The sequence below is a fragment of the Brevibacillus sp. HD3.3A genome, assembly GCF_013284375.2.
Lineage (GTDB): Bacteria > Bacillota > Bacilli > Brevibacillales > Brevibacillaceae > Brevibacillus > Brevibacillus parabrevis.
Genome location: NZ_CP085874.1, coordinates 527,844 through 584,033, shown reverse-complemented (window position 1 = coordinate 584,033; position 56,190 = coordinate 527,844). Strand labels below are relative to the sequence as shown.

Below are 56,190 nucleotides of genomic sequence, written 5' to 3'. Positions count from 1 at the left end.
AAACTCGACCACGACCGTCTCGTACTCTTTCGTGTGCAAAATCAGCCAGGGACGTCTTCCGCCTTTTTTGGGCATGATGACGAACATCTCGGCAATGTCGGTATCCAAACTAGCCGAGGCAAGCTTCAACCGCTTGGGAGGAGCCAACGGTATTTTCACAATCATCACATGGTCCAAAGACGGGTTCAGTTCCTGCACTCGCCCACTCACTGTCGCAAGCAGCTGCTCCGCTTCTTTTTGAAACACGTCTGAATTGGCAAACGTGGCGACAACCTGCTGCTTGTCGGAATCGAACAACTCTACCTGCTCTGCACCAACTGCGGAACCGGACGAAAAGAACAGAGTCAAACATAAAATCAGCCACATGGTTTGCAAGCACCTCCCTTATTAACTTTTCTAGTATCTCCCACCTGTTTGCAAAGTCATGCCAACCGCTTGGCAATAAAAAAAGACCCGCTGCTATCCATTCCATAGCACGGGTCTTCTTTCGTATAAGTTATCGTACCAGCTCGTCCGTTTCGTAGCTGCCGTATTCTTTTTCCCACTCGGCTTCTTCGCGCAGCTGCTTGCGGTACACGATGCGCGACAGCCAAATGCTCATCTCGTACAGCAGCAAAAGCGGAATCGTCACCATGATGTCGCTGACAATCTCAGGTGGCGTCAGCGTAATCCCGACTACAGCCAGTCCGAAATAGGCCAACCGTCTTACTTTTGCCAACCTCATCGGGTTGAGGATGCGCAGACGGGTGAGGAACATCACGATGATCGGCAGTTGGAACAAAATGCCGAACGGGATGACCATGTTGAACAGGAAGCCAAAATACTCGGCGATTCCGTAATTGGGGTCAGCCCCGATCGTCGCAGTCATGCCGGTCATGAACTGCATGATCATCGGAAATACGACGTAATAACCAAACAAAATGCCTACGATAAAAAGCAAACAGGCCGCCGGAATAAAGTAAAGCGAACCGCGTCGCTCACGTTCCTCCAAACCTGGCGAAACGAAGCGCCAAAGATGGAACAAGGCGACAGGCAGCGCCGCCACCGCACCAATCAAAAAGGCAAACTGCATGTACACGCGAAGAGCATCGGATGGATGCAGGGAAATAATCGGCACTCCATCGGCAATCGGCTCTTGCTTCAAGTATTCAATCAACGGACCGGCAAAGTAAAAACCGGCTATCAGCGCGACGACAAACACCGCCAGCACCCATATGATGCGCCTGCGCAACTCCGTCAGGTGTTCAACCACTGTCATTTCACGATCTCTCATGGCAACCACCTTACCTGATTATGCCTTCTGCTGCTCTTTCTCCATCTGAAGGCGTTCCAATTCCAGCTTTTCACGAATTTCCTTTTCCAAGCGCTCGCGCTCCAGACGTTCGCGAACTTCACGCTCGATTTTTTCACGATCAAAAGCGTCCTTCTCGGTCACGACTGCCGCTTTCGCCGGAGCTTCTTTGGCAGCCAGCTCCTTTTTCTTCGCTTCGTCGTCCTCATCGTCATCGCTAGTCAAACTGCGCGTAGCGTTTTTAAACTCTTTCAGCGTGTGTCCCACGGCGCGTCCAAGCTCCGGGAGTTTTTTCGGGCCGAACAGCACCAACGCCAACACGAGAATCAGAATCAATCCAGGAATCCCAATCGAACTCATTTTCTTCACTCCTTTTTCCTGTTATTTGCCAGTCTAACCAGCTAACACTTCCGTAAACCGCCATAACCGAGTCTCGTCATGTCAGAAGCAACAATTCGTTCTCCTGCAAGAATCCGCGGCAAAAACACATCAAATGAAGTGAACGGCTCATGCATCACAGCTCCAGGAAGGCCGAGAATTGGAACTTCCCCTTTATAGGCAACCATCAGCATGGAGCCAGGCAGCATCGGCGTTCCGTATCGAACCACTTCCGCTCCTACACCTGCGATCGCTCCCGGCGTCCTGTCATCCGGATCGACGGACATACCGCCCGTGACGAGCACCAGATCGACGCCTTCGTCGAGGAACGAGTGAATTTGCTGTTCAATCGCTTCCTTGTCGTCAGGAGCAAAACGTTGGTCCACAACAGTAGAGCCGAGCGCTTCCACTTTGTTCCGAATCACCGGGCCGAACTTGTCAGCAATTTTGCCGGAAAATACTTCCCCTCCGGTCGTAACGAGACCGACTCGCTTCTCCTCAAACGACTTCACCTGAATAATCGGGCCGTCAAACTGCTTGACCAACTGTTCCAGTTCAATGATGCGCGTCTCCTCGATGATCAGGGGAATAATTCTCGTGGCAGCCAAAGTATGCCCCGGATGCACGATTTGATCACCGTACATGGTGGAAAAGGCAATTCCCTCCAGCGTGTTCAAGGCATGCACCGCTTCTTCGTTGATCTTGGCAAGGCCAGTCCGCGATGCTTTCATCGATACTTTGCCCTCGTACGGAGGCGTCAGCGTCAAGCCTTGCCCGGATACGGCCTTGGCAATCCGAATGCCTGCCTCTTCTTCATGAATGAAGCCCTCAGGCATCTCCAGCACGTAAATGTGCTCCTTGCCGATGGACAAAAGCGGCTCAATATCCGCTTCGGTCACGACATGTCCTTTTTTAAACAGGCGGCCTTTAAACTCGCCAGGCAAAATTTGCGTCATGTCGTGCGGCAGCATCATGCCGATGGCTTCCCGCACTGGAACTTCCCGCATTTTCGGTTTTTCTACCAACCCAATCCTCCCCAATCTTCGTTGGCTTCCCCTGTTCCTTGCAAAATGTGCAAAGCGTCCGCGAGCATGTCGCCGATCGCATTAAAACAGATTTCGACCCCTTTAGGGTTTCCAGGGAGGTTAATGATGAGCGAGTTGCCGCGCGTACCCGCAACAGCGCGCGTCAGCATCGCACGGCGGGATTGCTGCAAGCCGGCACGGCGCATTTCTTCCGCCAGCCCCGGTACAGGCCGGTCGATGACCCATTCTGTCACTTCCGGCGTAACATCGCGCGGGCTGAGCCCTGTCCCGCCAGTGACGATCAGCAGGTCGCATTTTTCACGATCCACCAGCTCAATCATATGCTCCTGCAAGTCTTCCATATCATCAGTAACGGCACGGTAGACAGCAACATCTACGTCCAGCCAATCCCTTGTCAGATTGCGGATGATGGGAATCCGATCATCTGCCCGATCTCCTCTGGCAATCGAATCACTCGCCGAGATAACGCCTACCTTCCATTTACCCACAGTTCATTCCTCCGTTTTCTCATTCGTTCATATTGTACACTTTTTTGTCCATAGTGTAGAGAGAATAGCGCGAAAAAGGAAGCGCCTGACACAAAACCTTCACGATTGAAAATAGCCTTTTTCCGTTACAATCCCGTCAAGCCGGATGTCGTGAGGCTCCAGCGGGACATGCTCCACGACCTGCATGGAGAAGCCAACCCCTACTAAAAACGGCAGTCTGTCCAGTCCAGCCAAAAAGCGATCGTAAAACCCGCCGCCGTAGCCCATTCTGCCGCCATGCCTGTCAAAAGCGACACCTGGCACAACTACGGCCTCCAACAGTGACACATCCGCTTCCTCTGCCTTTTCCGGGTCCGGCTCCATAATTCCGTACACGCCCTGCTTCAACATGTGTTCTCCGGTAAATCGGTAAGGGATTAATCGGCGCTGCTCGATCAAAGCAAGCGGCAGCCAAACTTCCTGGCCTCTGTTCATCGCTTCCCGAATGAAAGGCAAGATGTCTACTTCGTCGCCAAACGGATGAAAGGCAAAAATCGCCCTGGCACTGGCAATCCGCTCATTCTCCAGAAGGTGACGGCATATGTGCGCAGAATACTGCTCTCGCTCACTTGCCGGAAGCGCTTTTCGCCTCTCCAAAATATGGCTTCGCAGCTGCTTTTTATTCGTTTTTTGGTCCATGGCGGCTTGTCCCCTCTCCTTTCGCACAAGGACCGCGTCCTGAAGGCTTGTCCCGTGCGCTCTCTCTAGGCTACACTTGCATTACTATATAAAGAGGTGAATCAGATGATTTTGCTACAGGCTGAACATATAGAAAAAACGTATGGCATCGAAACCATTCTACAGGACATCTCTCTGCAAATACAAACAGGAGAACGGGTCGGACTGGTCGGCGTAAACGGCGCGGGCAAATCTACCCTGATGAAAATACTTGCGGGCGAGTTGAGCTATGACAGCGGGCTGGTTCGCATCCCGAAAGACGTAACGGTCGGTTACCTGGCCCAAAATGGCGGCCTCGAATCGGAACGATGTATTTGGGATGAGCTGCTGAGCGTGTTCGACCACTTGCGGGCGGAGGAAAAAGAATTGCGCGAGCTGGAAGCCAAAATGGGCGACCCGGCCGTGCTGGCAGATGAAAAACGATACCAGCAAATTTTGGAGAACTACTCGCTGCGCTCGGAAGCTTTCAAGGAAAAAGGCGGTTACAGCTACGAAGGGGCCATTCGCGGCGTCCTGCACGGCTTGCGCTTCGCGGACATGGACTACCAGACTCCGATCAAGACATTGAGCGGCGGGCAGAAAACGCGGCTGGCGCTTGCCAAGCTGCTGCTGCAATCTCCGACGATTTTGCTATTGGACGAGCCGACCAACTACCTCGATATCGAGACGCTCACCTGGCTGGAAACGTATTTGCAAAACTATCAGGGAGCGATCCTGGTCGTATCCCATGACCGCTACTTCCTCGACAAGCTGGTGACTGTCGTCTACGAAATCGAACGGACTCGCGCTACGCGCTATGTCGGCAACTACAGCCGCTTCCTCGATGAAAAGGCTGCCCGGCTGGAGCAGGATTTGAAGCGGTTCGAGAAGCAGCAGGAGGAAATCGCCAAGCTGGAAGATTTCATCGCCCGCAACATCGCTCGCGCCACGACAACCAAACGGGCGCAGAGCAGACGCAAAACATTGGAGAAAATGGACCGTCTGGACAAGCCAATCATGAACAACAAGTCGGTGAATTTTTCCTTTGAAGTAGCCAAAATGAGCGGAACCATCGTCATGAAAGCGAGCAACCTGTCTGTCGGCTACCCGGATGCCGTTCTCTCCCGCGGCTTGACTTTTGAAATCGAGCGCGAGGAACGCGTCGCACTGGTCGGGCCAAACGGGATCGGCAAATCTACTTTGCTGAAAACGATTGTCGGACAGTTGCAAGCTCTTGCCGGAGACGTACACTTCGGAAGCAACGTCACAATCGGCTACTACGACCAGGAACACCGCAACCTGAACGAGCGCAACACTGTGCTGGGGGAAATCTGGGACGAGTATCCGAACATGCTGGAAAAAGACGTGCGGACGCTGCTCGGCAATTTCTTGTTCAGCGGCGACGATGTCCAAAAGAAAATCAGCGATCTGTCAGGCGGCGAGCGCGCGCGTGTCTCCCTGGCCAAACTGATGCTGAAGCAAGCCAACTTCCTCATTTTCGACGAGCCGACGAACCATCTGGACATTTTCAGCAAAGAAGTGCTGGAAAACGCGCTCTACGACTATCCGGGCACTATTTTGTTCGTCTCCCATGACCGCTACTTCCTGAACAAAATCGCCAGCCGCGTGCTGGAGCTGACAGGCAATGGCGTGACAAGCTATCTGGGCAACTACGACTACTACGTGGAAAAGAAGCAGGAACTGGAGGAGCTGGCCGCCGAGCAAGCCGCGCAGCCAGCGAAAAAGCAGGGAACGACTACAGCCGCCCAGGCGGAAAAATCGTCCTACGAGCTGGACAAAGAAGCAAAACGGCGCGAGCGCCAGCGCCAGCGCCGTCTGGAAGAGATTGAGGCAACGATCCAAAAGCGGGAAGCCGATATCGTCAAGTGGGAGGAAGAACTGTGCCTCCCGGAAATCTACAGCGATCATATGCAGGCCAAAGAGCGCAACGATCTGATCCAGGCCGCCAAACAGGAGCTGGAGCAGCTGTATGATGAGTGGAGCTCGCTGTCCGAGGAATAAGCGAGGCAAACGCTCCGTCTACGTGGAGCAGCGCTTTTGCTCAGGCTCCTCCAAAGCCGCGTAAAGCGCTGGAACGATCAGAAACGAAATGCAGGTCGCAGCCGTCACGATCCCGGAGTCGTTCAGCGCAAGACCTGCGAGCGATCCGGCGATGACTCCGGCGAAGCCTTTTACCAAATAAGGCGTGTCTTGCGCCAGATGCCGGAGAAAGCGGTCATTTTTCAAAGAGAGCACGCCCAGTGCAATGAGCGAGACGGCGAAGACTTTGCTCCAGATCGAGACGCGAATCAGCCGCACGTTCATCGCCAGCTTTCGCTCAATCATCTGTCCGACCTCGCCCCATTCACCTGCGAGTATTTGCTGCGAGACTCTCCCTACATGGGTGAGCGGCTGGTCGGACAACAGACTCGTCGCCATCAACCCGATTACCCCGAGAACGAGGCCGCCTGTTAACAGCAGGAGGCCTTTTTTTCCGATTCGCAGGTCATGCAGCCGGGCAAACGCGACAAAAAGCCCGATCAAGCCTGCCAGAAAGCCGCCCGCATCTGTCCCCAGGTTCGGCGCGACCATGTAGTAGAGCACAACCGCACAGACGAGCAAGGAACCGCCGGGCAGTGCCAAGCCAGCCACAGGGAGCACTCTCGTCCGCTCCCGATACAGCTGGTACAAGGAAGCGACAAGCATGACCGTTCCTCCGATGATCACTCCCTCGTATTCATTGCCCAATCCGTAAAACCGCGCCCCGATCACCGGATCATAGCCGAGAAAAGACTGCCGCATCAACGTTGCTCCCGTCCACCCGTCGAGACATACAACTGCCACCGTGACCGCACTGACACCCAGCGTTATTTTTGCGAGCGATTGATTCTCCTGCCAAAAGGCAATCGCCAGAGCAGCCATGATCAATACTCCCAGTATCAGCGAGCCGTGCACCTTCCAATCCAGCGCCGCTTCCAGCAAAAGCAACGCAGGGAACCAGAGCAACGCCAGAAGCGCCAGGCGAACTCCTCTGCGCACGCGCGACAGCCCCACTCCTTCTCTTATTCTCCCCCACATCCACAGCAGCGCTGCGCAGCCTACCGTCACAATTTGCAGCATCACGTAAGTGTACAGGACAGACGGCCTTGTCGCGTACGTATGATGAATCTGTTCCACTTGGCTGAGCAGTTGCGACAGGTCGCCTTCTGTCCGGTAAATGGAATGACCCGTCAACCCTTTAGGGACAGGCACGTCCAGCCAGGTCAGCACTGTCGGCAACACATCCAGCCCGCTCACGAGACCGTTCTGGCGCGTCGTTGCAGAAGTCAGCAGCCCGGAAGACTGATCCGACCACAGCAAAAGCGGCGAGAGCAGCGCCTTGTCTTTTGCCGCCACGGAATTGACGGCGGGCGATACCAGCATGATCATCTGGTTAGCTCTGCGCTCGGCAAGCAACTGGTCGAGAAACTGCGCCAAATCGTTCTGGACGCGCTGATATTGTCTCGCAAACTGCCCCGGCTCCATGTCCGGCCCCAGCTGATACAGGCGGGACAAATCAGAAAGCTGTACCGCAATCAACCCGGATGAACGGTCTGCGCGAATCCAATCGAGCAAGTAGGCCGTATTCGTTTTCACTCCGTACGGGTATCCTCTGACAGACAGCGAGTTTGCTTCCGATACGTCTCCGGCAGGAACTCTCCCTTCCTGATCCATGGCGAACAGCACAGCCTGCCTTTGCCTGGTTTCCTCAAAGTCTCCATTGCCGTAGGAGGCGATCCGAATCTTGTGTGCTGCCAGTGTCGTGCCCAACAGTCCAAGGCGGGAAGTATACGGCTTGTCGCGGTTGTCCTCATGCAGACGGAATATACCGGGAAAAAGGATCGCTGAGCGCGCCAAGTCGTGCGCCCGATAGCCTCCCAACTCCTGCATCCGCTCGCCTGCCGTCTCGCGCGGCGAAAAAATTTCCGCAGAGTGATAGGCTGTGCCGCTTCGCTCTGTGTACAGAGCCTGTCCTCCGCTCCCCATCAGCAAGTAGCCATTCGCAGCCGTTCGCGGCCCTGGCGTGCGCAAAGAAAGAGCTGCTGCCCCCGCTTGGCTGATCCACTTATCCACAAGCGGCAAGCTTTTGAGCTTTTCCAGATCGGCAAAAGACATCCCTTCCACAAACAACAGGATGACTTGCGGTTTTTCTTGAACTGCCAGCGTTTTTCCGGGATTTGTATGCGCAAACAATATCAGGATGAGCAAAAAGAGCAGCACGATTTTGGACTTCATCGGGTTCCTCCTGTTGATAACCGGAAATTTTTATCCACATATTCCACAAAATAATCCACAGGCTATACGTGAATTTCCCGGTCATTTTCTCGTGTTATCACCAGTATTCACAGGGGGCTGTGAGAACAACCCGGAAAGTTATCCTGAACTTGTGGATAATGTCGAAAAAGCTCGATTTCTGGGAGTACGAGGGACGAAAAAAGCCCATTCCCGGGAATGGACTTTTCGTTTTAAATCGTTTACTGTTCGTTTTCATTCAGCGACAAACCAGGGACGCCGTTCAGATCGAGAGCGGCAAACTGCCCTTTTTCATACTTGATATAGCCTGCTGCCGCGATCATGGCAGCGTTGTCCGTGCAAAGCGAGAGAGGCGGGATGACAAGCGGGATTCCCTCAGACTCGCAACGTGCCTGCAAACGTTCCCGCAGGCCGCGGTTCGCAGCTACGCCGCCTGCCAAAAGCACTTGCTTCGCCTGGCAAGCGCGGACGGCGCGAATCGTTTTTTCCACCAGCACTTCGGTCACCGAGTCCTGGAAGCTCGCGGCCAAATTCGCGGGTTCAATCGTCTCTCCCCGTTGCGCTGCGTTGTGCAACGTGTTGAGCACGGCTGATTTCAGACCGCTAAAGCTGAAATCGTAGGAGTCCGGTTCCAGCCAGGAACGCGGCAACGGGACGTTCGGTTCCCCTTCATGCGCGAGTCGGTCAATGTGCGGTCCACCCGGATACGGCATGTTCAGCGCCCGCGCTACCTTGTCATACGCCTCTCCGGCAGCGTCGTCTCGCGTCTCGCCCAAAATTTCAAACTGTCCGTGCCCCTTCATCCAGACAAGCTCCGTATGACCGCCGGAAACAACGAGAGCGATCAACGGAAAGTCCATCTCCTCGACAAGCCGGTTGGCGTAAATATGTCCTGCGATATGATGGACACCGATAAGCGGGATTCCCCTTGCCAGCGAAATGGCTTTTGCCGCCGCTACCCCGACCAGCAGGGCGCCTACAAGACCGGGTCCATACGTTACCGCAATGGCGGAAATGTCCTCCAGCTTCTTGTCTGCCTCAGCCAAAGCTTGCTCAATGGTCAGCGTAATGTTCTCCACATGTCTGCGGGATGCGACCTCCGGCACCACGCCACCAAAGCGTTTGTGAATGTCTGCTTGTGAAGCGATGACATTGGACAGCACCTCGCGGCCATCGCGCACGACAGATGCCGATGTCTCGTCGCAGCTAGTCTCGATTCCTAAAATATACACGGGCGCGCCAGACTTTTTATGCGCCTCATATGCTTCTCGTACGCGCATCTCGTAGCGCGATGTAGTCGTCTTGTTCATTACAAAGTCACCCACATAATGATTGCGTCCTCATTGTTATCTGAATAGTATCTTTTGCGCACGCCATGCTCGCGAAAACCGAGCTTGGTGTACATGTTCCGCGCCACAAGGTTGGATGGACGGACTTCCAGCGTCATGCTTTTCGCGCCAAACATCCTCGCGACTCCCATCATTTTGATCATGAGACCCAGCCCGATTTTTTTCCCGCGGAACAATGGATGGACGGCCACATTGGTAATATGGGCCTCGTCGAGCACGATCCACATGCCGCAGTAAGCGACGATCCGGTTCTGGTGGACAACGACGACATAACGGGCGTTCGGGTTCTTCGTCAGCTCATTGACGAATGCGTCGTGCGGCCAAGGAGTGGAAAACGACAGTCGCTCCAATTCAGCCACAGCCCCGACATCCTGCATCGTCATGAAACGATATTCCAAATCGATTGGTTGGCTCATCCTTCTACTCCTTTACGGCCCCCGCCTGCTTTTGGGCAAGCCACTTCGCTTCGGCTTCCGCCAGTTGCAAATACTCGGGCACTAGCTCGTGCGCACTGCCCGCTTGCTGCAGTCGACGCAATGCCACGTATCCGATATGAGCGGCACGAGGGTGATTGGATGCGGGAGACGCAAAGCGGGCCTGCTCTCCCAGTTCTTGTGCAATCGCTTCCCGGTGAATCCGCACATCTTCGCCCAGAAAAAGAATCGGCTGTCCTTGAGCCATATCCCTGAGCTGGGGCAACCAGTCCTGGAGCAAGATGATTTTTTCATCCCCCTGCACGTCAACCGCGTCCAGACCGTTCGTGCGGTAGCAGCCTGTGTACACCTGTCCCCGGCGAGCGTCGAACAACGGTACGATCAACCCGGGAAAGCCCAAGGCATTCATAGCCACTACTTCCAGGCTGGACACGCCGATGACTGGCACGTTCAACGACCATGCCATGCTTTTGGCCGTAGCCACTCCAATGCGCACTCCCGTATAGGAGCCTGGTCCATTCGCTACTCCAAAGCCGCCAAGCTGCTCAGGAGAGGTTCCGGTCGCATCCAGCAACTCGCTTACGCAGTCCATCAGCCGAATCGAATGGTTTTTTTGCTGATTCGTCGTCATTTCGGCAAGGACGCGTTCTTCCTCCACCACCGCTACACTTAACACCAGATTGGATGTATCAATCGCCAGTACGCGCATCAAAATCAAACTCCTCACACAATTTCACGTAACGCTCTCCCTTGGGACACAGCTCGATGCTTCGCTCATCCTCGCCAGATGTTCGCAGGAAAACCGTCAGCCGATCCGCCGGCAAGTAATCCTCAAGCAAGGAGGCCCACTCGACGACACAGACTCCCTCGCCAAAAAAGTAATCGTCCAGCCCAAGCGAATCAGGATCATCCCCTACCCGGTAGACGTCCATATGATAAAGCGGCAAGCGCCCCTGATATTCTTTTATGATCGTAAACGTCGGACTGTTCACTACTTGGCGAACGCCAAGCCCTCGTGCAAGCCCTTGGGTAAACGTCGTCTTTCCGGCCCCCAGATCGCCTTCCAGCGCCAAAAAGTCACTCGGGGCCAGACACTGTGCCAGTTGCTCTGCAAAACGCTGCGTTTCCTGCGCGCCTGCAAGCTTCCAGATATAGCCCATTTTATCCACTCCTCGCTTACTCGCGCCGCTTGAAATGATTGTAGCCTGCTTTCGGCAGAGCCGTTCGGCTTTCGCCAGTCCGCAGCGACAGCTTGGGTGCAGCAGTCTGCTCGGCTTCCACCGCACCGATTACAGAGAACAGGATGCCCGCTGCCGCAAAACGTTCGCGGACGGCATCAACCTCGCTCGCTTCGATCGTTCCGACGAGCTGGTAGTCCTCTCCGCCGTAAAATGCCCACTCCACCGGGTCTTTTCCGAACTGCAAGGCGCAGGCCCGCGCCTCTTCTTCGATCGGGATCAGGGCAGCGTCTACACAAATGCTGACCGAGCTTGCCTCCGCGATTTCCCACAGTTCGGAAGCCAAGCCGTCACTGACATCGTTCAACGCCCCGCAGACACCGGATTCCAGGAGCAGACGCCCAGCTTTTACCTGAGCGACCGGGCGCTGGTGAGCTGCTATCAGTTTCGCCCAACGCCCTGACCATTCAGTCACAGACTGCTGTTCTTGCCGATCTTGTAGCAACACATGCAAACCGGCGGCAGAACTGCCCACATGTCCTGTTACAAAAACAGCTTGCCCCGCGCGGGCGTGCGAACGCCGAATGGCGCGTCCTTTTTCCACCTCGCCAAGCACGGTGACAGACAAGTGCAACGCATCCGGTGCGGATACCGTATCCCCGCCGATGACTTTCACGCCGTACATGTCACATGCCGCGTAAATTCCATCGTATATGCCCTGGCACTCTTCCGGCGTCCAGTGCGGTGCCACTGCGATGCTGACCAACGCATAGCGGGCGTATCCGCCCATCGCCGCGACGTCGCTTACATTGCTCGTAACGGCTTTGTAGCCGATGTCACTCGGCCGCATCGTTTCTTTTAAAAAGTGAACGGTCTCGACCATCGCGTCACAGCAGGCCACAATTTCCATCTCTGGCGAAGGAGAAAAAACGGCGGCATCATCCCCCAGCCCGACAGTCAAGCCGTCTCCTTCCTGTCCGTCCGAACGGCTCGTCCATTGCCGGATCAGGGAAAATTCGTCATGTGCCACCTCAAGCGCTCCTTTTTTGCATAGTCAGTCCATTATACCTCTCGTGTCAAAATGCACGCAAGAAAGCCGCGTCTCGCTTGCTACTTCAGTTCTCTCAGCTGCAACGTTCCCCGGCATCGTCCGCAGCGGTAGCGGGAAGGGTCCATTCGCCTTTTTCGTTTATACGTCATCCCGCACGAATGGCAGGCAAGCTCGTAGCGATAAGGCATCACCGCTCTGCCGCTTCCTACCTGCTGGCAATACCGGCTGCCGCCGACCTGGGCAAGCAGTCTGCGAAAGTCCTGGTCTATGTGGCGATAGCCTTTCTTCTCCAGATGCAAGTGATAGTGACACAGCTCATGCTTGATGATCGCAATCAGCTCGCCTTCTCCATGCTCCGCCAGATGTTTGGGATTCAATTCAATATCGTGGGAGCGCAGCAAATACCGTCCGCCTGTCGTGCGCAATCTGCTGTTGAAGCGAGCCCGATGGCGAAATGGCTTGGCGAAAAATTGAGTGGAGATTTGCTCCACCAGCTCTTGCAATTCGGTATCGGTCATGTCCTCTCTAACGCTCCTCTCTCCTTTTCACCATAGCAGTTCCTGTTGAAAAGTGCCAGACAGATAGGCTACACTGGGTGGAAGAAAAGTAGATTGGTTTGGAGGAGCTTATGCGCTATTTGATCTTGCAGGAAAAAGACGGGTTGACGTTCGTTGCGCTGCCTGAAACGCATATGTATCAGCTTGTTGCCCTGTTCAAGCGACTGTACAAGGAAATCGACAAGCTAACCATCGAGGATCGGCCACAGCTGCCGACCGTGCTTGCGGAATGCGCTGACCTGGAGCTTTTGGGAAGCGGACTCGCCGTTGTGGATGGACTCGATTACGTCAGCAGTCTGGAAGAACGCTTTGCCGCACTCCCCGAGAGTCAGTATCCACTGATCTCCTTGTTGACCGAGATTCGCGCTTTACAGGCCCAACTTGAATTTTTGCGCGACGAAGAGTAAGTTTTTTGGAAAATAAGTACCTCCTGATCGTCTTTGTGCATACATTGCCAATAGGCGAATAATTCCAGGAGGTACCTACATGCCCCAATGGATGCGTAAGCAGTTGCAGCGTGCCTTCAACGGGAAGGACATTCGACAAATTCGTTTGCTGAACAGTTGCTGGTTCTTATATTGGGAAAAACATGGCGGCCGTCCCGAGTAGCAGGAGGCCGCCTTTTTATGTTTACGCTTCGCCCGGGGCGATCATGGTCAAGCCCACGCGCTGGCGCTTTTCATCGATTTCGACAACCCACACATCCACGATGTCTCCTACGGTCACAACGTCGAGCGGATGCTTGACGAAGCCTTTTTTCAGCCGGGAAATGTGAACAAGCCCATCGTTTTTCAGACCGATATCCACAAACGCCCCGAAGTCTACCACATTGCGAACCGTTCCTTGCAGCTTCATCCCTACTCCGAGATCGGACAGTTGCAGCACGTCGCTGCGCAAGAGCGGCTTCGGCAGCTCATCGCGGGGGTCGCGTCCCGGACGCAACAGACTCTCGACAATATCCGTGAGCGTCGGAACCCCGATGCCAAGCCGCTCGGCTGTCTTCTCGATATCGAGCGATTGCAGGCGCTCTTTGCAGCGCTCGCTGCCGATTTCGCTCGGCGCAATTTCGATCATCGCCAAAAGCTTGTGCGTAGCCGCGTACGATTCCGGGTGAATCGGGGTCTTGTCCAGCGGATCGCTTCCTCCTGTGATGCGCAAAAAGCCGATGCACTGCTCGTACGTCTTGGCTCCCAGTCGAGGAACTTCCTTCAACTGGCTGCGAGACGAGAACATGCCGATCTCTTCCCGCTTTTTCACGATGTTGCCCGCCACTTGCTTGCTGATTCCCGATACGTACTGCAACAGCGACGAGGATGCTGTGTTGACGTCCACCCCGACGTGGTTTACCGCCGATTCGACGACAAATTGCAAGCTGTCGGCCAATCTCGACTGGGACACGTCATGCTGGTATTGGCCCACGCCAACCGATTTCGGGTCGATCTTGACCAGTTCGGCAAGCGGGTCCTGCAAACGCCGGGCGATCGAGGCAGCACTGCGCTCCGCTACATCGAGGTCCGGAAACTCTTCTTTCGCCAAAGGTGAAGCTGAGTACACCGACGCTCCCGCTTCATTCACGATAATATACATGACCTGGCGCTTGAGTTCCTTAAGCAGATTGGCAATAAATTGCTCCGTCTCACGCGAGGCCGTACCGTTGCCGATCGCGATGACACTGACATCGTACGTCTCGATCAACTGGCGAACTTTTGCCGCTGCTTCTGCCACTTTGTTTATCGGAGGAGTAGGGTAGACGACCGCTACTTCCAATAGCTTGCCCGTCTCATCGACTACAGCTAATTTACAGCCAGTCCGGAATGCCGGGTCGACCCCGAGAACGACTTTGCCTTTTACCGGAGGCTGCAACAGCAGATTGCGCAAGTTCTCCGCGAAAATGTGGATGGCCCGCTCTTCTGCCGCCTCTGTCAGCTCGGCGCGCACCTCCCGCTCGATCGACGGCGCAATCAAGCGCTTGTACGCGTCCTCGACTGTCTGCTCCATGAGTGAGCGAACGACCGTCTCGCCGGGAACCATCCGCCTTTGCATCCAGGCCAAAATCTCGGCGACTGGCGCTTCTACGGTCACCTTCAGGATGCCTTCGCTCTCTCCCCGGTTGATGGCGAGCACGCGATGGGGCACAACCTTTTTCAAAGGCTCGCTGTATGCGTAATACATCTGGTATACGTTTTTCTCGTCTGCTTCTTCTGCCTTTTGCTCGGTCACCAGCAGCCCTTTTTGCACGGTGCGCTGGCGAACCCACTGGCGGATGTCCGGATCGTCGGAAATGTGCTCGGCAACGATATCCATCGCCCCTTGCAAAGCTTGCTCGATCGTTTCCACGCCTTTTTCGGCATCCACGTATTTTTGTGCTTCCTCTTGCGGATCACCTTTTTTCGGCAGGCTCAACAAGTACGTGGCGAGCGGCTCCAATCCCTTTTCCTTGGCCATCGTCGCTCGCGTGCGGCGCTTTTGCCTGTACGGTCGGTAAAGGTCTTCCACTTCTTGCAGCTTCGTGGCCCTCTCAATTGCCGCCTTCAATTCATCCGTCAGCTTGCCCTGCTCCTCGATGAGCCGGACCACTTCTTCCTTGCGTACTGACAGGTTGCGCAAATAACGCACGCGTTCCTCGATCGCCCGAATTTGCGTTTCATCCAACTGCCCGGTCATTTCCTTTCGGTAGCGGGCAATGAAAGGAACGGTATTGCCTTCATCCAAAAGGGCAACCGTGCGTTCCACCTGATGAGGTTTGACGCCCGTATCCTGGGCGATTGTCTGGATCATCAATGTAAGCTCCATACATTCCTCCTGCGCTCGTACTTCGCCGTTTATTGTACCATATTTGCTAGCAACGTCTGGAAACGGGCAAAAAAAAGAGGTGCACATGCCCCTCCTCCCAAGCTTCCCTGTTAGGTTGCTGTTCTCGCCGTTTCCAGCTGTTCTACCCGCAAAGCCTCTCTCAACTTGCCCAATGCACGACGCTGCAAGCGGGAAATATGCATCTGGGACATGCCCATGATGTCTCCGGCCTGCTTCTGGCTCAAATTTTGATAAAAGGTTAAATGAATGATTTCTTTTTCCCGCTTGTCCAGAACGTGCAGCGCCCGGTCGAGCATCAAGTTTTGTTCGACTTGTCCGTAGCCCACTTCTTGCTGGCCGACGAGATCCAGCAGTGTGATCGTGTTGCCGTCGTTGTCTGCTTCCAGCTCGCTGTCCATGGAAAGGGAATGGTAGCTCCGCCCCATTTCGAGCGTCTCCAATACGGCTTCTTCCGTTACGCCCAGGCAGTTCGCAATATCGGATATTTTCGGCGAACGTTGCAGCTTGGCTGTCAGCTCATCCACAACGCGCTTGATCTTCGGGCTCAATTCTTTTACACGGCGCGGCACGTGCACACTCCACGTCTTGTCCCGGATGTATCGCTTGATTTCTCCGACAATCGTCGGGATCGCAAAGCTTTCAAACGTTCTGTCAAAAGAAGGGTCAAATCGGCGCAGGGACGCAAGCAGCCCGATCATCCCCACCTGGACAAGGTCTTCGTACATAACTTGTCCACGCACAAACTTTTTGGCCAACGTTTCAACTAGCGGAGTATAGGCGGTCACCAACTGCTCCTGCAGGCTTTCGTCCCTCGTTTGCCCATACAGTTGAATGAGCTGCCGGAGCTCCTCCGGACTATACTTCCGTTTCCGAGATTGTCCAGTCATCGCCAGCCACCCCATCCCGCCGAACATACTTGGTCATGGAGACCATCACTCCTGATTCGGAGCGAATCACTACCTCGTCCATCAGTGTGTGGATGAGATAAAGGCCAAGACCTCCTTCATCCAGATCCTCAAGGTTTCTTCCTGCATAAATCGGTGTCAGTTGTTCTGGCAACAGCTCTTCGGCAAATCCTACGCCCTGATCGCTCACCTCGATGCACAGACGATCGGAGCAAACCTGACATTCTATATGGATAAAACCAGCTTCTTCTTTATCCTTGTACGCGTGTTTTACTGCATTCGTGCACGCTTCCCCTACTGCAAGCTTGATATCCTCAATCTCCTCATAGGAAAAGCCCATGCGATTCGCTATCCCCGACACAGTAAGCCTCGCCACGCCCAGGTAATCCGTTTGATTTGGCAAAGTCAACCGAATCCTGTCAGCCAGAGGTTTTTGTTGAGCCATTACTCGCTCTCTCCTTTGCGGACGGCAATATGTTCGTACAAGCCTGTGATGCGAAACAGCCTTTCCACGCGTGGAGACAATTTTTGAACCTCAAACGCGCATCCGTTTTGCTTGCACGCTTTCATGGCCGCGATGAAAATTCCGATTCCTGTGCTGTCCATATACTCGACCGCTTCCAAATCGACCAAAATGCGGCTGGCGCCAGGCTGATTTGCGAGAGACATGAGTGTCTCCTTTACTTTTGGTCCTGTATGGGCGTCAATATCTCCCCCAAGGACCACCAGATGCTCTGCCTCCTGGCTAGTGGTGTTCATGAACAGATCCATCGCCATCTCCCTCCCTTGCATTGCTTCATGTTCTTCGAAGTACAATCATGGTGTAGTCATCCAGCAGTTCAAATTGGGAGAGCGTAAGCAGCCTGTTGTACAGGGCGTTCGCCATTTTTTGGGCATGGACGCCCACTTCGGCTTGCATGTGGAGAATTAACTCATCCCTTTGCAAATAGTATCGGTTTTTTTTGCATTCTGTTACACCATCTGTCAGAAGAATCAGAACATCTCCCGGTTCCAGGCGAACTTCCCGCACTTCGTATTCGCTACTCGGGCATAGCCCCAGTGCTGAGCCTTGTCCTTCCAAATCGGCAAACTTTTTTTCTGAAGCCCGATACAAAAAGCCAGGCTCATGCCCCGCCACAGCATAGCGGAATGAATGGAGCCGCGTATCGTACGCTCCGTAGAGCATCGTTACAAACATGCTCGGATCGATGTTTCGACCGACAATCCGGTTGAGATGGTGCAGCATCTCGTCAGGGCCAAGCGGCATCTCTCGCAAGCTGTCAATCGCGTACTTGAGCATGGACATGCACATCGCTGCGGAAATTCCTTTTCCCGTAATATCCGCAACGCTCAGGCAAAATCGCTCTTCGTCCTGACAAATAAAGTCGTAATAGTCTCCGGACATTTGCTTCGCTGCTATGCTGACAAGGCCGATCTCCAAACCGGGATAAGCGGGTATTTCTCCAGGCAAAAGCGTCTGCTGCATCGCCTGGGCCACTGCCATCTCCGCTTCCAACTGTTGATGCCTGCTCCGCCAGCTATGTACGGACCGATGTTCGTTGCCGTATTCAATCATTACTTCGGTCAGGATGGAAAAGGACGCACGCACAAATTCCGGGACATCGCCCAGCTTTTCCAATGCCCGCCCATGCATATCTGTCAATTCTTCCGGCGAAATATTGCGGGCGAGCAGCCACTTGCCCATCTGCTGGGCTACGTACAGCTGATCCTCGCCAGGGCCGTTCAGGTAATCCCGAAGAAGCTTTACATACTCTTCCTCCAAGCTTCGGATTACCATTTGTCTCTCCCCTCCTCCAGCGGGCTGTTCCACTTCACGACGACCACTCGCGTTCCTTCTTCTCGGGAGCTGTGGATTTCAAATTCATCCATCATGCGCCTGACTCCTGGCAACCCTGCCCCGAGTGCGCCGGAAGTCGAATAGCCGTCTTCCAAAGCTTTGCGGATATCGGGGATTCCCGGTCCCGCATCTATTGCGGTCATTTGCAAGCCAATCACACCGTTTTTTTCAATCGGCTCAATCGTGATTGTCCCGCTACCTGCGTACAAATAAATGTTACGGGCCAATTCGGAGATGGACGTGGCGATTCGGGACTGCATGATTGTACCGAAGCCGAGCTGTCTCGACATATTTCGCCCCACTTGTCTCGCTGTTACGATGTCTGTTTCTTGTTTGATCTTGATTGTCTCAGGACTACAGCTCTGCCACAATCAAAAAACCCCTTCCGCCCTCACTTAATAGGTAGAAATAAATGAAAATGAATGCGATCGAAGTTTTTTCTCTACCTCGGAAGTAATAGCAAATCGTGTCACTTTTTGTCTACTATTCACAACAAACACATTCGCTACAGACATGGCAATTCCCTGCCCCCACAGCAAAAAAACCACTTGCTTCACCCAAGTGGCTTTTCCTCTCCCAGCGCTTGATTCATTTTTTAAAAATCAATGAGGCCCAAGCTGATTTGTAAAGACTCATTGACCCGATCCATCATCTCGTCATCGAGATGGGTAATCTTATCGGTCAGCCTTTGTTTGTCAATGGTTCGTATTTGTTCCAACAAAATGACGGAGTCACGATCAAATCCATATGTTTTTGCGTCAATTTCCACATGCGTAGGCAGCTTTGCCTTCTGAATTTGCGCCGTAATGGCTGCGACGATGACCGTCGGACTAAATCGATTTCCAATGTCGTTCTGAATGACTAAAACAGGCCGCACGCCTCCTTGCTCAGAGCCAACGACCGGTGACAGGTCCGCGAAAAATACATCGCCACGTTTGACAATCACAGGTCACACCCCGCTAACTAAGCGGACAAGAGTATGGTCAGCCTCTTCCTCAGCGCCAAAAGCCTCCGATGCCATTTTCAGATTAATCTTCGCCATCTCCATATACCCTTTTTGCATTGTCTCCCGGATCGTACGTTTTTTACGCTCCTTCAAATACAAATGCATCGCCTGACGAATAAACTCGCTGCGATTGGATTTCTCCTTTTGAATGACGCCATCCACTTCCTGTAGCAAGTGTTGCGGCAAACTGATCATGATGCGTTTCGTGTTTGACTTCGACAAGACAAATCCACCTCCAACCATGACCGTAACTTCCATCTACCATGCCAGTTCTTGAAAGAACAGCCAGTATGAACAATACCATTATGTCGAAACCATTGCAAAAATATACCTATCCGTAAGCTTTTCAGGCAAAAAAGCCCGCATTTGCGCTTAACTAATATTCGCGCTCCACTAGAAAACTCCTGCTGATTTTTGCTTGCTAGTTATTTACACTTTTTACAGGCACATGCTTCATCGCCAGCGGATGAAACACCTCAGTGATTTCCTTGTTGCGGACATAGACGCGCGGAATCCGGTAATTCAGCATGCAGGGGACTTCATAATTAATCGTTCCAAGCAACTGAGCAACCTCATCCAGAGAGATTTCCTCATCCCCCTGTTTGCCGTATAGAACGATTTCATCGCCGACCTGCCCAGCCTCCGGTTCCAGTCTGATCATGGTTTGATCCATGCAGACTCGCCCTACGATTGGATAGCGGGAACCATTGTACAACACTTCTCCCCGATTGGACAAGAGGCGGGAATACCCATCGGCGTATCCAATGGGCAAAGTGGCGATTCGCTCACCTGGTTCTGCCGTATAAGTCGCGCCATAGCTGACCGTAAACGGCTCCACTGCTGTTTTTGCATGGGCAATTTTGGTTTTCAGGGAAAGGGCAGGGACAAGAGTCACGTCCGCACGCTCTTTCATGTACGGTGAAGGATACAATCCGTATAAACCTATGCCTAAACGGATCGTATCATACCCCCAATCGGGAAAAGCGATGGCGGCAGCTGTATTGCAGCAGTGTACTGTGGGCAACTGCTTTCCCGCTGCGCGCAGTGCTTGCAAAAAGGATTGAAACGTCTCGTGTTGTCGTCGCACATGGGTCGTGTCCGGTTCGTCCGCGCAGGCAAAGTGGGTGAAAATGCCTGTCCATTCCAGCTTGGGGCTGTCTTCGAGAGCGCCTACCACCTCGAGCAACGCCTCTGCTGTCTGGACGCCCAAACGCCCCATGCCTGTGTCCGTTTTTACATGCACGCGGACGGGATCGAGGCCCTTTTGTTCGAGCAGTCGGTTCGCTGCCCGAATCCAGTCCGTGCTGTATGTCGTCAGTTCAACATTCAGTCTGCTGGCACTTTCGAGCGAATCAGTCGGCGTATACCCGAGCACCAAAATCGGCGCTTCGATTCCTGCCTGTCGCAGAATAATCGCTTCATCGAGCATCGCCACCGCCAGAGTGTCGGCACCGCTCGCAAGCGCCTCCCTGGCTACGTGCACAGCGCCGTGTCCGTAACCGTCTGCCTTGACGACAGCCATAATGCCCGTGTTTTTCGGCAAATGGCCGCGGAACGTCTCAACATTGGTCCGGATGGCGTCCAAATCAACCTCAACCCAAGTGTCACGACAAAACGGTTTCATTCCTATCTCCTCTTGTTCCCTTTATTATAGTAACTCAAGCGCTCATTCAACTGATTGAGAAACTGCCTGGAAACCATCAACGATTCTTTTTTGCCTCCCAAGCGATAGAAATGGCGGCCTTCGTAAACCTGCTCCACTTCTGACAAAGGATAGCTCGTTTCTTTTCCGGAGATGCTGACGATCAGGTGAGTCTTCGTCAGCTTGTACACAGGACGCATAATCGACTTGTACAGGAATGGAGCAAGACCGACGACTGCTATGGCAATCGCAATAGCCAACACTTTGAAGGTCGCGTCATTCCTCGGAAAAATTTGTGCGAGAATCATCATCCCCAAAACGAAGGTGATGGTCTCGGCAATCCGCATGCTCCAGCTTTTGCGCAACAGCATGTCCTTGTAGGTCGACTCTTCCTGGTACAATACATCGGTAGACGATTTTTTCATCTTGCTGCATGCCACCTCATTACGGTATAAGTTACCTTGAATGTATCGTGTTTTCCCGGTGCGTGTCAATTCAGGGTTTGTCCTTTTACCTCATGCGTGCACGCAATTACCGCCGCCAAGCGGCTGACTGCGGCCTATCCCGGTGTTGTTGGCGGACTGCTCCGCTACGGAAAAGAGCAGGCGAGAAGATTCGCCTGCTCTTTTGTGCGTTCGTTTGCGGACTATTGTTCGCCCGCTTTGTCCTGTTCTGCCTTTTTCTCGCCGTGTCCTCGGAATGCCCCTTTTGTGAAGCTGCCTTCCACCATTTTTTGCACGCGATCTGCTGCGTTTTCGTTCATTTTGTCAGCTTGCTCTTGCGTCAGCTTGCCTGCTGTGACCGCTTCTTTCAGCTTCGCTTCTTGTTGTTCAACCAGCAAAGATACGAGGTCGTCTACCGACACGCCTTGCGCTTCTGCTACTGCTGCCAGCGACTTGCCTGCTTTCAGTTCTTCGCCCAGCTTGTCTGCATCCAGTTTCAGCAAGGAGAGCAGTTCTTCGTTTTTGTCGAATCCGCCGCCGAAGCCGAAACCAAAGCCTTTGCCCGGTCCTCTGTCCTGATGCGTGTTTTGCACCATTTCTTTGACGCGCTCCGCTGCGTTTTCGTTCATTTTGTCAGCTTGCTCTTGCGTCAGCTTGCCTGCTGTGACCGCTTCTTTCAGCTTCGCTTCTTGTTGTTCAACCAGCAAAGATACGAGGTCGTCTACCGACACGCCTTGCGCTTCTGCTACTGCTGCCAGCGACTTGCCTGCTTTCAGTTCTTCGCCCAGCTTGTCTGCATCCAGTTTCAGCAAGGAGAGCAGTTCTTCGTTTTTGTCGAATCCGCCGCCGAAGCCGAAACCAAAGCCTTTGCCCGGTCCTCTGTCCTGATGCGTGTTTTGCACCATTTCTTTGACGCGCTCCGCTGCGTTTTCGTTCATTTTGTCAGCTTGCTCTTGCGTCAGCTTGCCTGCTGTGACCGCTTCTTTCAGCTTCGCTTCTTGTTGTTCAACCAGCAAAGATACGAGGTCGTCTACCGACACGCCTTGCGCTTCTGCTACTGCTGCCAGCGACTTGCCTGCTTTCAGTTCTTCAGCCAGCTTGTCTGCATCCAGTTTCAGCAAGGAGAGCAGTTCTTCGTTTTTGTCGAATCCGCCGCCGAAACCAAAGCCTTTGCCCGGGCCTCTGTCCTGATGCGTGTTTTGCACCATTTCTTTGACGCGCTCCGCTGCGTTTTCGTTCATTTTGTCGACTTGTTCTTGCGTCAACTTGCCTGCTGTTACGGCTTCTTTCAGCTTCGCTTCTTGTTGTTCAACCAGCAAAGATACGAGGTCGTCTACCGACACGCCTTGCGCTTCTGCTACTGCTGCCAGCGATTTGCCTGCTTTCAGTTCTTCAGCCAGCTTGTCTGCATCCAGCTTCAGCAAGGAGAGCAGCTCTGTGTTTTCTTTGAAGGAAACGCCTTTGATGCCCCCGCCGTGATGATTCATTTTGCCGCCGAAAGCGAATTTCACCTCTGACGGTTTCTCCAATTTTTGCGCTTGCGCCTGTGTTTGTGTTGTATCTGCTGCAAAGGCGCTGCCCAAGCTCCCAATACTCAGAACTGCTGCCATCGTGCCCAAAAGCATTCCCAATTTTGCTTTGCTAAACATATTTGCTCAACCCTTTCACTCGGTGTAGTTATGTACCGCTTCTTCCGGGTACATGCTCAGTCTACACAGGCTATTTTAGATTCCCTTTTGAGAAAAATGGAAAAGTTGCGGGAAAGTAAAGGAGGATTGGTAAGAGACAAAGCTTCGTCTGGACACAACAAAAAGAGGACGGTCATAAGCCGTCCCCTCTCCCTATTTTTATTTCCCGCCGAGACCGTAAGTCGACTGAGCGACATTGACCATCTCTTCTTCTGGCAAATCTCCGGCGATTGTAAATTCGACACCGTCCAGCTCCCATGTGAGCAGTCGTGTTTTTTCACCCGTTTGTGCCAGCACCCCGACTGTGAAGCCGAGATTGACAGGCATGCCTTGTTCATAAGATACGGAAGCTTCTGTCGGACGGGCTTCGATCAGCTTGTAGTTATACGCCCCTTTGTAGTTGAGGATGACTGTCCGCACGCCATCACGCGTCACTGGCTCGATATCGCCCTGCTTGACTCCCTCAGGCACGTAAGTCGGCACGATCACACCGAACTGGCTGTTCGGAAGCTTGGCGACCTGTCCGTTTGCGCCTGCCATCGTTGGAATTGCTGGCAAAGAGCTTGTGCTCATGTTGCGATCTCTGTCAAACGCATCCTTGTCAAAGGTAGGGTTGAACGAAAATTCGGTAAAGTCGATTCGCACCAGTGGCTTCATGCTCGAATCCATAATCTCCGCATGAGTTGGCTTGAAGTCTTCTGTCAGCCAAATCTTTTGCTTGGTGAGCGAGCGATTGCCGCTGTAGTTTGCTTTCACTTCAAAGACGTACTGCTTTTCCTCCATCTTCATTTGACGCTCCGCATCGTCAATAATGCTCTTCGCCAGCGTCTCATACAAATAGAGTGGGCCATTGTTCTCCGGCCAACCGCTCTGGAAGCGGAAGCTTTTGTTCAGGTGTGGAGTCAGGACAAAAACTCCTTCGTTATTGCGCAGAATGATCTGGGTAATTCCACGCTGCTTGGAGGTGAGCGCCACCCGATAATTCGTGGGCTTCTCATACCAGACCTGGACGTCATACTCCATAGGTGTAGAGCCCGTCTGCATAGTCAAAACCGCCTGAGACTTGTATCCGCTCATTTTCCCCAGTGCTCCGTTCAGGTCACTCACCACATCTTCTGGTGTTTTCTGACCGAAGCAACCGCCGAGCATCAACGTAAAGACCAACAATAACACCAGTGGTAAAGCTGCCCTTTTCATTCAATGAACTCCTCCTTGTCAACTTTTTCGACAAAGAAGGGCACCCCTGTCTATTTCCTGGGAAATCTGTCAGTCTTTCGCCTCTTGCAGCGCTCATCGTGTCAAAAAGCTGTACGGGGTACAAAGGACGCGATATCGCTTGATCGGCTGAAGACTTACCCTTCCTGTGTCAGAGCAGGTAGTCCCTCCTGATCTACGCGATATAAATGTATGTCCATCCTCGTCCCAATATGCAGACAAGTTTACAGCTCTTCCACAACCACCTGTGCCATAGCGTGCGTCTGACTGTGCGAAATGCTTACGTGTACACGAATGCGCGCCGGTTCCAGCCCCAGTCGGGTCAGTACATCCGGATTGATCTGCATCAACGGCTTGCCCGTTTCGCTCGGAGTAATTGCCATATCGAGAAAGCTGAGTGCCTGTCCGATCCCCGTCCCGAGTGCTTTTGCCCCGGCTTCTTTTGCCGCGAACCTGCCAGCCACCATCTCCGCCTGCCTGTGCGCCGATTTTCCCGTCAGCAGCAGCTTTTCTTCATCGGTGAGAAAACGGTTGATCGCATTTTCCCTTCGCCCGATCAATGTTGCAACTCGTTCAATCTCTACTATATCCACGCCAATACCGACAATCATGGGCAAAAGCCCTCCCAGCTTGTAGATTCTGCTGTCACAGTACCATCCTCTCCGCCCTTTTTGCAAGCCAAACGAAAAAACCCCCGCAAGATGCGAGGGTTGTTGTTGTCTACAGCTACTACTCAGTAGCTTGACCTGCTTGTTGGCCGGATTTTTGAGCGGATTGTTGGTTTTGACGACGAACTTCCGCTACGTTTGTTTCGCTAGCAAATTCAGTAGCAGTGTTTTGCGCCTGAGCCGCTTGGTTAGCTTTGTTCATTCCTGCTTGCTTGTTTTGTTTAGGCATCGTTCCATTCACCTCCTCGACGTCACTGAATATAATTTGTACCGCCCCCCTCACTCATATCCATCCTAATTTTTCCAGACCGTACAAACTCGCTCCGATTGCTTCTGTCCTGTTTTCACCAGCGAACCGGGGTATCCTATAAGTGCAATACCGCGCAGGAAATCCGTAAGCAAGCGCGAATTAAGTGATCGACTACCACTTGAGAGGAGCGTTTTACATGGCTCAAACCGTTATTGTTTACACCCAGACGACATGCGGCCCTTGCCAGGAAGAAAAAATGTGGCTGACATCCCAAAACATCGCTTTTGAAGATAGAGATATCCGCAAAAACGACGCCTTTTTCCAGGAAGCCATCAACCTCGGAGCCAGCATGACTCCCGTTACTTTCATCGAAAAGGAAGGCGGCGAACAGTTTGTCATCCACGGCTTCGACAAGGAAGAATTAAAAAAAGCGCTGGATCTCATCTGATCCAACGCTTCCTAAGACTGATCAGCCGAACGAAGGTTCATCGGCTGATTTTTGTTTGACAATCGGTGACATATCTGGCAAGTGAGACAAAATTTGCTTAACGGCAGGAGAGCATTCTGTATTAACAGAGTAAAATACCCATGGTCCCTTGCGACGCTCTTTGACCAAACCATGTGTCTTTAGCTTAGCTAAGTGCTGGGAAACAGAGGGTTGGGAAGTTTGCAGAATCTCCACGAGATCACGGACACACAGTGATTGGACTTGCAAAAGAGCCATGATCGTCAAGCGCGTCTTGTCACCAAGCAGCTTGTAAACTTCGGATAAAAACAATACCTGCATCAAATCCGTTTCCATACGAACCCACCTTTGCCTTGCATATCTGTTTCCCAGTATACTATATGGCTTATATGATGGGGAAGATATGAACGTAAAAGTTCCTTGAACACTTCTTAAACATCTCGCTGCTGCATCGCTTCGATCAGCTTGTCCGCTGTGCGCGCAGCCAGCGCCATTACTGTGTTTGTCGGGTTGCTGCCACTCGATGTAACGAATGTGGAAGCACCCGCTATGAAAAGATTGGGAATGTCATGAGATTGCCCAAACTCGTTCACAACCGACTGCTCGGGGTTATTCCCCATTCGGCAGCCCCCCATCAAATGAGCGGTATCCGAGACGACATGCTCCGGCTTTCCGCCCATCGCTTCCATGATCCGGTTCATCTGCCCGATGGCATGCTGGTACAGCTTGCGGTCGTTTTCCTGATAGCTGAAAGTGACTTTCGGTATCGGCATCCCGTTTTCATCTTTTTCCCCGCTAAGCGTAACGGCATTGTCAGGATGAGGGAGCACTTCCCCTACCAGCGTAATTCGCGCATACATGTTGTAGTCAAGCATCGTTTCCCGCAGTTGTTTGCCCCACAAAAAGGTTTTGTCTTCCCGCTCCGTCGCGATTGCTCCCGCCATGCCGACTGGTCTTGATCCATGCGCACTCAGCGTGTACCCTCTGGCGAAGCCGCGCTCCCGCTCCGTCTCATAAAAGTGCTGGGTCAAGGCAAGCACTGGCGTTCCTTTGTACAGGCGCACTTCTTCCGGGAGCCGCCCGTAGACGTCATGACTTGAATGAGGCATGATCGCTTTGCCTACCCAGCCGCTGGAATTGGCCAATCCTTGGGGGAACCGCGATGTCGCCGAGTTCAACAGCAAGCGTGGCGTTTCCACAACAAAACCGGCGAGAATAACGACCCGCGCCATCTGCCGATGCATCAGCCCCTGATGGGAAAACAACACTCCGCTGACTCGGTCGCCCGCCATCAATATTTCCGTGACCGTGCAGTCAGACAATACTTCCGCTCCTTCTGCGATCGCCTTTGGAATATGATGAATCAGACCACTGTACTTGGCATTCGGCATACAGCCCTGGTTGCAAAAGCCGCGGTTGATACAGGGCGGCCGGCCGTCAAACGGAGCCGATAAAATCGCGAGGGGGGCAACTACGCTTTCGATCCCCAGCTTGTCGCAGCCTTCCCGGAACAATTGGGCGTTGGCGCTGATCGGTTCGCGAACCGGGTAAGGATACGGCCCCTGAAAAGCTCCCCACGGAAAATGATGCGGGCCTGACACGGCAATTTCCCGCTCGATCTTGTCGTAATACGGAGCCAGGTCATGATAGGTGATCGGCCAGTCTTCCCCGACCCCATCTGCTGTCCGGGTCATAAAATCGCTTTCGTGAAATCGTAAAAATACCCCTGTAAAATGAACGGTGCCTCCGCCGATTCCCCGCCCGGAGTTGTTATGACCCAGCCGCAAAGGGTCGTTTCCCGCAACCAGCCTCGTCTCCTGCCAGGCAAGCCGCTGCATGCTCAACTCGTCGCTGGCAAAGTCGCGCTGCGGGTCCCAGAACGGCCCTGCTTCCAGCACGACCACGCGCAGTCCTGCTTTCGCCAATTCGTACGCCAGCACTCCTCCTGCCGCGCCTGCTCCGACGATGCATACATCTGCTTCTTCCGCGTATTTTCGTACCAGGCCATCCTGGGAGGAACGTGCCCGATCCGCTTCGTTGGGATGCCGCTTCTCGTCGTTATTCGCCATTTGCCTTCGCCTCCCATGGGTCTGTCAATCCTTTTTCCACCCGCACATAACCGCGAGGATAAGCTGGCCCGCCGTAACCGATATCCGACCAGACGAGCGGGTGCGAATAATAGGCTTGCACGGTATCGTGCAGCAGCTTTTTGAAAAAATCGACGGCCGCAGCATGCGTCCACGCCTCTTGCTCCTTCACGCTGCCGCCAGAAATCCGCTTCAACACCTGCTCCTGATCGCCAGCGGAGAGCGCGCCAAACTCGCAACCGAACTCTGCGTGACTCTCAGCTTCCACACCTGCCAGGCCGAGACGATACAGCTGTTTTTTCTCCGGAACACCGACCTTGCGCTGCGATTCTCCGACGGGACTCGCGAGCGACTCATCGATATGCGCCACGACAAAAGTCAGCACCTCCAGCCTGTGGTCATCTACAAGCACACTCACAATCGCTTGCAGCAAAAGGGCCTCGGCAGGCAGCAAGTAGCTGTGGGCGACCTGCGGCATTTTCCTGGCTCCAACAATTTGTCGCGTGTGAACATCCCAATTGGCGTGCTCTTCCCACACATCATAGGCAGGGTAACGTCTGTGCTTTGCCATCTGCCCTCACCCCCAGAACAGGGCCAATAGCCCCAAAGCAGAAATCGCCGTAATGAGCAGAGGAAGAATAACCGGAGGGCCGACCAAAAAATTTTGCGATTGCGAAAATCCGCCTACGCGCTGTTTGACTCCTGCGGCGTGCAGATAAGCCCCGTACACGCCTCCCCCCATGCCGACGAACATCATCAAGGCAAACACCCACCTGAGCCATCCTGCATTCACGAACGACAACACAATAGCGGCAACCGCAAAAATCGGCAGTTCAATCACAGGCACCCACATCGCCCAATGCCGAAAGTTTTGTCTGGAATGAAACAGAGTGACTTGAACGGCAATCAAAATGAACGACAGTCCCGCAAACAAAATAAGCACACGCTCGATCGGCCAGCCCTGCCACATGGAAACATCCTCCTTTTGCTGTATGTTGCGCCTATTTTTCCCTTTGCTTCTGCTGTCCTATTCGAGTAAAAAAGCTATTTTCGGAAAACACCCCTCTTCGCGTCCATAAAAAAACAAGCCTGCTGGTCCAATCGTCAGCAGACTTGCTTTATCCGTTTCTTTTAAAGGATCAGTGTCAGGTACAACCCGAGCAAAGTAATGATGAGAGTCGGCACCGTCAGCACAACCCCTGTGCGAAAATATTGACCCCACGTAATTTTCACGCCTTTGCGGCCCAGTACGTGCAGCCACAGCAAAGTGGCGAGCGAGCCAATCGGCGTTATTTTGGGTCCGAGATCGCTCCCGATGACGTTGGCGTAGATCATCGCTTCGCGGAAGACGCCTTCTGCTTGCGTGCTGCCAATCGCCAAAGCGTTGAACATGACGGTCGGCAAGTTGTTCATGATCGAAGACAAAATGGCGGAAATCAGCCCTGTGCCTAGCGTGGTTGCAAGCAAGCCGCAATCCATGAGCGCTACGAGCGCCGCTTTCACCAAATCCGTAAGCTGCGCATTGTGCAGCCCCCAGACCACCACATACATGCCGATGGAAAAAATGACGACCACCCACGGCGCTTCCTTCATGATCCTGCCCATGGCAATCGCCTTGCTTTTTCGCGAAACGAGGCAAAACACGAGAGCGGCGAGCGCGATGATGAACGAAACAGGCACATGGATCGACTCGCTTAGAAAAAAGCCGAGCAACAGCACGCCGAGAATCGGCCACGCCAGGCGAAACAGTCGCTGGTCGCGAATAGCCTCTCCCGGCCGCCGAAGCTGGGACAAATCTACGTGACGCGGGATGCTTTTGCGATAGTACAGTAACAAAACCAGCAGGCTGCCGCCGACAGAAAACAAGGTGGGCAAAACCATTTTCAGCGCGTATTCGGCAAAGCCGATGTCGAAATAGTCAGCGGAAACGATGTTGACCAGGTTGCTGACCACAAAAGGCAAGGAACTCGTATCAGCGATGAAGCCGCTCGCCATGACAAATGCCAAAACCATCCCGCCGTCGAGCTTCAGTGCGCGAACCTGGGCGAGTACGATCGGCGTCAGGATCAGCGCTGTTCCGTCATTCGTAAACAAAGCAGACACCAGCGTCCCGAGCAAAATGACGTAGGTGAACATCAAGCGGCCATTTCCTTTTGCCAATCGCGCCATATGCAGGGCGGCCCATTCAAAAAAGCCGATCTCATCCAAAATGAGCGAAATGATGATAATGCCAACCAGGGCAAACGTGGCATTCCAGACGATCGACGTCACTTCCGCCACATCAGCGAGTGACACTACCCCTGTCACAAGAGCCAACACAGCTCCCCCTACCGCCGGATAGCCGATCGACAAACCTTTTGGCTGCCAAATAACCAATGTCAGCGTAACGATAAAAATCAACAATGAAATCCAGACCACCGCGTATGTCTCCCCTCCACGCCAAAAAGAGCGAACCCGCAATCGGTCCGCTCCTCTACCTTACTACAAACTTGCTTTATCCGAAACGGCCAGTAATGTAGTCCTCTGTCCGTTTGTCGCGCGGGTTTTGGAAAATCGTTGGCGTCTGGTCAAATTCCACAAGCTCCCCGTTGAGGAAGAACGCCGTTTTGTCAGAAATACGCGCTGCTTGCTGCATGTTATGCGTCACGATGACGATCGTATACGTATCTTTCAGCTCTTCCAGCAGCTCCTCGATTTTCGCCGTGGAGATCGGGTCCAGCGCAGAAGTAGGCTCATCCATCAAAATGACTTGCGGCTGGACAGCCAGCGCGCGTGCAATACAGAGACGTTGCTGTTGTCCGCCAGACAGTCCGGTAGCAGGCTTTTTCAACACGTCCTTGACTTCGTCCCACAAAGCAGCGGCCTTGAGACTGTTCTCCACGATCTCGTCGAGCTTGTGGCGATCCATCATGCCGTGAAGTCTCGGTCCGTAGGTGACATTGTCGTAAATGCTTTTCGGAAACGGATTCGGATGCTGGAACACCATTCCGATATTTTTACGCAACCGCTCGACTTCCACGCTGGAACTGTAAATGTCTTCATCAAACACCTTTACAACCCCGGTGATTTTGGTGTTCGGAACAGAGTCGTTCATCCGGTTCAACGTACGCAAAAACGTAGACTTCCCGCAGCCGGACGGCCCGATCAAAGCTGTAATGGAATTTGGCTCAACATCAAGATTTATATGATAGAGGGCTTGTTTGTTACCGTAGAAGAGATTTAACTCTCTTACCGAAATAACACTCATGCTTTCCTTCGCTCCTTCGCGGTTGTAGCATCTGATTACTCAACCACTATAGCTCGCCAATGTTATGCTTTGATGAGGACTATATTAAGTTTCCATAAAGTTTTAAAGCTAGGTAAAGTTATGGTAAATGTTTCTTGCAAACCATATACGCCCCCAATAGTACACCCTACAATAAAGCTGAACGTTTTGTCGAATAAGGGGAGAGCATGTAATGCCGAGAAAAAAACGTATATTGGGCAACGCGTCGTTTCATTACCGATCGATTTTTACCAGATTGTTTTTCGGGATTTTGACCATGGTAGTCAGCATGATGGCCATTGCCGCATTCTTTATCAGTTATCAATCGGAAAGCACACTCAATGAAAAAACGAAGCAGCAGCTCTTCGATGCATCCGGGTCTGCCTTGCAGGAAGTGAACAGCCGCGTACAGTCGATCATCACCGCTCTTTCCTCCTATGCTTCTACTTACAAAAACAGCAAAATCACAAACAGTCAGAGCTTCGGCATCTTTACCGACATGGTTAACAGCAATCCGACGATTTCGGAAATTCAGGTCGTTACAGCAGATGGGCGTTACTTGACCTTCCCAGGCTCCCCGCTGGACAGTTCTTATGATCCGCGGGCAGCAGACTGGTACAAAGGAGCGTGGGACAAACCAACCGCTTTTGTCTCGGACGTGTTTCAATTTTCCGCAACCGAGTTTCCCAAAATCGCCGTGTCGATGGCTTTGCGCAACGACGAGGAAGAACCTGTCGGGGTAGTCGTAGCGTTCGTCTCCGTGCCAAAGCTCAGCGAGTCGATTGGACAAATCAAGCTGGGAAATACCGGGTACGCGATGATTGTCGATCAGCAAGGGAAGCTGCTCGCTCACCCGGATAAAACGTACGCCTTGCAGCGCCCCCTGCTCACGGAGCTGCCCGTCGTCTCCAATGTGATCGCAGGCAAGTCAGGCTTTGATTCGTTCCATATAAACGGCATGGATGCGTTCGCCGCCTACAAGTTCGACCCGGCGCTCAAATGGGGAATGATCGTCGTTCAATCCGTATCAGAGGTCAAGCAGGAGGTCCGCCGCTTGCAGCTGACGATTCTGGTCGTCTCGCTCGTCGGTCTGATTTCACTGGCTTTGCTGCTCTATTTGTACGTTCGCAAAATTATCAAGCCCGTCAAAGAAGTCCAGCAAAAAATGACGGCTTTCAGCGAAGGCGACTTGTTCCAGACGATGCACGTCCAAACCAATGATGAAATCAGACAGCTCGCCGACAGCTTCAACCGGATGAGCGGACAGATCAGAACGATCATCGGCAAAATCCAGTACGTCATTTCCGATGTCAAACAGGTGGCCGAGCATGTCGGAACAGGCTCGCGCCACTCCCACGCCATGCAGACAGAGGTCGTCTCCGTCACGGAGCGACTCGCCCTGGAAATGGACAACCAGCAAGCCCAAATCGATGATATTCACCAAACTATGGCAGACATCACGCAAGAGTTGGGCCGCGTCACCCAATCGATGGAAACAGCGATCATGCAAAATCAGAAATCGCGGGAACAAAGCGCCAAAGCCGCAACCTCAATCGCCCTGTTAAAAGACAACATGCAAAAAATCTCGACGGATATGAAAGCATCCCTTCAGGCGATGGGTTCGATGCGAGAAAGCATGGATGACATTCGGGACATTCTCGGCTGGATTTCCTCCATCTCGCAGCGCACCAGACTGTTGTCTTTCAACGCCCGGATTGAAGCATCGCGAGCTGGTCAGGCTGGACTCGGCTTCGGCATCGTGGCTGACGAAATCCGCCTGTTGTCGGAGCAAACCGAGGAGGCCACTACTCGCATCCAACACGTCATCACGTCCGGCGAGAACCGGATGGAGCGCGTAGAGGCTTGTCTGGCAACTACCGATCACGCGACCGTCGACGGGATTCACACATTGCATCAGGCGACAGATATTTTCCAGCAGACGATCTCGATCAGCGAAGTTTTGACGACGCAGTTTGAAGCGATCAGGCAGTTGGCCGAAACGATCTCCAGTCAAAGCCAGGTCATTTTCCGGCGCGTCGACAGCCTCGCGGATTCCGCTCAGGAAGTGGTTGCCGGCACCCAGCAAGCGGTCGCCGCCAATCAGGAAAGTCTCTCGCTGTCTGAGCAGTTCCTGCACGATTCAGAGCGACTCGCTGGCATCGTAGAAGATTTGGAGCACGAAATCCGGTTTTTCCGGGCAGTAGAAAAGCCTTCTGCGTAGAAGGCTTTTTCTGTTGCTTGTTTTGCTGTCTAGCCGACTCGTCGCACGGCGCAGCAGTCATCAACGCTTGGGGAGTCATGCTGCATTTCGTGGCTCTGGCTCCGGCGTTGCCCTTGCCCTTGCCCTTGCCCTTGCCCCGAGACTGTACAAGAAAAGGCCCTCCTGCGCAAGCTTGCTGCCAGGAGAGCCTTTTCCTTTTCCTTCGCGATTCAGCCAAAGCGACCGCTGATGTACGCCTCTGTCTTGTCGTTTTCTGGCGAGGTGAAAATTTTTCCCGTTTCATCCATCTCGACCAGTTCGCCGAGCAAAAAGAACGCCGTCTTATCCGAGATGCGCGCCGCCTGGTGCAAGTTGTGCGTCACGATCACAATTGTGTATTCTTCCTTCAGTTGCATGACCAGCTCTTCGATTTTCATCGTAGAAATCGGGTCGAGCGCAGAAGCCGGCTCATCCAGCAGCAAAATGGTCGGCTGCATGGCAATGGCGCGTGCGATGCACAGACGCTGCTGCTGTCCGCCTGACAGAGACAGGGCGGAATCGCGCAGACGGTCTTTTACTTCGTCCCACAAAGCCGCTTTGCGCAAGCTCGTCTCCACCAATTCGTCCAGCTTGCGACGATCCGTCAATCCGTGAAAACGCGGGGCGAACGCGATATTTTCATAGATCGATTTGAAAAAAGGGTTGGCCCTCTGGAACACCATTCCGACGACCTGGCGCAAGCTCTCGATGTTGACTTCCTCACTGTTGATGTTGATTCCATCCACGACAATCGAGCCTGTCACGCGGCACGAAGGAACGAGGTCGTTCATCCTGTTCAGGCTGCGCAAAAGCGTCGATTTTCCACAGCCGGACGGCCCGATAAAAGCCGTCACCGAGTTGCGCTCGACTTCCATCGAGATATTTTTGACGGCTTGCTTCTCGCCGTAATAAACCGAGACATTGTTTGTCGAAATAATCGTATCCTGCATGGTGAGTATGGACATCCCCGTCATCTCTCCTTAGTTGGACCCTGAAGTCATCTTTTTGTACACCCAAGTACCAAACCAACGGGCCGAGAGGTTAAAGAGCAACACAGCAATGATCAGAACAGCTGCCGCACCGTCTGCCACATCGCGGGCGTCTGGCGTCAGCCCCTCGCTGTTTACTTTCCAAATATGCACGGCCAATGTTTCAGCCGGGCGGAACGGATTCAGCGGAGAGGTCGGGCTGTTCAAGGAGAAATCAGCAAAGTTCAGGTTCGGCGAAGACATCCCTGCCGTGAACAAGAGCGCAGCCGCTTCCCCGAAGACGCGGCCGGAAGCGAGGATCGCCCCGGTGAGAATGCCCGGGAGCGCTGCCGGAAGAATGACGGAAACGATCGTCCGCCATTTGGTGATGCCAAGCGCCAGGCTTGCTTCTTTTTGACTGCGCGGCACGTTGCGCAGCGCATCCTCTGTTACGCGTACGAGCAACGGAAGGTTGAAAACGGTCAAAGCCAGGGCACCGGAGAACAAGGTATACCCCCAGCCCGTCATGTTTACGAAGACGAGCAAACCAAACAGACCAACAACGATAGACGGCAACGAAGAAAGCACTTCTATACTCATGCGGATAAACTGTGTGAACTTGTTATCCGGCGCATATTCAGCCATATAAATTCCTGCTCCGATGCCAAGCGGCAAAGCAATCAGCATGGTCAGAACCAGCAAGTAAAACGAGTTGAACAGCTGCGGTCCGATCCCGCCTCCTGCGTTGACGATATCAGGCGGAGAAGTCAAAAAGTCCAGGTTCAGCTTATGCCAGCCTTGCGTCAAAATAAAGCCGAGCAAGCCGATAAGCGTACCGATAATCAAAGCGGCAATCAGAGTCAGCACAACAGTCGCAATACGGTCCATCAATCTCGCTCTCATTTACTTCACCAGCCTTTTTCTGCCCAAAAAGCGCAAGATCATAATGAAAACGAACGACATCAGAAGCAGCAGAAGAGCCATGGACCAGAGCGCATTGTTGTAAGGCGTTCCCTGAATCGTATTTCCCATGTTAAGCGTAATTCCGCTCGTCAGCGTGCTGATTGGATCAAGCAAGCTGCCTGGAAGCTTCGTCGTGTTACCGATCACCATTTGTACCGCAAGCGCTTCGCCAAATGCGCGCGCCATCCCCAATACGACCGCCGTCAAGCAACCCGGCAGGGAAGAATGCAGCACGACATTCCAAATCGTCTGCCAACGCGTCGCACCCAGAGCAAGCGATGCGTTCCGCAAATCTTGAGGCACAGCCTCGATCGCATCTGTCGCCACACTGGTGATCGTAGGCAAGATCATCAAAGCGAGTACGAGTCCCCCAGCCAACAGACTGAAGCCCAACACATCGAACTGTTCGCGAATAAACGGAACCAACAAAGTAAGACCTACATATCCGTATACAACGGATGGAATCCCAACCAAAAGCTCAATAACTGGTTTCAACACTTTTTTCCCGAAGCCCGGGAATATTTCCGTCATGAAAATCGCTGCGCCAATTCCGAGCGGTGCCGCGATCAATGCAGCGAGAGCCGTTACCAAAAACGATCCGAGGATGAAAGGAAACACACCGTAGAGTGCAGGCTCGCCCTCTGGGTCCCATTTCACCTGAGTCAAAAATTCACTGATACTGACACCGTCAACAAAAAAGGTGGACAACCCTTTGGAAGCGATGAAGTACGTAATCGACAAGACGACGATGACCAGCAAAGCCGCACATACCATGGCGATTGTTCGCCCGGTCATATTCTCTGTAAATTGGCGTTTATTGTATGTCAGCATTTTTCGCGCAATCAGTGATTGGCGATTTGTCCCTACCCCTTCAATACGATGGTTCATGTTCTCCCTCCTAGAAAGAAAACGGCTTTCGAGCAAGCAAAATGAGGGGTAAGGCCCCCCCACCCCTCTATTTTGCTGTTGACCCGTGAGTGTCTTATTTTTGCGTTACTTTGCCTTCTGCATCACGTTCTACTTTCATGTCTGTGATTGGCAGGAAGCCCAGTTCAGTAATAGTTTTCTTTTGTACTTCTTCAGACAGGATGAACTCCAGGAAAGCTTTTGCGTTGCCAGTTGGCTCGCCTTTTGTATACATGTGCTCATATGCCCACACTGGGTATTTGTTCGATGCAATGTTTTCTGCGTTTGCTTCTACATCGTCGAGTTTCAATGCTTTTACGGAGTCATTGAAGTAGGACAGAGCCAGGTAGCCGATTGCGCCAGGAGTTTCCGCGATGATTTTGCGAACGGTACCCGAGGAATCCTCTGTGATGCCTTCTGCTTCTTCTTTTCCGTCCAGTGCGAATTTGCTGAATGTTGCACGGGTTCCGGAAGACTTCGGACGGTTTACCAGCGTGATCTTCATATCGTCGCCGCCAACATCTTTCCAGTTGGTGATTTTGCCAGTGAAGATGTCGATCAGTTGTTGCTTGGTCAGGTTGTCTACTTTTACTTTCGGGCTAACCGCTGCTGCCATACCAACAACTGCTACTCTATGGTCAACCAGTTCGTTTGCCGGAATGCCTTTTTTCTCTTCTGCGAAGATGTCGGAGTTACCGATTGTTGCTGCGCCGCTTGCTACTTGGCTCAGACCTGTACCGCTTCCTCCGCCTTGAACTTGGATTTGCACACCTTGATTTTTTGCCATAAAGTCTTTGGCCGTTTGCTCGACCAGAGGCTGCAAAGCGGTAGAACCAACTGCAGTGATCGGTTCACCCGATGTAGTTGTTGTCGAACCAGAGTTGTTTTGTTCCGGAGCCGGAGTAGCTGGTTGCTGCGCCGGTTGTTGCGCTGGTTGCTGTGGTGCTGGAGCCGCATTGTTGCTTCCACAACCTGCGAGCAATGCTCCTACAAATGTCAGCGCCATTAACATTTTGCTGAGTTTTTTCATTGGATGAAAATCCTCCTTAAAAGGTTCGGTTTGTTTTTTCTCTCTTACAAGTACAAACTATACAGGTCGAATGTTGTAGGATTGTGATGCCATTGTTAAGCTTTTTTAAAGATGGTCGGGCAAATGTATAAAAGGCGGCACATCCTGTTCAATCAGGTTGTGCCGCCTTTCGCTTGCGGTTAACTATTTATTTGTTGCGGGTCAAAGGCTGCGATATATCGACATGCCCCATCAACGATTCCGTTTTCTTGCCGTCTTCCAGGATGACGATTTGTTTTACTTCCGGGAATTGAAAAAAGGTTTCTTTCAGCGAGTCCACTGCCATTCCTTCGCCGCTGGAACCGAGGTTGTACTGGTTTTTGCTATCCGCATCAATCGTCAACGTGCCGTCAGCAAACGTCAACGAATGGTACTGGAAGTCTTTCCAGAGCGGAAAATGAGCATCTGCCTTCACTGGCTTCCCCAGCAGCGCGAGTGTTTTCTTGTACTTCTCGATGTCTTCTGCAAACGAGATTTCCTGTTCTTCTTTTTGCAGTTCCATCAGATCGCTGTCGGAGTAGTAGACGGTCACGAGCTGTTTTTTCAGTGTCGGCTCTGTAGTCGATGGGTCTGTTTTATTGCCGGATGGCTGTTCAACAGGTGTTGTCGGCTGCGGTGCAGGCGTTGCATTTTGTCCGCAACCAGCCAGAAGCAACACAGCAAAAGCTGCCACCCCGATCATCAGACTTTTTTTCATCGTGAAAGCCTCCCTTACTGATAAGACTGATAGTATTCACGAATAGCCGCAGCAAGGGCTTTCGCGATTTTGTCCTGAAATTCCGATGAGGTAAGCAACGCATTCTCTTGCGGGTTGGACAGGAAGCCTGTCTCTGTCAGGACAGCCGGCATTTTGGTGTTTTTGATGACGTAAAAGCCGCTTGCCTTGACGCCCCGATCCGGGAACTGCGTAGCACCTTGCAAATACTTGTGAACGACTTGCGCAAATGTTTTGCTGTTTGCATTGTAATAGAACGTTTCCGTTCCGCCTGTCGTCGGTTTCGGGAATGCGTTGGCGTGAATGGACAGGAACAGATCCGCATCCATCTCGTTGGCAATCGCCACCCGCTCTGACAGCTCATAGAATACATCTGTCGTACGCACCGGAACTACCTGAAACTCCGGATATTGTTTCAACAAGGCTATTAGCTTGTTTGCGACAGCCAGATTGTAATCTTTTTCGTGGTTGCCTGCCACGCCCAACGTTCCAGGGTCTTTTCCCCCATGACCAGCATCGACTACGATGAGGTAGCCTGTCTTTTTAGGTTTTGGGGTAAGCTTCACTTCGATACCGTCTTTCGTATACGCCAGATTATACGCGCTCTTCTGGTTCAACTCAATGACGACGCGAACCGTCTCGGGAGAAGCACTGTACTGACTGTAGCGAAGGCTGGCGATGAGCGGCTCTTCCTCCGGCACACTCGCAGCTGCCTGCTGCTCATCGTTATAAGAATCGGAGTCTTCTGCACTCTGTTCGTCCTCGTCATCTGCGGAAGCAGCCTGCTGGCGATCCTCAGACTCTCCCGTGCTCGCTGCTTGTTCCTTTTGCTTCAACTCTTCCACCAAATCATCTGTCAAAGCCGTTTGGGGAAGATCCAGCACAATGCGATGGGGGCCTGTCAGTACAAAAGCGTTCGCCTGTACAGGCAGCTTCATATTAATATGTACGCGATCCCCATCTTGCTCAACACCTGTCAGATGATTAAGTCTTTCAATCTCGACCAAGTTCTTTTTCTGGTTCCAGTCAATCGACCCGCCCAGTTCGTCTTCCACTTGCTTCAACGGGAGAACCAGCTGGCTGTCGATCGTCATGCCGCGCTCTGGGCGACTCCAGGCAAAGCCTTTTTGCCCGACTTGTTCTGCCACTGCATCGGCAGCCACATACATCGTGTCAGACACCTGGTACAGCTTGATCGCTTTTTCAGGAGCGCGTCCGTTCAATGTCACTTGCGGCGTCTCATTGGCAATGACGGTACGGGAACTGCTGTCCCAACCTACTGTGATTCCAAGCGATTCCCCGACAAATCGCAAAGGCAGCAGCATGCGTTTCTGGGAAATGACAGGGGCTGTATCCAGCTTGACCTGCTTTCCGTTCAGTTGCGCTGTGCGCGAGTCCAACGTGAGGGAAAGCTGCTGAGATCCCTTCGTAATAACAGCTGTCCGGGTCGCTTCATTCCAGGCGACATCTGCGCCCAGACCTTCTGCGATGACACGGACGGGAACCAATGTCCGCCCGCTTTTGATCAATGGCGGTACATCCGGGGTAACTGCTTGTCCACCAATCATTAAGCTGACAGTCTCCTCAGTTGCACTACTTGCCGCAGCCGCCCAACCGGGGATAAGCAGCAGGACCAGCAGCAGCGCCAGAAGCAGAGGGTAAAATCGTCTTTTCATCCTGACCTCCTCCGTGATGTCTGATTTGTTATGTGGCGTTAGCCCATTGTGCAACGTTCACCATTCTATTAGACGCTAGTGAATCTGTAAAGTTTATAGTCTTTTCGTACCAAAAAGACAAAAGACTGCTCTTTTTTGACAAAGAGGCAGTCTTTTGAAAGAGAATCGTGTCTGATCCTGCTTGTTCTATCGAAGGAAGCGCGACAAGCCGCGCCTTTCTCTTCTGCTTACTTCCTGAACGGGTCCCTGCCCTTTCAGCATATTCAAGCCCCCGCTGGCAATAAACTGCTGAATCATGGACATGACAGCCGGATTTGACAGGACTTTGATTGAATCCGCTACTTTCGGGTTCTTCAGTTGGGGAATAGCCCCGCTCAAGTGCGGCAATAACGGCAGCAAATCTTCAATCGAGATCGCAGGCTTCGGTTTCTCCGGGGCGGACTGTACAGGAACCGGACGCTGGCGTCCACCGAACAAGATGCTACGCCGCGGTCCCAGACTGGGCGTAGCCTTCAGTCTTCCAAGCGTGTCCTTCATATCCTGCAACTCTTGCTTCATCTGGTTCATCTCGCGCATCACCTGGGCATTGCTCACATCATGCGCATCAGCCAGCCTGTGCATCGTCTCTAACAGTTGGCCCTGGGAGACGGCCTGCTTCTTTTTCCTTCGGGTCTTGGCAGCGATAATCCCACCTCCCTCCTAGATAAGCCCCCCCTTTATTTAAAGCGCTTTTTCAGGTTGTCGATGTCTTTGGAATTAACGCCTTTTTTGGACAGCTTATTCAGCAGGCTCCCGACGTTTTCGGTCTTGGACATTTGCCGAAACTGCGCCACATATCCGTTCAGTTCCTTGTCTGAGAAGTTTTTGCCCGCTTTTTTGCCCAAATCGCGAATGACCTCTTTCAAGCCTGCGTCCGTTTTCAGCTTGTCTTTGGGAATTGACCTTACAATGCTGAGCAATTTGCCAATATCCACAGCGATCCCCCCTGGTTGCAGTTTGTTCCTTTTTACTCTATGTAGCCAGGAGCACAATGGATTGGTCATTTGTCCATGCGTTGGAAAAAAAGAAAGAAGGGCATCAGCAGATTAAGGCTTGATATCTGCGTATTTGAAGTCGATCATTCCCAAGCCGTCCATAACCACTCCATCGACCTTTTTGCTTTGCAGCCAATTTTGTGAATAATAATAGATCGGCATGATCGGCATTTCGTCCATGAGGATTTGCTCGGCCTTGGCGAGAATCGCTTTGCGTTTTTGCGGGTCCTGCTCTTTTGCCGACTGGTTCAGCAGTTCTTTATACTGCGGATTTTCCCAACCAGTGTCATTGTTCCCGCCGTCTTTGTCCTTGAACATCTCCAAAAAGTTGATCGGATCGTTGAAGTCGGCGAGCCAGCCAAAGCGGGATATTTGATATTTGCTTTGGTGGACATCTTCCAGAAATTTTTTCCATTCGGTGTTTTCCAACTTCACCTCTACGCCAAGATTGTTTTTCCATTGATATTGGATCACTTCTGCAATTTTTTTATGACTTTGGGATGTGTTGTAGGAAATGGTGATGGGAGGGAGTTTGCTGATTCCTGCTTCTTTCATTCCTTCTTGGAGAAGCTGTTTCGCTGTTTCTATGTCATTGTCTTTGAAGTAACCCTCAGCTTTAAGCCCCATGCTCGACGGCACATAACCTGTGGCGGGAAGGACATTCATCCACATTGCTTCTATCAACCCCTGCCGATCCAGCGCATAAGCAAAAGCTTTACGGATTTTGACATTATGAAAAGGAGCTTGCTTGGTGTTGAAGCGATAAAAATAAGTGCCTGCTATCGCTTGAGTGTTAAGTATCGGAGGTGATCCCAAATCCAACTCGAGATCAAGTGGGATTTGGGACAAAGGAGCTCCTGCCCAATCTAGATCTCCGTTGCGAAACATCGTCAGCTCTACCAGTTCGTCTTCTATCATGGAAAAATGAATCTTGTCCAATTTTACGTTCCCTTTATCCCAGTAGTTCTGGTTTTTCGCCAGAATCATCTGGTGCTGGGGCTTCCAAGTCTCGATTTGAAAAGGGCCGTTCCCTACAATCGTTTTGGGGTCAAGCGCCCATCGTGCGTTTGCTTCCACTACTTTTTTATTTACGGGGTAATAGGTGTAGAAAGTTGTCAGTTCCGTGAAGAACGGGGCTGGAGCGGTTAGCTCCACGGCCAAGGTTGTCGCATCTATGGCTTTGACTCCTACTTCCTCCGCTTTTCCGTTACCTTGATTGTAAGCTTCCGCGCCTTTCAAATAGTATAGCTGGTAAGCATAACTCGATGCTGTCTCAGGGTTCAGCGCGCGTTTCCAAGCATATTCGAAGTCATGAGCAGTTACCGGATCGCCATTGCTCCACTTAGATGGACGGATTTTAAATGTATAGGTTTTGCCGTCAGCAGAAACCGTATAGCTTTCCGCTGCTGCTTCATGAATTTTTCCATCTTTGCCTACACGGGTCAATCCCTCGAAAATTGCCCTAGTTACTGCTCCTGACGTTGAATCTTCCGCGATCCCCGGGTCCACAGTCGGCGGGTTCGAGTTCATATTCATCCTGAGCACCTTCGGCTCCGCCGCTTGTCCGGCATCCGCATACCCTGCCAAGCTTCCCCCAACAATCAGCATTGCGCTTGTAACTGCTACTACGCTTTTTTTCACGATCAAAACTCCTTATTTTTTTATATGGACTTCTACCATCAGTATACAAGCGAGAGGGATTTTTTGGGTGATTTTTCTAATAAAAGGATTGCGCCATGCTCGCCGACCGCTTGCCGCAAAAAAAAGAAGAGAAGCGTTAAAAACGCCTCTCTTCCTTATATCAGTTGCATCTCTTCAATGATTACTTGATGTCAGCGTATTTGTAGTCAACAGCACCCAGACCGTCGATGATTACGCCGTCAACCTTGTCGTTTTTAACCCAAGATTGAGTGTAGTAGTAGATTGGCATGATTGGCATTTCATCCATCAGGATTTGCTCAGCTTCTGCCAAGATTGCTTTACGTTTTTCTGGATCTTGTTCCAGAGCGGATTGGTTCAGCAGCTCTTTGTACTTCGGATTTTCCCAACGAGTATCGTTGTTTCCGCCGTCTTTTTCTTTGAACATTTCCAGGAAGTTGATTGGATCGTTGAAGTCACCCAGCCAACCAGCGCGAGCTACTTGGTATTTACCTTGGTGTACATCATCCAGGTATACTTTCCACTCTTTGTTTTCGAGTTTCACGTCTACGCCGAGGTTTTTCTTCCATTGGTCTTGAATCGCTTCTGCGATCTTTTTGTGACCTTCGGAAGTGTTGTAGGAAAGTGTCAGGGTTGGCAGTTTGCTGATGCCTGCTTCCTTCATACCTTCTTCCAGCAATTTTTTCGCTGCATCGAGGTCTTTGTCCTTGAAGTAGCCGTCTTTGTTCAGAGCCATGCTCGGTGGCACATAGCCTGTTGCTGGCAATTGACCAGCTTGCAGGATGTTGTCGATCAGGCTTTGACGATCGATCGCGTAAGCAAACGCTTTACGGATTTTCACGTTGTTGAAAGGTGCTTTTTCTGTGTTGAAACGGTAGAAATAAGTACCTGCGATTGGTTGAGTTGTCATTTTTCCGGAATCTTTCAGAGCCGGAATTGCGTCTGTTGGCAATGCGGAAGTTGGAGCACCTGCCCAATCCAGTTCGCCATTTTCATACATGGACAGCTCAGTGTTCTCATCTTCTACCATGGAGAACTCGATTTTGTCCAGTTTTACGTTGTCTTTATCCCAGTAGTTGTCGTTTTTCACAACAACCAGTTTGCTCTTATGTTCCCAAGTTTCCATTTTGAATGGACCGTTACCAACGATTGTTTTCGCGTCAGTAGCCCATTTGTCGTTGCCTTCAACTGTTTTTTGGTGAACTGGGAAGTATGTTTTGAACGCTACCAGTTCCAGGAAGAATGGAGTTGGGTTAGTCAGTTCAACTTCCAGTGTTTTGTCATCAATTGCTTTTACGCCTACATCTTCTACTTTACCAGTACCTTTGTTGAAGGCTTCAGCACCCTTCACATAGTACAGTTGGTAAGCGTAGTTGGAAGCTGTTTTCGGATCGAGCGCGCGTTTCCAAGCAAATTCGAAGTCTTTTGCGGATACGGCATCGCCGTTGCTCCATTTAGCATCGCGGATTTTGAATGTATATTTTTTACCGTCTGGAGAAATTTCAATTTTTTCAGCTGCTGCTTCATGTACTTTGTTATCTTTACCTACACGAGTCAAACCTTCAAAAGTAGCTGTGATGATCGTGCTGGAAGTTGTATCTTCCGCAATACCAGGGTCAGCTGTTGGCGGCTCGGAGTGCAGGTTCAATTTCAGTACTTTTGGTCCAGCTGCTGGAGCAGGAGTTTCCGTTTTGTTACCTGCTGCTGCATTATTATCTGCTGGCGCTGCTTGGTTACCGCCACCGCATCCTGCAAGTGCCGCACCAAGAACGAGGATAGAACTCATTGCTACGAAAACATTCTTTTTCATACAAGTAATCCCCCTTTTCTAAATCTTTTATCAATATACATGGTTTTATATTATTTTTAAATATGTTTTAGAATGATTTAATAAATTTTTATTTATTTATAAAGATGTTTAATCTTTTATAAAAAATAATTTATTGGAAAAATATAATAGCAAGTGCTCGACGTCTTTATTCTCATCTGGAAAACGTTGATTTGGCGCGGTTTTGTCGCACTTCTTCTCGCAACACTCTTGGCAATCCTGCCCAAAATGGCTTATTGATGCGTGTCGCTCTCAAACTCATTTTTTATTTGGAATTTTACAAATATTTATTTTTCCCATTGCCCTCTATTCTGTTTTCTTTATGGATGAACAAACTCGACAAGCTTTGACGGCGATTTCCCTCCGCATTCAACAAAAAAAGAGGAGCTGATCGCTCCTCTTTCATTCTTTGCTATTATTGAATGTCTGCCCATTTCCAGTCTACGAAGCCCAGACCGTCCAGAACAACACCTTTTACCTTGTCGCTCTTCACGTAGGAATGAGTGTAGTAGTAGATTGGCGCAGCTGGCATTTCGTCCATGAACAATGCTTCTGCTTCTGCCAAGATTTGTTTGCGCTTCTCAGGGTCTTTTTCAACCGCAGATTTGTTCAGCAGCTCTTGATACTTCGGACTTTCCCAGTTGGTATCGTTGTTGCTGCCTTTTTTCAGCTTGAACAGATCCAGGAATGTGTACGGATCGTTGTAGTCGCCAGTCCAGCTGGAACGAGCGATTTGGAATTTACCTTGGTGCAGGTCATCCAGGAATACTTTCCACTCTTTGTTCTCCAGCTTCACTTCTACGCCAAGAGCTTTTTTCCATTGGTCCTGGATTGCTTCGGCAATTTTCTTGTGACCTTCGGATGTATTATAGGAAAGAGTCAGAGTTGGCAGCTTGGTGATGCCTTCCTCTTTCATACCTTCTTCCAGCAATTTTTTCGCTGTTTCTACATCGTTATCTTTGAAGTACGGGCTAGATGCTACTGCCATCGTTGGAGGCACCAGACCCATTGCCGGTTCTTGGTTTGCTTGTGTTACGTTGTCGATGATTGTTTGACGGTCGATCGCATAAGCGAACGCTTTACGGATTTTCGCATTGTTGAACGGCGGTTTCTCTGTATTGAATTTGTACAGGTACGTGCCCGCAATCGCATGCGTTTGCATTTTTCCGGAGTCTTTCAGAGCCGGAATCGCGTCTGTTGGCAGTGCGGAAGTTGGAGCACCTGCCCAATCCAGATCGCCGTTGTCAAACATGGACAGCTCCGTGTTTTCATCCTCAACCATGGAGAAATCGATCTTGTCCAGTTTTACAGCATCTTTATCCCAGTAGTTCTCGTTTTTCGCGAGAATCAGCTTGCTTTTGTGCTCCCAAGTATCGATCTTGAACGGACCGTTACCTACGTGAGTTTTCGCGTCGCCTGCCCAGTTTTGCGTTCCTTCAACCACTTTTTGGTTCACTGGGAAGTACGTGTAGAAAGCAGTCAGCTCCAGGAAGAACGGAGTCGGGTTTTTCAAAGTAACAACAAGTGTTTTGTCGTCACTTGCTTTTACGCCCACGTCTTCAGCTTTCGCTTTGCCTGTGTTGTACTCTTCCGCGTTTTTCAGGTAGTACAGTTGGTAAGCGTAGGTAGAACCGAGTTTCGGATCGAGCGCTCGCTTCCAAGCGTATTCAAAGTCTTTTGCTGTAACAGCATCGCCGTTGCTCCATTTGCTGTCACGCAGGTGGAATGTATAAGTAAGTCCATCTTCAGAAACGTCAATTTTTTCCGCTACGGATTCATGTGGTTTGCCATCTTCACCAATACGAGTCAAACCGTCAAAGGTCGCACGCAAAACAGCACCGGAAGTGGAATCCTCAGCCAAGCCAGGGTCAGCCGTTGGTGGCTCACTCTTCATGTTCATGCGCAGAACTTTTGGACCGCTTGTTTTTTCACTATTAGCAGAATTTCCTTGCTCTGCTGCTTTCTCGCCGCCGCCACAGCCAGCCAGCGCCGCACTCAGAACCAGGATGGAACTCATCGCTGCGAATACGCTTTTTTTCATTGGTGTTGACCCCCTTTTGTATGTGTAACACTCATGGAAAAGCTACTTCAACAAATATACTGCATTTTTAGTAATATTGAAGACATTTTAAGCAAGTTTAATTATGTTTTATTCAAAGATCAAATTGTATTAACGGAAATAAATTCACATTCTTCATTAAATGAAGTATGCCTCGCGACGGAAAAACTATGCGAACCGCGGAATTTTCGCCATTCTTCCCATGCAAAAACAAAGAAGCCTTCCCGTCTTGGCAAACGACGCCGGGAAGGCTTTCTTCAAAATTATAAACTTTGGATTTGTCGATATTGTTGTGGAGATACTCCGACAATGGAACGGAAGTCCCGGATGAAATGCGAGTGGTCGTAATAGCCAAGCGCTATGGACATCTCCAACCAGTCGCTCACTACTCCCTGATCAATCAGTTGCGCCGCTTCGTGCAGCCGATACCGCTGAATCACTGATTTCGGGCTGACGCCAACATAACGGTCAAACAGTCGCTGCATCGTCCGCAACGTCATGTCGGACAGTCGAACAGCATCCTCTACCTTCAGCACATTCCGATCCGCCTGAATCCTTGCGACCAACTGAGAAATTTTTTCTACATTCGGATCTTGCTGGGGCAGCCGTTCAATCAGAAACTGCTCGAATCGCTCAACCATTGCCTGATCGTCCGGCAACTGGAGTATTTCTGCTTCCAGTGCGGCCGTGTCCACCTGGAACACTTCTTCTATAGTAGTAGATGTACCGTATAGCTCCGAAACAGGTTTTTGCCAAAACGGAAAGAATCCCCCTGGCTTGAATTTTACACCGAATACATGACCTTGACCCGCAAGCATATGGGAGGACGTGGACGGAGCGACTCCGAAAATTCCCGATGCCCCCTGTTCAAAAACGAGATTGACGTTGGGGTGGGCCAACACTGTTTGCGAATAAGGAGCTTGTCCGCGCAAATCCCATCTGACTACCCAATAGTGCTGAACGAAGTATCCGATCTCCTTGCTTGGCTCATACCGTTGCAGCGAAAACTTTTTGCCGCCGAGCACGGCATGCAGCACGCCTTTTGGCAGCATATCCGGATTTTTTTCCATTTAGTCCGCCTCCTGTCGCGTTTTTACAATACACCCCTGTTTTGTCTGTCTATACTAAGAGTAGTAGTTGCAGCTGGGGATTACAATTTCAAAATTTATTGATAACAGGAGGCACGACATGGATCATATTTTCAATTTTTACATCGGAGCTACCCCAGAACGCGTATGGCACGTTCTCACTTCGGAAGAGGGAGTCAAAAGCACGTTTTTCAACTCCGTCATCCGCTCCACTTTTCAAGTCGGTGACGATCTGGCTTATGTCGGGCCTGGAAATGATGGCCCTGAGACAGTCCATGTGTACGGAAAGGTTCTGGCATTCGAGCCGCAGCAAGTCTTCAGCTTCCTGGAGCATCCTGGCCCGTCTTACCGGCCCAACCACGCTGAACTGCAGAGCCGCGTGACCTTCAAGCTGGAGCCTGTCGGCGGATGTACACGACTGACCTTGATCAACGACCAATGGACCGAAAATCATCCTTCCAACGCCAACGCGAGTCAAGATTGGCCGATGATTCTCTCCAACATCAAGACGTATGCAGAAACAGGAAAAACGTTGGATTTCGGCTACTAAGCCGGACAATTTGAAAAGGAAACCCCGGAAGCGGCATGCCTTGGCACTCTCGCTACCGGGGTTTTTGGCCTGCTACTCGACCATCTCTGCCCACTTCAGATCGATAAAGCCCAATCCGTCTACCTGTACGCCTCTTACCTTGTCGCTTTGCACCCACACGTCGACATCCGTAAAGAGCGGAATGACTGGCATGGCGTCCATGAAAATTTGCTCGGCTTCCGCAAACAGCTGCTTGCGCTTCTCCGGGTCACTCTCCAAGGCGGACTGTTTCAAAAGCTCTTTGTAGCGCTCGTCTTCCCATCCCGTATCGTTGTTTCCGGTCTTCGCGTCGCGGAACATTTCCAAATAGTTGATCGGATCGTTGAAATCGGCATTCCAGCCCAAGCGGCCAATCTCGTAATTCAGTTCATGCAAATCTTGCAAGTGAACCTTAAATTCTTTGATCGCCAGCTTCACGTCGATGCCGAGATTGCGTTTCCACTGATCCTGCATGGCTTCCGCGATTTTTTTGTGTCTGTCTGTCGGGTTGTAGGACATCGTAATCGTGGGCAAGGTGGTCACACCCAGCTCTTGCATGCCTTCCGCCAGCAGCTTTTTCGCTGTCTCGACATCGTTGTCGCGGAAGTAGCCTTCCGGTTTGATAATCATCGATTGAGGCAGCATTCCCATCGTCGGCACTTGTCCAACCTGCGTGATGTTGTCCACGATGCTTTGGCGATCGACCGCATAGGCCAACGCTTTGCGGATTTTCGCATTTTTCAGCGGCCCTTTGGTCGTATTGATTTTGTACCAATACATCGTCGCTTTCGGATGAACGACCAGCTTGCCGGCTTCCTTCAAAGACGGGATCGCATCAGTCGGCAAACCGCCAAGCGGTTGACCAGCCCAGTCCAGCTCGTTGTTATCAAACATGGACAGCGCTGTATTGTCATCCTCAATCATGGCAAATTCGATTCGGTCGAGTTTGACAGCATCTTTATCCCAGTAGTTTTCGTTCTTTTCCAATACAATCTTGCTCTTGTGCTCCCAGCCCGTCATTTTGAACGGACCGTTGCTAACGTGTGTTGCTGCTTCATTCGCCCAGTTCGGATTGGCTTCTGCCACTTTTTTGTCTACAGGATAATAGGTGTAAAAGGCCGTCAATTCCAGGAAAAATGGTGTCGGGTTTTCTAGCGTGACTTCAAGCGTTTTGTCATCAAGAGCTTTTACCCCCAGCTCGGTTGCTTGCGCCTTGCCCGTATGCACCTTTTCCGCATTTTTGATGTAGTATAGCTGGTACGCATATTCGGCACCCAGCTTCGGATTGAGCACACGCTTCCAGGCATACTCGAAGTCGTGCGCTGTCACCGGATCGCCGTTACTCCACTTCGAGTCGCGAATCGTAAACGTGTACACGCGCTTGTCGTCGGATATTTTCACGTCCGACGCAACCGAGTTCATCGGCTTGGCGTCTTTGTCTAATCTGGTCAAGCCGTCAAAAGTAGCACGAACGACCGCGCCTGACGTAGCATCCTTGGCAAGCCCAGGGTCCGCCGTCGAAGGCTCGCTTGTCAGGTTGGCCCTGAACACTTGCGGCTTGCCAGCGCTCGCCGTCTGCTTGGCTTCTCCTGCTTTTTGCTCGGCAGGTGCAGAAGGCGGAGCGGCGGCCTGATTCCCGGAACATCCTGCCAAAATACTTCCAGCCACAAGCGACACGCCGAAAAGTAGTTTGAATGTTTTGTTCATCTGAATTTTCCCCTTTATCAATTTTTTTCTATCGCCACCACAATATACTCGACAAAAATCGTCTTGAGAATGGGGTTCGGTGAGATTTAATTAAATTTTACGAATATTTATACTTTTATAAATGAAAATAAACCCAACCAGCCACACGGGCCAAATTGGGTTTATTTGTTGATTCATCAATTAGCTGTTCCTTAGAATGCAGGAACGATGGAACCTTTGTATTCATCTTCAATGAACTTTTTCACTTCTGGGCTGTTCAGTTCTTTCGCCAGCTTTTGGATCGCTTCGGAATCTTTGTTGTCTGGACGAGCTACCAGGAAGTTCGCATATGGAGACTCTTTGTCTTCAAGGAAGAGAGCGTCTTTTGTCGGCACCAGTTTTGCTTCGAGTGCATAGTTGGTGTTGATCAGCGCCAGGTCAACTTCTTCCAGGACGCGTGGCAGCATAGCAGCTTCTACTTCTTTGAACTTCAGGTTTTTCTTGTTTTCTACAACGTCTTTTACCGTTCCGCTGATGCCAGCGCCTTCTTTGAGCTTGATCACGCCGTTTTTCTCCAACAGAGCGAGCGCGCGTCCGCTATTGGTCGGGTCGTTTGGCAAAGCAATGGTTGCGCCTTCTGCCAGCTCGTCAACGGATTTTACTTTTTTGCTGTAAGCACCGAAAGGCTCGATGTGCACGGCGATTACTGGCTGCAAGTCCATGTTTTGACCTTTATTGAACTCTTCCAGGTAAGGCTTGTGCTGGAAGAAGTTTGCGTCCAGTTGCTTTTCATTCAGCTGTACGTTTGGTTGTACATAATCGGTAAACTCTTTCACTTCCAGGTTAACACCTTGTTCTTTCAGCTTTGGAGCGATGAACTTCAAAATGGCTGCGTGTGGAACCGGAGAAGCGCCTACTTTCAACGTTACTTCTTGCTGTTGTCCGCCTTGTGCGCCGCCTTCAGTTGGAGTTGGAGCTGTTTCCGTTTTGCTTCCGCACGCTGCCAAGGAAAATGCCAATACGGTAGAAAGTACAGATACGACTAATTTTTTCATAAATGATTTCCCCCTATTTTTTGGTCTGTGTTCTGCAAAGCTTATATGGAAAGACCTTACTTGCGGCTGAATCGCATAACCAGGCGATCCCCCAGCGACTGCAAGATCTGGACCAACACGAGCAAAATAATCACTGTAACAATCATGACATCTGTCTGGAAGCGTTGGTAGCCGTAGCGGATTGCCAAATCTCCCAGCCCGCCGCCGCCGATTACGCCGGACATCGCGGTGTAAGAGACAAGGGCAACTGTCGTGATCGTAATCCCGGCCACCAGACCTGGACGCGATTCAGGAAGCAGCACGTTCCAGATGATTTGCCAGTTGGAGGCTCCCATCGACTGAGCGGCTTCGATGACTCCTCGATCCACCTCTCTCAGCGAGGTTTCCACCAGCCGCGCAAAAAACGGGGCTGCACCGATGACGAGCGGCGGAATCGCTCCGAGTACCCCGAGTGAAGTACCCACAATTACTTTTGTCACAGGAATCAGCAAGATCATCAAAATGATAAACGGTACAGAACGCAGTATATTGACAACGAATGAGGCAATCGCATAAAACACCTGGTTTTGCAAAAGCTGTCCGCGAGAAGTCAGGAACAAAATAATCCCCAGCGGCAAACCAATCAGGATGGTAAACAGTGTCGAGAAGCCAAGCATCGTCAGCGTATCTATTGTTCCCTCGGCGATCTCCGACCAATCCACATTTTCCAAAGTCCAGTCCATCTATATCACCTCTACTTCCAAGCCACGCTGACGCAACGTCTCGATGGTTTTTTCGTTTTGACGGACATCGCCTTCCAGCTCGACGACCAGTTGGCCGTACGGCGTATCCTTCATGCGGGAAATCGTTCCTTGCAAGATGCTGAACACCGTGCCTGTTTCTTGCATCGTCTGGAACAAGATCGGCTGGTACGTCTTTTCCCCCAGGAATGTGACGCGGGCAATCGTGCGGTTTCCTGCCGCCTTTTCGTGCGCGACTGCTTCCCGCAGCTCGCTGGAATCGGCCACCTGCTCGACAAATTCCTGTGTCGTCGGATGCTGCGGCTTGAGAAACACATCCAGAACCTCGCCCGACTCGACAATTTTTCCGCCATCGATGACGCCTACGCGGTCGCAGATGGAACGGATCACGTGCATTTCGTGCGTGATCAGCACGATGGTCAATCCCAGTTTGCGGTTGATATCGAGCAAGAGCGCGAGAATCGAGTTCGTCGTCTGCGGATCGAGGGCGGAAGTCGCTTCGTCGCACAGCAACACTTTCGGATCATTGGCCAGCGCTCGGGCGATGCCTACGCGCTGCTTCTGACCGCCGGACAATTGCGACGGGTACTTGTCCCGATGCGCTTCCAGCCCGACCAGTTTGAGCAGCTCGTCCACTTTTTTCTGGATTTCAGCCTTCGAGCGATTGGCGAGCTTGAGCGGGAAAGCGACATTCTCGCCTACGGTCGCGGAAGACAACAGGTTAAAGTGTTGGAAAATCATCCCGATCTGGCGGCGCTTTTCCTGAAGCTTGCTGTCATCGAGCTTGGTCAAATCCACTCCGTCGACAACGACTTGTCCTGACGTAGGGCGCTCCAACAGGTTGATGCAACGAATCAGGGTACTTTTCCCCGCACCGGAATGCCCGATGATCCCGTAAATTTCCCCTTTATCTATGGAAAGGTCAATCCCGAGCAATGCCGGAATCGTCTTGCCTTGTACTTGATAGCTTTTATGCAGTTGTTGCAATTGAATCAACGCATCCACCTCCCAGCAAAATCTGTCTACATGCCTTGTGAAAAACAGAAAGCCCCTTTTTTCATAAACGAAAAAGGGGCTGCAACGCATGTATACGTTCGCATCCACCCTTCTCATCTATCAAGATCCAACCAATCTTGTAGGAATTGGCACCGCGACGCTCATTTTCGAAAAAATGAACCGGTTGCCGGGCTTCATCGGGCCTGTCCCTCCGCCTCTCTTGATAAGAAAGATTTCCACGTATATTATGTTCGTTTTTCATATTTTCATGATACAAACCGGATTATATCCTTTTTGAAAATATCCCGTCAATAGCAATCCCAGGAAAAACTTTTTTAATCCATCACTCCGTTGCGGATAATGGTTGCCTGAACATGAAAACGAAAAGACGCCTGCCGGAAAATTTTTCTCCAGTCGCGGTTCGTCATCTCTTTCAATCCCCTCTGCTGGGCACGGTAGACGATGCCAAATCCCGCCGGATCGACGTCCAGTTGCTGCAATTTTTTGACGACTTTTTGCAGTTCTTTCTCGATTTCCTTTTCCAATGCGTCCTCCATCGTTTTCATCATTTTGCTGTAACGGGAGGAGATGCTGCCAATGCCTTTTTTCGCAAAGTGCTCATTGTACAATGCCACCCGTATTTGCCCGCCTGAAAGTTTTTTGTCTGATTGCAACTTCGCCTTGTCCCGCATGCCCTTGCTCGTTTCCCCAGTCCCAAGTGCCTTTCGACATGGTCGATATTCAGTCTATCCTGATCGATTTCCCTCAGCTTCGGAATAAGCTCGCTGTACACGACTTTGGCATCCGCCATGCGAACACCATCTATGCAGGAACTCCTGGTCCATCTCCTTCACCCCAATGTGCCTGTGCTGTAGAAAATCATGGATAGTGTGCCCAAATATGCAAAAAAACAGCACGCTACATTCGCGTGCTGTCTGTACTGTCGTCTGTTTTGTTGTCCTCTTGTTGCATCGTTTCAGTCGGCGGCTCAAGCTTTTCCTGAATGAACGACTGAATCTGGTCTACGTCGGGAATGAGCACGGCTCCTGCCTTGTGCGATTCCCGGAACATTCCCATCGGCGGCAGCTGATAGTTGCCCGGTTGCATCGTATCGAGCTTCAAGCCGAGCGCGGACAGCTTCAGCATGTCCATGGAGCTGATGTTCGTCTGGATGTACGGCGCCACTTGTTTGAGGATGGACGGCAACTGGATCAGGGATGTGCCGCTCTTCATCTGGCTCGCTACAGCGGCGAGCAATTTGCGCTGACGCTCGGTGCGCGTATAGTCGGATGTGGCGTCATGGCGGAAACGGACGTACTGCAACGCCTTGTTGCCATCCAACTGCTGCACACCTTTTTTCAGATTGATATCGTAGACGCCTTTATCTGTCGGGTCATGGTAATACATGTTTTTCTCTACGTCGATCTCGACGCCGCCCACTGCGTCGATCAGCGCCTTGAAGCCTTCGAAATCGGTAATGACGTAGCGATCCACAGGAAGTCCGGTAAACTGGCTGACCGTCTTCATCGCCAGCTCAGGCCCGCCGTCTACAATCGCCGAGTTGATACGCGAGCTGCCATTTCCGGGAATGTCCACATACGTATCCCGCAAAATGGAGAACAGATCGTAACGCTTGGATGCCGGGTCGATACTGACCAGCATCATGGAGTCGGAACGGGGAAGCCCGTTATTTTTCATTCCCCTGCGATCCACACCCATCAGCAAGATGTTCACACGCTCTTGACCATCCCACTCGGGTATCTCCGCCGCTTTCGTTGCGGCTCCGCCATCCGGCGGGGCAGGTGTAACAACATTAGGAGCCTGGATATTTTGAGCAAACTCATAAAAGGAGTATCCGTAATAACCCGCTGTCGTGGCAATCACGACAAGCATCAGGAGCAACACTCGTTTCCATATTCGCATAAAGAACTACTCCACCTTTTATTCTCTGTATCTACTTGAACTCATCTCACCACTTGTTTAGTATACTCGAATCTTTACAATGTGGAGCAGCCTTTATTTGGGTAGCTTAACTTTTTATACTTTAACGTTTACAAAATTTGCAATATTCTTTATACTACCTTCATACTCGTTTCCAAGGGGTGACTTGTCGTGCTTTCTCCATCCGCATTTTTTCAGCGTTACCCGCAGGAAGCCCTGTTTTTTCTCGTTGCAAGCTTTATCAATTCTGCTGGCAGCGCTTTCATGTGGCCGTTGACTACTTTGTACGTACATACGATTCTCCAACGCTCCATGACCGAAGCCGGCTTTGTTTTGATGGTCCAGTCTTTGGCGGGCATTGCCGGGCAATTCGTCGGCGGCTCCCTGTTTCACCGCTTGGGCGCCAAGCGTCTCATCGTGGGAGCGCTGCTTTTTCAAGGATTGATTCAGCTGTCCATTCCGTTCATCAGCAGCTGGCCCGTCTATCTCGTGCTCATGACCTGTTTGGGCTTTACTTTCAACCTTTCTTTTCCGGCGATCCAGGCATTTATTGGCTTTCGCTGGAAGGAGCAGCGCCGAGAGCTGTTTAACATCGTCTACGTAGGCAACAATCTCGGCATGGCGATCGGCACTTCGCTTGCCGGGGTCATCGCTACCTTTTCCTTTCAGTTGACCTTTTTGTTCAACAGTACGAGCACGCTGTTGTTTGCGCTGTTCTTCTTCCTTTTTATGAAACGCTCTTTTCTAAGAAATTGTTGCTTTTAGAAAAGCCGTGAGTTGCTTGATATTTATAGTACCAAGCGAAGCGTGCATTCACGGTAAATGGAAATCCTATAGACTTCCTGATTTTCATTATAGAGCACACGTTTCCACAACAGCAATAGCAACAAAATTTGCGAAAAGAGCCTTATGAAAAATATCTCGCACCAAGCTGGTTGGCGACCAGGCGAAAGAAAACCGGCGGCAAGGCGAGGCGAAAAATACGTTTGCCCTGCTTCTGCGCTACCAGCTTTACTTGTTCATGGCACTGGGAGCTGCCTGTATTTTCTTTTCCAACATGGTCTGGAACACGGGTGTCGCCCCTTACATTACGGCGCAGGGCATGCCGCTGTCGGCCTTCAGTTGGCTGTGGACGATCAACGGCATCATCATTTTTGCGGGTCAGCCCATCACGTCCTGGATCAAGCACATCCTGCAGCAAAACTTGTCCGCGCAGCTGGTGGCAAGCGCGGTGGCATACGCTCTCGGGTTCGGCTTCATGCTCATGTATCACGGCAGCTACTTTGCTTTTATCGCCGGCATGATCATTACCACTTTTGGCGAAATGCTGATCTCTCCGACCATCCCGACTTTCATTACGGAAAAGACGGGGGAAAACGCTCCCTTTTACCTGGGAGTCGTCGGGGCGATCACTGCTGTGGGGCGCTTGCTCGGCCCGCTGGCGATGGGCTATATGTACGACCACGGTGGCGTGCAGCCCACGTTGCTTTTGGCCTCCCTCGTTTCGCTTGCTTCCGTCTTCCTCTGTTTGCTCCATGCGTATGTCCAGCGCGAAAAACGAGTCTCGGCGACAAAAGCCAGTTGATTCGTTTACACATAAACAAGCCGCCTGCTTCCAGCTTGGAAAAAGGCGGCTTGTTTGCTATCCAGACCGTTCTCGATTGTCGCTTTCTTCGTAAACCCGGCTACCTCACTGGCGGGCATGTCAACGATTTGCCGTTGTCCTTCGCAGAAAGGCTCATGATGTACGGCACAGCTACACGGCTCCACTCTTGTGCGGATGGGGCTGCCGCCATGTCTTGCGGCGAACACGCTTGCAGCATGGACGTACCGACGCTTCCTCCCGGGTCAAGCGCGACTGCCGCCATCCCCTTCGGCAATTCTTGCGCCAGCGATTGGGTCAGCCCTTCGACTGCGAATTTGGATGCGCAA

General features: G+C 51.6%; 60 protein-coding genes and 1 riboswitch (2 of these 61 running past the window's edge). Of the genes, 8 read left to right on the top strand and 52 right to left on the bottom strand.

The window, feature by feature from the left end:
• The 6 genes from HP435_RS03125 to HP435_RS03100 all read right to left on the bottom strand — a co-directional run.
• Positions 1–366 carry the 5' portion of a hypothetical protein gene (locus tag HP435_RS03125; protein ID WP_122966558.1) on the bottom strand. It extends 45 nt beyond the left edge of the window, so 366 of the gene's 411 nt are visible here — the first part of the coding sequence; its start codon is at positions 364–366; its stop codon lies beyond the left edge, outside the window.
• Positions 367–496: 130 nt separating this feature from the next.
• Complete coding sequence (tatC, locus tag HP435_RS03120) at positions 497–1,273, bottom strand: twin-arginine translocase subunit TatC (RefSeq protein ID WP_122966559.1); 777 nt, start codon at positions 1,271–1,273, stop codon at positions 497–499.
• 18 nt (positions 1,274–1,291) lie between these two features.
• The gene (gene tatA, locus HP435_RS03115; RefSeq protein ID WP_063229477.1) at positions 1,292–1,651 is read right to left on the bottom strand and encodes a twin-arginine translocase TatA/TatE family subunit; all 360 of its coding nucleotides are present in this window, start codon (positions 1,649–1,651) and stop codon (positions 1,292–1,294) included.
• A gap of 41 nt (positions 1,652–1,692) precedes the next feature.
• Complete coding sequence (locus tag HP435_RS03110) at positions 1,693–2,694, bottom strand: molybdopterin-binding protein (protein WP_173599855.1); 1,002 nt, start codon at positions 2,692–2,694, stop codon at positions 1,693–1,695.
• The gene (locus HP435_RS03105; RefSeq protein WP_122966561.1) at positions 2,688–3,203 is read right to left on the bottom strand and encodes a MogA/MoaB family molybdenum cofactor biosynthesis protein; all 516 of its coding nucleotides are present in this window, start codon (positions 3,201–3,203) and stop codon (positions 2,688–2,690) included. Before HP435_RS03105 ends, HP435_RS03110 begins: the two co-directional genes overlap by 7 nt.
• A 99-nt stretch (positions 3,204–3,302) precedes the next feature.
• Positions 3,303–3,881 carry a 5-formyltetrahydrofolate cyclo-ligase gene (locus HP435_RS03100; protein ID WP_173599856.1) on the bottom strand — a complete coding sequence of 193 codons (579 nt, stop codon included), beginning with the start codon at positions 3,879–3,881 and terminating at the stop codon, positions 3,303–3,305.
• 105 nt (positions 3,882–3,986) lie between these two features.
• Between HP435_RS03100 and HP435_RS03095 the strand changes: the two genes are divergently transcribed.
• The gene (locus tag HP435_RS03095) at positions 3,987–5,921 is read left to right on the top strand and encodes an ABC-F family ATP-binding cassette domain-containing protein (protein WP_122966563.1); all 1,935 of its coding nucleotides are present in this window, start codon (positions 3,987–3,989) and stop codon (positions 5,919–5,921) included.
• Between the two features lie 18 nt (positions 5,922–5,939).
• On the opposite strand, the gene HP435_RS03090 is transcribed toward HP435_RS03095, so the two are convergent.
• From HP435_RS03090 to HP435_RS03060, 7 genes are all read right to left on the bottom strand, one after another.
• Positions 5,940–8,174: a hypothetical protein gene (locus HP435_RS03090; RefSeq protein ID WP_173599857.1), complete on the bottom strand. Its 2,235-nt coding sequence runs from the start codon at positions 8,172–8,174 to the stop codon at positions 5,940–5,942.
• Positions 8,175–8,413: 239 nt separating this feature from the next.
• Positions 8,414–9,502, bottom strand: a complete 1,089-nt coding sequence (tsaD, locus tag HP435_RS03085) for a tRNA (adenosine(37)-N6)-threonylcarbamoyltransferase complex transferase subunit TsaD (protein WP_122966565.1) — start codon at positions 9,500–9,502, stop codon at positions 8,414–8,416.
• Positions 9,502–9,957 carry a ribosomal protein S18-alanine N-acetyltransferase gene (rimI, locus tag HP435_RS03080; RefSeq protein ID WP_122966566.1) on the bottom strand — a complete coding sequence of 152 codons (456 nt, stop codon included), beginning with the start codon at positions 9,955–9,957 and terminating at the stop codon, positions 9,502–9,504. Before rimI ends, tsaD begins: the two co-directional genes overlap by 1 nt.
• Positions 9,958–9,961: 4 nt before the next feature.
• Positions 9,962–10,684 carry a tRNA (adenosine(37)-N6)-threonylcarbamoyltransferase complex dimerization subunit type 1 TsaB gene (gene tsaB, locus HP435_RS03075; protein ID WP_173599868.1) on the bottom strand — a complete coding sequence of 241 codons (723 nt, stop codon included), beginning with the start codon at positions 10,682–10,684 and terminating at the stop codon, positions 9,962–9,964.
• Complete coding sequence (gene tsaE / locus HP435_RS03070) at positions 10,665–11,135, bottom strand: tRNA (adenosine(37)-N6)-threonylcarbamoyltransferase complex ATPase subunit type 1 TsaE (RefSeq protein ID WP_122966568.1); 471 nt, start codon at positions 11,133–11,135, stop codon at positions 10,665–10,667. The genes tsaB and tsaE overlap by 20 nt, the downstream gene beginning before the upstream one ends.
• A 16-nt stretch (positions 11,136–11,151) precedes the next feature.
• Positions 11,152–12,183, bottom strand: coding sequence for a thiamine-phosphate kinase (gene thiL, locus HP435_RS03065; protein WP_173598106.1), 1,032 nt, complete (start codon positions 12,181–12,183; stop codon positions 11,152–11,154).
• Between the two features lie 80 nt (positions 12,184–12,263).
• A complete protein-coding gene (locus HP435_RS03060) occupies positions 12,264–12,722 on the bottom strand; it encodes a SprT family protein (protein ID WP_122966570.1) in 459 nt (152 codons plus the stop codon).
• Positions 12,723–12,832: 110 nt separating this feature from the next.
• Between HP435_RS03060 and HP435_RS03055 the strand changes: the two genes are divergently transcribed.
• Together HP435_RS03055 and cmpA are read left to right on the top strand one after the other, a co-directional pair.
• Positions 12,833–13,168 (top strand): hydrolase/acyltransferase, encoded by a 336-nt coding sequence (locus tag HP435_RS03055; RefSeq protein WP_122966571.1) that lies wholly within the window; start codon positions 12,833–12,835, stop codon positions 13,166–13,168.
• Between the two features lie 79 nt (positions 13,169–13,247).
• Complete coding sequence (gene cmpA / locus HP435_RS03050) at positions 13,248–13,370, top strand: cortex morphogenetic protein CmpA (RefSeq protein WP_122966572.1); 123 nt, start codon at positions 13,248–13,250, stop codon at positions 13,368–13,370.
• Positions 13,371–13,391: 21 nt separating this feature from the next.
• Here the strand turns inward: cmpA and HP435_RS03045 are convergent, their stop codons facing one another.
• From HP435_RS03045 to HP435_RS02980, 14 genes are all read right to left on the bottom strand, one after another.
• A complete protein-coding gene (locus HP435_RS03045) occupies positions 13,392–15,554 on the bottom strand; it encodes a Tex family protein (RefSeq protein WP_173599858.1) in 2,163 nt (720 codons plus the stop codon).
• A gap of 110 nt (positions 15,555–15,664) precedes the next feature.
• Positions 15,665–16,462, bottom strand: a complete 798-nt coding sequence (gene sigB / locus HP435_RS03040) for an RNA polymerase sigma factor SigB (protein WP_122966574.1) — start codon at positions 16,460–16,462, stop codon at positions 15,665–15,667.
• Complete coding sequence (rsbW, locus tag HP435_RS03035; RefSeq protein WP_122966575.1) at positions 16,431–16,925, bottom strand: anti-sigma B factor RsbW; 495 nt, start codon at positions 16,923–16,925, stop codon at positions 16,431–16,433. Before rsbW ends, sigB begins: the two co-directional genes overlap by 32 nt.
• Positions 16,925–17,251 carry an anti-sigma factor antagonist gene (locus tag HP435_RS03030; protein WP_063229461.1) on the bottom strand — a complete coding sequence of 109 codons (327 nt, stop codon included), beginning with the start codon at positions 17,249–17,251 and terminating at the stop codon, positions 16,925–16,927. Before HP435_RS03030 ends, rsbW begins: the two co-directional genes overlap by 1 nt.
• A 25-nt stretch (positions 17,252–17,276) precedes the next feature.
• Complete coding sequence (locus HP435_RS03025) at positions 17,277–18,278, bottom strand: PP2C family protein-serine/threonine phosphatase (RefSeq protein ID WP_122966576.1); 1,002 nt, start codon at positions 18,276–18,278, stop codon at positions 17,277–17,279.
• Positions 18,272–18,709, bottom strand: coding sequence for an anti-sigma regulatory factor (locus HP435_RS03020; protein ID WP_122966577.1), 438 nt, complete (start codon positions 18,707–18,709; stop codon positions 18,272–18,274). The genes HP435_RS03025 and HP435_RS03020 overlap by 7 nt, the downstream gene beginning before the upstream one ends.
• Positions 18,710–18,933: 224 nt before the next feature.
• Positions 18,934–19,284, bottom strand: coding sequence for a type II toxin-antitoxin system PemK/MazF family toxin (locus tag HP435_RS03015; protein WP_005830205.1), 351 nt, complete (start codon positions 19,282–19,284; stop codon positions 18,934–18,936).
• 3 nt (positions 19,285–19,287) lie between these two features.
• Positions 19,288–19,587, bottom strand: coding sequence for a CopG family ribbon-helix-helix protein (locus HP435_RS03010; protein ID WP_025845698.1), 300 nt, complete (start codon positions 19,585–19,587; stop codon positions 19,288–19,290).
• Positions 19,588–19,765: 178 nt separating this feature from the next.
• A complete protein-coding gene (alr, locus tag HP435_RS03005; RefSeq protein ID WP_173599859.1) occupies positions 19,766–20,968 on the bottom strand; it encodes an alanine racemase in 1,203 nt (400 codons plus the stop codon).
• Positions 20,969–20,970: 2 nt separating this feature from the next.
• Entirely contained in the window at positions 20,971–21,411 is a 441-nt protein-coding gene (locus HP435_RS03000; RefSeq protein WP_122966579.1) for a hypothetical protein, read from the bottom strand.
• 221 nt (positions 21,412–21,632) lie between these two features.
• Positions 21,633–23,078 (bottom strand): coiled-coil domain-containing protein, encoded by a 1,446-nt coding sequence (locus HP435_RS02995; protein ID WP_229049804.1) that lies wholly within the window; start codon positions 23,076–23,078, stop codon positions 21,633–21,635.
• 198 nt (positions 23,079–23,276) lie between these two features.
• Positions 23,277–24,314, bottom strand: coding sequence for an outer membrane lipoprotein-sorting protein (locus HP435_RS02990; RefSeq protein WP_122966581.1), 1,038 nt, complete (start codon positions 24,312–24,314; stop codon positions 23,277–23,279).
• Positions 24,315–24,556: 242 nt separating this feature from the next.
• Positions 24,557–24,943 (bottom strand): holo-ACP synthase, encoded by a 387-nt coding sequence (gene acpS, locus HP435_RS02985; RefSeq protein WP_173599861.1) that lies wholly within the window; start codon positions 24,941–24,943, stop codon positions 24,557–24,559.
• A 118-nt stretch (positions 24,944–25,061) separates the two neighbouring features.
• Positions 25,062–25,229 carry a gamma-type small acid-soluble spore protein gene (locus tag HP435_RS02980; protein ID WP_063229453.1) on the bottom strand — a complete coding sequence of 56 codons (168 nt, stop codon included), beginning with the start codon at positions 25,227–25,229 and terminating at the stop codon, positions 25,062–25,064.
• A 217-nt stretch (positions 25,230–25,446) separates the two neighbouring features.
• On the opposite strand from HP435_RS02980, the gene HP435_RS02975 reads away from it, so the two are divergent.
• Positions 25,447–25,698, top strand: a complete 252-nt coding sequence (locus HP435_RS02975) for a glutaredoxin family protein (RefSeq protein ID WP_122966583.1) — start codon at positions 25,447–25,449, stop codon at positions 25,696–25,698.
• A 21-nt stretch (positions 25,699–25,719) separates the two neighbouring features.
• On the opposite strand, the gene HP435_RS02970 is transcribed toward HP435_RS02975, so the two are convergent.
• From HP435_RS02970 to pstB (HP435_RS02945), 6 genes are all read right to left on the bottom strand, one after another.
• The gene (locus tag HP435_RS02970) at positions 25,720–26,052 is read right to left on the bottom strand and encodes an ArsR/SmtB family transcription factor (RefSeq protein WP_063229451.1); all 333 of its coding nucleotides are present in this window, start codon (positions 26,050–26,052) and stop codon (positions 25,720–25,722) included.
• Positions 26,053–26,147: 95 nt separating this feature from the next.
• The gene (locus tag HP435_RS02965) at positions 26,148–27,785 is read right to left on the bottom strand and encodes a GMC family oxidoreductase (protein ID WP_229049803.1); all 1,638 of its coding nucleotides are present in this window, start codon (positions 27,783–27,785) and stop codon (positions 26,148–26,150) included.
• Positions 27,775–28,374, bottom strand: coding sequence for a gluconate 2-dehydrogenase subunit 3 family protein (locus HP435_RS02960; protein WP_122966584.1), 600 nt, complete (start codon positions 28,372–28,374; stop codon positions 27,775–27,777). The genes HP435_RS02965 and HP435_RS02960 overlap by 11 nt, the downstream gene beginning before the upstream one ends.
• Before the next feature lie 6 nt (positions 28,375–28,380).
• The gene (locus HP435_RS02955; RefSeq protein ID WP_063229449.1) at positions 28,381–28,773 is read right to left on the bottom strand and encodes a hypothetical protein; all 393 of its coding nucleotides are present in this window, start codon (positions 28,771–28,773) and stop codon (positions 28,381–28,383) included.
• Positions 28,774–28,934: 161 nt separating this feature from the next.
• The gene (locus HP435_RS02950; RefSeq protein WP_173599862.1) at positions 28,935–30,221 is read right to left on the bottom strand and encodes an arsenic transporter; all 1,287 of its coding nucleotides are present in this window, start codon (positions 30,219–30,221) and stop codon (positions 28,935–28,937) included.
• 76 nt (positions 30,222–30,297) lie between these two features.
• On the bottom strand, positions 30,298–31,050 hold the full coding sequence (gene pstB, locus HP435_RS02945; RefSeq protein WP_122966586.1) for a phosphate ABC transporter ATP-binding protein PstB: 753 nt from the start codon (positions 31,048–31,050) through the stop codon (positions 30,298–30,300).
• A gap of 211 nt (positions 31,051–31,261) precedes the next feature.
• Here pstB (HP435_RS02945) and HP435_RS02940 point away from each other — a divergent pair, with 211 nt between their 5' ends.
• On the top strand, positions 31,262–33,289 hold the full coding sequence (locus tag HP435_RS02940) for a methyl-accepting chemotaxis protein (RefSeq protein ID WP_173598099.1): 2,028 nt from the start codon (positions 31,262–31,264) through the stop codon (positions 33,287–33,289).
• A 209-nt stretch (positions 33,290–33,498) separates the two neighbouring features.
• On the opposite strand, the gene pstB (HP435_RS02935) is transcribed toward HP435_RS02940, so the two are convergent.
• From pstB (HP435_RS02935) to HP435_RS02880, 12 genes are all read right to left on the bottom strand, one after another.
• Complete coding sequence (gene pstB / locus HP435_RS02935) at positions 33,499–34,272, bottom strand: phosphate ABC transporter ATP-binding protein PstB (protein ID WP_063229446.1); 774 nt, start codon at positions 34,270–34,272, stop codon at positions 33,499–33,501.
• Between the two features lie 15 nt (positions 34,273–34,287).
• A complete protein-coding gene (pstA, locus tag HP435_RS02930) occupies positions 34,288–35,178 on the bottom strand; it encodes a phosphate ABC transporter permease PstA (protein WP_122966588.1) in 891 nt (296 codons plus the stop codon).
• Complete coding sequence (gene pstC / locus HP435_RS02925; protein ID WP_122966589.1) at positions 35,179–36,126, bottom strand: phosphate ABC transporter permease subunit PstC; 948 nt, start codon at positions 36,124–36,126, stop codon at positions 35,179–35,181.
• Between the two features lie 94 nt (positions 36,127–36,220).
• Positions 36,221–37,174, bottom strand: a complete 954-nt coding sequence (locus HP435_RS02920; RefSeq protein ID WP_122966590.1) for a phosphate ABC transporter substrate-binding protein — start codon at positions 37,172–37,174, stop codon at positions 36,221–36,223.
• Positions 37,175–37,361: 187 nt separating this feature from the next.
• Positions 37,362–37,910, bottom strand: coding sequence for a GerMN domain-containing protein (locus tag HP435_RS02915; RefSeq protein WP_173599863.1), 549 nt, complete (start codon positions 37,908–37,910; stop codon positions 37,362–37,364).
• A 14-nt stretch (positions 37,911–37,924) separates the two neighbouring features.
• The gene (locus HP435_RS02910) at positions 37,925–39,604 is read right to left on the bottom strand and encodes an N-acetylmuramoyl-L-alanine amidase (protein WP_173599864.1); all 1,680 of its coding nucleotides are present in this window, start codon (positions 39,602–39,604) and stop codon (positions 37,925–37,927) included.
• A 186-nt stretch (positions 39,605–39,790) separates the two neighbouring features.
• The gene (locus HP435_RS02905; RefSeq protein WP_229049802.1) at positions 39,791–40,171 is read right to left on the bottom strand and encodes a hypothetical protein; all 381 of its coding nucleotides are present in this window, start codon (positions 40,169–40,171) and stop codon (positions 39,791–39,793) included.
• A 149-nt stretch (positions 40,172–40,320) separates the two neighbouring features.
• Positions 40,321–40,578, bottom strand: coding sequence for a hypothetical protein (locus tag HP435_RS02900; protein ID WP_063229439.1), 258 nt, complete (start codon positions 40,576–40,578; stop codon positions 40,321–40,323).
• Positions 40,579–40,689: 111 nt separating this feature from the next.
• A complete protein-coding gene (locus HP435_RS02895) occupies positions 40,690–42,279 on the bottom strand; it encodes a peptide ABC transporter substrate-binding protein (RefSeq protein WP_173599865.1) in 1,590 nt (529 codons plus the stop codon).
• A gap of 181 nt (positions 42,280–42,460) precedes the next feature.
• Positions 42,461–44,107 carry a peptide ABC transporter substrate-binding protein gene (locus HP435_RS02890; protein WP_122966594.1) on the bottom strand — a complete coding sequence of 549 codons (1,647 nt, stop codon included), beginning with the start codon at positions 44,105–44,107 and terminating at the stop codon, positions 42,461–42,463.
• A gap of 433 nt (positions 44,108–44,540) precedes the next feature.
• Positions 44,541–46,166 carry a peptide ABC transporter substrate-binding protein gene (locus tag HP435_RS02885; RefSeq protein ID WP_122966595.1) on the bottom strand — a complete coding sequence of 542 codons (1,626 nt, stop codon included), beginning with the start codon at positions 46,164–46,166 and terminating at the stop codon, positions 44,541–44,543.
• A gap of 281 nt (positions 46,167–46,447) precedes the next feature.
• The gene (locus HP435_RS02880; RefSeq protein ID WP_173599866.1) at positions 46,448–47,254 is read right to left on the bottom strand and encodes a helix-turn-helix transcriptional regulator; all 807 of its coding nucleotides are present in this window, start codon (positions 47,252–47,254) and stop codon (positions 46,448–46,450) included.
• A gap of 118 nt (positions 47,255–47,372) precedes the next feature.
• On the opposite strand from HP435_RS02880, the gene HP435_RS02875 reads away from it, so the two are divergent.
• Complete coding sequence (locus tag HP435_RS02875; RefSeq protein ID WP_122966597.1) at positions 47,373–47,822, top strand: SRPBCC family protein; 450 nt, start codon at positions 47,373–47,375, stop codon at positions 47,820–47,822.
• Positions 47,823–47,894: 72 nt separating this feature from the next.
• Here the strand turns inward: HP435_RS02875 and HP435_RS02870 are convergent, their stop codons facing one another.
• The 6 genes from HP435_RS02870 to HP435_RS02845 form a co-directional block, all read right to left on the bottom strand.
• Positions 47,895–49,547 carry a peptide ABC transporter substrate-binding protein gene (locus HP435_RS02870; RefSeq protein ID WP_122966598.1) on the bottom strand — a complete coding sequence of 551 codons (1,653 nt, stop codon included), beginning with the start codon at positions 49,545–49,547 and terminating at the stop codon, positions 47,895–47,897.
• 191 nt (positions 49,548–49,738) lie between these two features.
• Positions 49,739–50,581: a MetQ/NlpA family ABC transporter substrate-binding protein gene (locus HP435_RS02865; protein WP_122966599.1), complete on the bottom strand. Its 843-nt coding sequence runs from the start codon at positions 50,579–50,581 to the stop codon at positions 49,739–49,741.
• Positions 50,582–50,637: 56 nt separating this feature from the next.
• Positions 50,638–51,303, bottom strand: coding sequence for a methionine ABC transporter permease (locus tag HP435_RS02860; RefSeq protein ID WP_063229431.1), 666 nt, complete (start codon positions 51,301–51,303; stop codon positions 50,638–50,640).
• A complete protein-coding gene (locus HP435_RS02855; RefSeq protein ID WP_122966698.1) occupies positions 51,304–52,317 on the bottom strand; it encodes a methionine ABC transporter ATP-binding protein in 1,014 nt (337 codons plus the stop codon). It lies immediately after the preceding gene.
• A gap of 110 nt (positions 52,318–52,427) precedes the next feature.
• Positions 52,428–52,547, bottom strand: a riboswitch (SAM riboswitch).
• A 105-nt stretch (positions 52,548–52,652) separates the two neighbouring features.
• The gene (locus tag HP435_RS02850; RefSeq protein ID WP_229049801.1) at positions 52,653–52,952 is read right to left on the bottom strand and encodes a Ger(x)C family spore germination C-terminal domain-containing protein; all 300 of its coding nucleotides are present in this window, start codon (positions 52,950–52,952) and stop codon (positions 52,653–52,655) included.
• 283 nt (positions 52,953–53,235) lie between these two features.
• A complete protein-coding gene (locus tag HP435_RS02845) occupies positions 53,236–54,240 on the bottom strand; it encodes an LCP family protein (protein ID WP_173598090.1) in 1,005 nt (334 codons plus the stop codon).
• A 189-nt stretch (positions 54,241–54,429) separates the two neighbouring features.
• Here HP435_RS02845 and HP435_RS02840 point away from each other — a divergent pair, with 189 nt between their 5' ends.
• Together HP435_RS02840 and HP435_RS02835 are read left to right on the top strand one after the other, a co-directional pair.
• On the top strand, positions 54,430–55,023 hold the full coding sequence (locus HP435_RS02840; RefSeq protein WP_229049800.1) for an MFS transporter: 594 nt from the start codon (positions 54,430–54,432) through the stop codon (positions 55,021–55,023).
• A gap of 256 nt (positions 55,024–55,279) precedes the next feature.
• Positions 55,280–55,843: an MFS transporter gene (locus HP435_RS02835; protein ID WP_229049799.1), complete on the top strand. Its 564-nt coding sequence runs from the start codon at positions 55,280–55,282 to the stop codon at positions 55,841–55,843.
• 100 nt (positions 55,844–55,943) lie between these two features.
• Here HP435_RS02835 and HP435_RS02830 read toward each other — a convergent pair whose 3' ends face one another.
• Positions 55,944–56,190, bottom strand: partial view of an SDR family oxidoreductase gene (locus HP435_RS02830; protein WP_173599867.1) — the final stretch only. Its footprint extends 455 nt past the window's final position; the window shows 247 of its 702 coding nt (coding positions 456–702); the start codon falls outside the window, past its right edge; the stop codon is at positions 55,944–55,946.

What these genes read in the sequence shown, in the direction of transcription:
- HP435_RS03090 (WP_173599857.1), bottom strand. Translation starts at nt 8,174, where the DNA reads ATGAAGTCCAAAATCGTGCTGCTCTTTTTGCTCATCCTGATATTGTTT.
- HP435_RS02990 (WP_122966581.1), bottom strand. Translation starts at nt 24,314, where the DNA reads ATGAAAAGGGCAGCTTTACCACTGGTGTTATTGTTGGTCTTTACGTTG.
- HP435_RS02905 (WP_229049802.1), bottom strand. Translation starts at nt 40,171, where the DNA reads ATGAACCAGATGAAGCAAGAGTTGCAGGATATGAAGGACACGCTTGGA.
- tatA (WP_063229477.1), bottom strand. Translation starts at nt 1,651, where the DNA reads ATGAGTTCGATTGGGATTCCTGGATTGATTCTGATTCTCGTGTTGGCG.
- cmpA (WP_122966572.1), top strand. Translation starts at nt 13,248, where the DNA reads ATGCCCCAATGGATGCGTAAGCAGTTGCAGCGTGCCTTCAACGGGAAG.
- HP435_RS03010 (WP_025845698.1), bottom strand. Translation starts at nt 19,587, where the DNA reads ATGGTTGGAGGTGGATTTGTCTTGTCGAAGTCAAACACGAAACGCATC.
- pstB (WP_063229446.1), bottom strand. Translation starts at nt 34,272, where the DNA reads ATGTCCATACTCACCATGCAGGATACGATTATTTCGACAAACAATGTC.
- HP435_RS02845 (WP_173598090.1), bottom strand. Translation starts at nt 54,240, where the DNA reads ATGCGAATATGGAAACGAGTGTTGCTCCTGATGCTTGTCGTGATTGCC.
- HP435_RS02955 (WP_063229449.1), bottom strand. Translation starts at nt 28,773, where the DNA reads ATGTGGCAGGGCTGGCCGATCGAGCGTGTGCTTATTTTGTTTGCGGGA.
- HP435_RS02940 (WP_173598099.1), top strand. Translation starts at nt 31,262, where the DNA reads ATGCCGAGAAAAAAACGTATATTGGGCAACGCGTCGTTTCATTACCGA.
- HP435_RS03045 (WP_173599858.1), bottom strand. Translation starts at nt 15,554, where the DNA reads ATGGAGCTTACATTGATGATCCAGACAATCGCCCAGGATACGGGCGTC.
- rimI (WP_122966566.1), bottom strand. Translation starts at nt 9,957, where the DNA reads ATGAGCCAACCAATCGATTTGGAATATCGTTTCATGACGATGCAGGAT.
- pstB (WP_122966586.1), bottom strand. Translation starts at nt 31,050, where the DNA reads ATGAGTGTTATTTCGGTAAGAGAGTTAAATCTCTTCTACGGTAACAAA.
- HP435_RS02910 (WP_173599864.1), bottom strand. Translation starts at nt 39,604, where the DNA reads ATGAAAAGACGATTTTACCCTCTGCTTCTGGCGCTGCTGCTGGTCCTG.
- HP435_RS02860 (WP_063229431.1), bottom strand. Translation starts at nt 51,303, where the DNA reads ATGGACTGGACTTTGGAAAATGTGGATTGGTCGGAGATCGCCGAGGGA.
- HP435_RS02960 (WP_122966584.1), bottom strand. Translation starts at nt 28,374, where the DNA reads ATGGCAAAGCACAGACGTTACCCTGCCTATGATGTGTGGGAAGAGCAC.
- tatC (WP_122966559.1), bottom strand. Translation starts at nt 1,273, where the DNA reads ATGAGAGATCGTGAAATGACAGTGGTTGAACACCTGACGGAGTTGCGC.
- tsaD (WP_122966565.1), bottom strand. Translation starts at nt 9,502, where the DNA reads ATGAACAAGACGACTACATCGCGCTACGAGATGCGCGTACGAGAAGCA.
- HP435_RS02975 (WP_122966583.1), top strand. Translation starts at nt 25,447, where the DNA reads ATGGCTCAAACCGTTATTGTTTACACCCAGACGACATGCGGCCCTTGC.
- tsaB (WP_173599868.1), bottom strand. Translation starts at nt 10,684, where the DNA reads ATGCGCGTACTGGCGATTGATACATCCAATCTGGTGTTAAGTGTAGCG.
- pstA (WP_122966588.1), bottom strand. Translation starts at nt 35,178, where the DNA reads ATGAGAGCGAGATTGATGGACCGTATTGCGACTGTTGTGCTGACTCTG.
- HP435_RS02915 (WP_173599863.1), bottom strand. Translation starts at nt 37,910, where the DNA reads ATGAAAAAAAGTCTGATGATCGGGGTGGCAGCTTTTGCTGTGTTGCTT.
- sigB (WP_122966574.1), bottom strand. Translation starts at nt 16,462, where the DNA reads ATGACTGGACAATCTCGGAAACGGAAGTATAGTCCGGAGGAGCTCCGG.
- pstC (WP_122966589.1), bottom strand. Translation starts at nt 36,126, where the DNA reads ATGAACCATCGTATTGAAGGGGTAGGGACAAATCGCCAATCACTGATT.
- HP435_RS02980 (WP_063229453.1), bottom strand. Translation starts at nt 25,229, where the DNA reads ATGCCTAAACAAAACAAGCAAGCAGGAATGAACAAAGCTAACCAAGCG.
- alr (WP_173599859.1), bottom strand. Translation starts at nt 20,968, where the DNA reads ATGAAACCGTTTTGTCGTGACACTTGGGTTGAGGTTGATTTGGACGCC.
- HP435_RS02890 (WP_122966594.1), bottom strand. Translation starts at nt 44,107, where the DNA reads ATGAAAAAGAATGTTTTCGTAGCAATGAGTTCTATCCTCGTTCTTGGT.
- acpS (WP_173599861.1), bottom strand. Translation starts at nt 24,943, where the DNA reads ATGATTGTCGGTATTGGCGTGGATATAGTAGAGATTGAACGAGTTGCA.
- HP435_RS02835 (WP_229049799.1), top strand. Translation starts at nt 55,280, where the DNA reads ATGGCACTGGGAGCTGCCTGTATTTTCTTTTCCAACATGGTCTGGAAC.
- HP435_RS02965 (WP_229049803.1), bottom strand. Translation starts at nt 27,785, where the DNA reads ATGGCGAATAACGACGAGAAGCGGCATCCCAACGAAGCGGATCGGGCA.
- HP435_RS03030 (WP_063229461.1), bottom strand. Translation starts at nt 17,251, where the DNA reads ATGGATCTGTTCATGAACACCACTAGCCAGGAGGCAGAGCATCTGGTG.
- HP435_RS03100 (WP_173599856.1), bottom strand. Translation starts at nt 3,881, where the DNA reads ATGGACCAAAAAACGAATAAAAAGCAGCTGCGAAGCCATATTTTGGAG.
- HP435_RS03025 (WP_122966576.1), bottom strand. Translation starts at nt 18,278, where the DNA reads ATGGTAATCCGAAGCTTGGAGGAAGAGTATGTAAAGCTTCTTCGGGAT.
- HP435_RS02870 (WP_122966598.1), bottom strand. Translation starts at nt 49,547, where the DNA reads ATGAACAAAACATTCAAACTACTTTTCGGCGTGTCGCTTGTGGCTGGA.
- HP435_RS03055 (WP_122966571.1), top strand. Translation starts at nt 12,833, where the DNA reads ATGCGCTATTTGATCTTGCAGGAAAAAGACGGGTTGACGTTCGTTGCG.
- HP435_RS03060 (WP_122966570.1), bottom strand. Translation starts at nt 12,722, where the DNA reads ATGACCGATACCGAATTGCAAGAGCTGGTGGAGCAAATCTCCACTCAA.
- HP435_RS03095 (WP_122966563.1), top strand. Translation starts at nt 3,987, where the DNA reads ATGATTTTGCTACAGGCTGAACATATAGAAAAAACGTATGGCATCGAA.
- HP435_RS02885 (WP_122966595.1), bottom strand. Translation starts at nt 46,166, where the DNA reads ATGAAAAAAAGCGTATTCGCAGCGATGAGTTCCATCCTGGTTCTGAGT.
- HP435_RS02920 (WP_122966590.1), bottom strand. Translation starts at nt 37,174, where the DNA reads ATGAAAAAACTCAGCAAAATGTTAATGGCGCTGACATTTGTAGGAGCA.
- tsaE (WP_122966568.1), bottom strand. Translation starts at nt 11,135, where the DNA reads ATGGGCTATATCTGGAAGCTTGCAGGCGCGCAGGAAACGCAGCGTTTT.
- HP435_RS02865 (WP_122966599.1), bottom strand. Translation starts at nt 50,581, where the DNA reads ATGAAAAAATTAGTCGTATCTGTACTTTCTACCGTATTGGCATTTTCC.
- HP435_RS02880 (WP_173599866.1), bottom strand. Translation starts at nt 47,254, where the DNA reads ATGGAAAAAAATCCGGATATGCTGCCAAAAGGCGTGCTGCATGCCGTG.
- HP435_RS02875 (WP_122966597.1), top strand. Translation starts at nt 47,373, where the DNA reads ATGGATCATATTTTCAATTTTTACATCGGAGCTACCCCAGAACGCGTA.
- HP435_RS03000 (WP_122966579.1), bottom strand. Translation starts at nt 21,411, where the DNA reads ATGAAAAAATCGTCTACCGATGTATTGTACCAGGAAGAGTCGACCTAC.
- HP435_RS02970 (WP_063229451.1), bottom strand. Translation starts at nt 26,052, where the DNA reads ATGGAAACGGATTTGATGCAGGTATTGTTTTTATCCGAAGTTTACAAG.
- rsbW (WP_122966575.1), bottom strand. Translation starts at nt 16,925, where the DNA reads ATGGCTCAACAAAAACCTCTGGCTGACAGGATTCGGTTGACTTTGCCA.
- HP435_RS02995 (WP_229049804.1), bottom strand. Translation starts at nt 23,078, where the DNA reads ATGTTTAGCAAAGCAAAATTGGGAATGCTTTTGGGCACGATGGCAGCA.